This window comes from Hafnia paralvei, assembly GCF_020150375.1.
GTDB lineage: Bacteria > Pseudomonadota > Gammaproteobacteria > Enterobacterales > Enterobacteriaceae > Hafnia > Hafnia paralvei.
The window spans coordinates 4,429,379-4,487,049 of sequence record NZ_CP083737.1; the positions used below are offsets into that span (position 1 = coordinate 4,429,379).

A 57,671-nucleotide genomic window follows, 5' to 3' on the forward strand; every position below is an offset into this window, starting at 1 on the left:
CCCCCCTACAAATCGTCCCTTTTTTGTTCAGGGTGTACATTTTTGGGGTCATCTCTAAAAACGCTGTTTTACATAAAACACCAGAGTGTAATCACGATCAATTTTTGCAAAAAACAGATCCATTCTCCCCTTTTATGCCTGATTGCAGGTGGCAGCAAAATAACTTGCGTTGACTATTGGTTTAGCAAATGAACCTTTACACACTACGCAACCGGGCTTATAGTTTCGGCAGTTAATCAACGGAGATTCCTTCATTGGAAAGTCAGAGTAGTAATCAACTCAGTAGTGACATAACACTGGCAAGCTGACCATCTCCTCAGATGTTTTGCTTGCCGGACTCGGCGGGCAGCATCACTTCTCACATCAAGAACTGTTGCAGACCCACTAAAAAGTGCCTCGTCGGTGATTATACCGAGAGGACTGTATGCGGACAGTTATCATGCAAATTTACACTCGCGCTCTATTTCCTCCAGGCAAAGCCTAACGATGTGAGTAATAGGTAACGTTTAACGTCGCCGATTTTCTCGCACCCTGTTTTCTTGTCGCTGTGACCTACGACAGGAGGGCTTATCAGTGCCCATCATTTAGAGTGATGAACGCGATAAGCAACGAGCGTAATCATTTCCAGTACCAACCGTATCTCGCCGTGAGGCGTAAGGAGCCAATATGGACGAGCACCCCAGAAGCAACGTTATCCGCGTTGCACGGGCTGACGTGAGTTAAATCCGTCCCTAATCTGCAACGCATACTTTTAGCCTTAGGCTAACTAAGACATTTAGCGAAAGAAAACTCCTCATTTTGGGGCGGGTTTCTGCACGCTAAAATTAGCGATGAGTATTGTGTTATGGCCCAGATGATCGAACAAACTGCTGAAAAACGCAGCCGCAAAAATAACAAGAAAGCCACCTATCTGATTGCAGAAGAATCTGTGGTCAGCCTAGATGCAACTTTGTCTAATCTTTCCTCTAACCTCAATGGATTAGAAGAGGAAGACGCACGCGAACGCCTGCTGGAAACAGGTCCCAATCAGGTAGCTCATGAAAAAGTGCCGCCGGCTTTGGTGCAGCTAATCAGTGCGTTTAATAATCCATTTATCTTTGTACTGATGGTGCTTGCTGCGATCAGTTTCTTCACCGACTATTGGCTGCCGCTACAACGCGGTGAAGAAACAGATCTCATCGGGGTGATCATCATTTTAATCATGGTGTCTTTGAGTGGATTACTGCGCTTCTGGCAGGAGTTTCGCACTAATAAAGCCGCCGATGCGTTGAAATCCATGGTGAGAACCACCGCCACCGTTCTACGCCGAGCTCATCCAGCAGCAAAAACCGAATGCAAAGAGATCCCTCTGCAAGACTTGGTACCGGGCGATATCATTCTGCTCTCCGCAGGAGATATGGTTCCAGCCGACGTTAAATTGATCGAATCTCGCGATCTGTTTATCAGCCAAGCCGTGCTAACCGGCGAGGCGATCCCGATTGAGAAATACGACGTCACCGCCAGCGTTAGTCAAAAATCCTGCGACACTGGTAGCAGTGAAGGCGATCTGCTGGAGTTATCCAACATCTGTCTGATGGGAACAAACGTGGCCAGCGGCACCGCCAAAGCGGTCGTGGTCGCTACGGGGGCAAAAACCTACTTTGGTTCACTGGCAAAATCTATCGTCGGCACTCGTTCGCAAACCTCGTTTGACCGTGGGGTAAACAGCGTAAGCTGGCTGTTAATTCGCTTCATGCTAGTGATGGTGCCAGTCGTTCTCCTGATCAACGGCTTCACCAAAGGTGATTGGGCCGATGCCGCACTGTTTGCTTTAGCGGTTGCCGTGGGCTTGACCCCTGAAATGCTGCCGATGATCGTAAGCTCAAACCTTGCCAAAGGTGCGATCGCGATGTCTCGCCGCAAAGTCGTGGTTAAGCGTTTGAACGCCATCCAGAATTTCGGCGCAATGGACGTCCTGTGCACCGATAAAACCGGTACGCTGACTCAGGACCGTATCATTCTCGAACACCATATAGACATCAATGGGCGCGAGAATAAAGAGGTGCTTCAACTGGCGTGGCTGAATAGCTATCACCAAAGCGGCATGAAAAATCTGATGGATAAAGCGGTGATTCGCTTCGGCCGCGCGCGTCCTGAAGTTGAAGCAATGGCGCGCTTTAGCAAGATTGATGAGCTGCCTTTCGATTTCATTCGTCGTCGTCTATCTATTGTGGTCAGCGACGAGCATCGCCGCCACACGCTGATTTGCAAAGGTGCCGTTGAAGAAATGCTGGCTATCGCCACCCATATCAGCGATGACGGCAATATTTTACCGCTCGATGAGAAGGCGCGTGCCGAGCTGCTGCAGTTAGCAACCCACTACAACGAACAAGGCTTCCGCGTGCTCATGGTGGGAACTCGTGATTTGGGTATCGATGGTTGCGTATTCCCACTCAGCAACAGCGATGAACGCGATTTGGTCATCTGCGGATTACTGACGTTCCTCGATCCACCAAAGGCATCTGCCGCAGAAGCGATCACTGCGCTGCGCGAAAATGGCGTCATGGTCAAAGTGTTGACCGGTGATAACCCAATCATCACCAGCAAAATTTGCCGTGATGTGGGCTTAGAACCTGGTGAACCCTTGCTAGGCAGCGAAATTGAAGGAATGAGCGACGCGCAACTATCACTGTTAGCGGAGCAGCGTACCGTCTTTGCCAAGCTCACGCCGCTGCAAAAATCTCGCGTACTTAAAGCGCTGCAGGGCAACGACCATACCGTTGGCTTCCTCGGTGATGGTATCAATGATGCACCAGCGCTGCGCGATGCCGACGTCGGTATCTCAGTCGATACGGGCACTGATATCGCGAAAGAGTCAGCCGATATTATCCTGCTGGAAAAAGATCTGATGGTGCTGGAAGAAGGTGTGATCACCGGACGAGAAACCTTCGGCAATATCATTAAATACCTGAACATGACCGCTAGCTCCAACTTCGGCAACGTGTTCTCCGTTTTGGTGGCAAGTGCCTTTATCCCATTCTTGCCAATGTTGGCGATTCAGCTGTTGCTGCAAAACCTGATGTACGACATCTCACAGCTCTCTTTGCCGTGGGATAAAATGGACAAAGAATTCCTGCGTAAACCACGTAAATGGGATGCAAAAAATATTGGACGTTTCATGTTATGGATTGGGCCAACGTCTTCTATTTTTGACATCACGACCTACGCCATTATGTGGTTTGTGTTTGCTGCCAATAGCATCGAACATCAGGCATTGTTCCAGTCTGGCTGGTTTATTGAAGGGCTACTGTCACAAACACTCGTTGTGCATATGCTGCGTACTCAAAAAATCCCGTTTATTCAAAGCACTGCGGCGCTGCCGGTAATGCTAACAACGGGGCTAATTATGGCGCTGGGTATTTATATTCCCTTCTCACCGCTCGGCACTTGGGTTGGTTTGCAGCCGTTGCCATGGCAGTATTTCCCATGGTTAGTGGGTACGCTGTTCAGCTATTGCGTTGTTACTCAACTGATGAAGCGCTTCTACATTCGTCGCTTCGGGCAGTGGTTCTAAATTAGCACTTCTATTTACTCTCTAAGCTGCGGCAGTGATGTCGCAGCTTTTTAACTGCAATATCGCTTATTACTCACATTCTCTTTTTCAATTTCTTCCCTTCGGCACTTCTCGCATACTCAACAAACCTTGCGGCATTATATTCTCGTGTTAGGCCAAGCCACTGCTCACAACTTAAGGAAAGCCGCTATGCAAGCATTTTGGGAAGACCGTTTGATAATTGCCGATTTAATGACGGGTTGGATGCACCGCGATCTCGCCGAATGGGACAAAATGCTAGAGCTATTCCATACAGATGGCACCATTGAGGTCACCTGGTTTGAAGGGTTGTTTACTGATTTCGTAAAAGGCTCGCAGCGCATGGGCGGCTCAGCGCTGGTGACCAAACATCTCATCAGCTCACCGATGATTGAATTTCACGGTGATAAAGCCATCGCAGAAACTAACGCCATGATTGTGATCGAAAATGCGCAGATGAGACTCGGCGCGACCGTCCATAATCGTTTTTACGATTGGGTAGAAAAACGTAACGGTGTATGGAAAATTACCCGCCGTCAGGCAATTTACGATTTTGGTTCGTTTAATTTCCCTCAAGGAATTATCGACATCGATACTGCCTGTGCTAACAAATATCCGATTGCCTACGCGCCGCTTGCCTATTTACTTGAGAAAAGCGGTTTTCCGGTAGAGCGTGAATTTGCCACCAAGGGCAGTCATTTAGAAACCACAATGAAAGCCGAAGGACAGGCTTGGTTGAAAGGATAATAAAGGTAGCCTGACTCCGCTCCGGTCTGGAACGGAAGTCTCAATGTCACACATTCGCCACCGCTTGCGCACAGGCCCAAGCGGAACTCCATGCCCATTGGAAATTATAGCCACCGAGCCAGCCCGTCACATCAACCACTTCGCCAATGAAAAACAGCCCCGGCACTTTATGTGCCTGCATGGTTTTCGAGGAAAGCTCGTGGGTATCAACGCCGCCCAGCGTCACTTCTGCGGTACGATAGCCTTCGGTGCCATTCGGCACGACCTGCCATTCTTGTAATGTTTCAACTATCTGTACCTGCTGTGGAGCATTCAGCTGTTTAAGCGTGACGTCAGGAATTTGCCCCAGCGTTTGTAAACATTCAACCAAACGCTTCGGTAGTTGTTTTGCTAGCGTATTTTTTAGGCTTTGATTTGGGTGCTCAGTGCGCTCCGCGTCCAAGAAAGCGGCCAGATCGCAATCCGGTAGCAGGTTGATTGTCACTTTCTCACCGGCTTGCCAGTAGCTAGAAAGCTGGAGGATCGCTGGACCCGAGAGGCCACGATGGGTAAACAGAATACTCTCGCGGAAACTGGTGCCTGATTCAGCGGTGACTACCGATGGAACCGCTACGCCAGACAGCGTTTGCAGATGATCCAATAGTGGCTTATGCAGTGTAAACGGAACCAAACCCGCACGAGTCGGCAGCACGTTCAGGCCGAACTGCTCAGCAATCTTGTAGCCGAAAGGCGTCGCGCCCAATCCAGGCATCGACAAACCACCGCTCGCGATCACCAAAGATCGGCAGTTCACCTGTTCACCGTTAAGCTGAAGCGAAAATTCTCCGCTGTCTAAACGCTCAACGCTCAAGATTTCGCTGCGCAAACGAAGAGTAACCTGCCCTAGCTCGCACTCTTTAAGCAGCATATCCACGATCTGTTCAGCGGAATCATCGCAAAACAACTGCCCCAACGTTTTCTCGTGATAAGCAATCTGGTAACGACTCACCAGCTCAATAAAATCCCATTGGGTATAGCGAGCCAGAGCCGATTTGCAGAAGTGTGGGTTCTGCGATAAATATGCCGCGGGTTCGGCATACATATTCGTAAAATTACAGCGACCGCCGCCCGACATCAGGATTTTTCGCCCTGCCTTTTTGCCGTTATCAACGACGAGAACGCGCTGACCGAGTTGCCCTGCTTGAGCCGCACAAAACAACCCCGCGGCACCAGCGCCGACGATCACTACATCAAAATTTTCCACACATAACCTCTTATTTCGTGGTTCTAAATGCAACCACGAACGCTAATACCGATTTTTCTAATATGAGCTACTCTGGTAATAAACGGCAAAACAAACCCAGACTCACGGCGGTGGATTGTAAACGGGGTAAATCCTCATCGCCAGCGCGAGAAAAAATTTATCTCGAAATATTCATACAACATACTGAAATGATAGGACTAATCCGAGATATGTATCTATTAACTGCGTGAATAAATCAAAAAAACGTCATATTTTGCTTTTCCCCAGCACGCGTTCTCGCAGATAATGCGCCGCGTTCATGACCACTAACTGGCGTAACGCTTATGCTACATCTATTTGCAGGGCTGGATTTTCACACTGGCCTCATGTTAGTCCTGGCACTGCTGTTTGTTCTGTTTTATGAAGCCATCAATGGTTTCCATGACACAGCAAACGCAGTCGCAACAGTTATCTATACTCGTGCACTTCGTTCGCAGATTGCGGTCGTTATGTCGGGTATTTTCAACTTCTTAGGTGTGATGTTGGGTGGCCTCAGCGTCGCCTACGCAATTGTGCACCTCCTTCCAACAGATTTGCTGTTGAACGTGGGATCGACTCACGGTCTAGCAATGATGTTCTCTCTGCTTTTAGCGGCGATTATCTGGAACCTCGGCACCTGGTATTTTGGTCTGCCGGCATCCAGTTCTCATACGCTAATCGGCGCGATTATCGGTATTGCACTGACTAACGCACTGATGACCAACACTTCCGTGGTGGATGCTCTCAACATTCCGAAGATGATAGAAATCTTCTTATCGTTGATTTTGTCCCCACTGATCGGCCTAGTACTGGCTGGTCTGATGGTATTTGCACTGCGTCGCTATTGGAGCGGAACGAAAAAACGTCGCCGCATCCATATGACACCTGCTGAACGTGAAAAGATTGATGGCAAACGCAAACCACCATTCTGGACGCGTATTGCCCTGATTCTGTCGGCGGTTGGCGTGAGTTTCTCTCACGGTGCTAACGATGGTCAGAAAGGCATCGGTCTGTTGATGCTGGTATTAATTGGTGTGGCTCCGGCCGGCTTTGTGGTTAACATGGACGCCACTGGCTATGACATCACCCGTACCCGTGATGCGATCACGCATCTGGAACAGTATTACCAGAAGCATCAGGAAGCCCTACCACATATCGTTGGTATTGAAGAGCATCAGCCAGTGGCACCAACCACCGGTAACAATGATTTCCATTGTGATTCTTCTCGTGCGCTGATTGCTATCGACCACAGCAAAGCTTTGCTGAATAACCTGCAACGTTATGATGAGCTAAGCGTCGATCAACGTAATCAAATGCGTCGTTTACTGATGTGTGTTGCAGATACCGCAGGTAAAGTGGCTAAGCTGCCTGAAACAGATGCTCAGGATAAGCGCTTCCTGAACGATCTGCGTAAAGATCTGCTGGAGACCGTTGAGTACGCACCGATGTGGATTATCGTTGCCGTTGCTTTGGCCCTGTCTCTGGGGACCATGATTGGCTGGCGTCGTGTGGCGACGACTATCGGTGAGAAGATTGGTAAGAAAGGCATGACCTATGCGCAAGGCGTTTCCGCGCAGATGACGGCCGCCATCTCCATCGGTGTAGCAAGCTATACCGGTATGCCGGTTTCAACCACTCAGGTGCTCTCTTCTGCGGTTGCGGGTACCATGATCGTGGACGGCGGCGGTGTTCAGAGTAAAACCATTAAGAGCATTCTGTTGGCATGGGTTCTAACCCTTCCGGTAGCGATTGTTCTTTCCGGTGGTCTGTACTGGCTAGCCCTGACTTTCGTAGTCTAAAGCTCGTTAAAACGATTAAAAAGCCCGTTTAATAAACGGGCTTTTTTTTGACTTACATTAGGCCTCTAATCAGAATAATACCGATAAACAGCGGGCCAATGTAACGCCAGGTAATGCGCAGACATGCTCGCCAAAAAGGAGAGATATCCTGCGGTACCAGCGTCGCAGCACGTGGCGACCAGCCAAAGACCAGGCAGATAATAATACCGAACAACGGCATCATCAGATTCGACGTCAAGAAATCCAACACATCAAACAGCGTTTTTCCAGCCAGCGTAAAACCGCTTAATTCGCCAAAGGACAAGGTCACAGGGATCCCCGCTAGCATAATACTTGCGGTAATAATCAGGCTCGCGTTACGGCGTGACCAGCCCCAGCGTCCTTGGGCAAAGGCCACGATATTCTCTAACAACGATATCGACGAGGACAGCGCTGCAACTAACAGCAACAAGAAGAAAGCCACCGCCAGAATACTTCCCCCCGGCAGATGAGCAAAGAAAACGGGCATGGTCATGAAGGTCAGCCCCGGACCCGCAGCAGGATCTAATCCGGCTGAGCTTAATGCAGGGAAAATCATCAGCCCCGCCAACACACAAACCAGACACGACAATGTGACGACCCAAACACTAGAGCGCCCAATGCCTCGGCTATCTGGCAGATATGCGCCATAGGTAACATGAATCCCTAAACCAATGGACAGAGAGAAGAAAGCCAGCCCCAACGCATCCAGCACGCTTTTCCCCGTCAGATGGCTAAAGTCTGGATACAGGAACATCTTCAGACCCGCACTGGAGCCCGGCAATGTCATCCCCACGACAATCAGCACCAGCATAATCAAGAATAACAAAGGCATCATGACCTTAACCGCTTTCTCAACGCCGCGCTGCACACCGCCCAACACCACATAGCACGTCAAGGCCGCAAACAATAAATGAGTGATAACCGGCAGGTAAGGATTGCTTATAAAATCAGTAAACAACGAATTCAACTGGCTGGAGTCCGTAATGTTCAGTTTGCCTGCTCCCGCCATGAACGTGTAGCCCACCGTCCAGCCCCCCACCACGCTATAGAAACTGAAGATGCACCATGAACACGTCACGCCCAGAACGCCTACCCAGCCCCAATGGCGCCCCGCCAGCTGTTTGAAGGCCTTGACCACGCCTTCGCGCGTATGACTGCCCAGCAGTGTCTCAGCCATGAATACGGCCAGTCCCAGAGTAAAGCTGAACACCAAGAAAACAATCAGGAATGCACCGCCGCCATTGGTGGCAGAAACGTAGGGAAACTTCCAGATAGCACCAATGCCAATTGCCGAACCTGCTGCGGCTAAGATATGTCCAATCCGAGATGACCATTGCTGGCTCATGCAGACCTCCGCAGGGAGGGGATAATGCTGAACGTCATGTTGAAACTCCGGTGTTAAGAAAATGGTGCCGGAGGGTGCTAGAGACAACAAGGCCGCCCTTCCGGCGGCCTTGTTTAATATGGATGCGTGCAGGCCACCTAGCTGATAAGGAGAAGAAGGAGGCTGAGTTGGAGGTTAACTGTGTGCACGTTAGGATGTCCTAAAATTGAATACCGTTTCAAATTAATCAATGCACATCGTCTCTGCAATCATTATTTTCAGTTTTACCTTTTTGCAACATGCTGATACTGCATTTCACGCGTAGTGCTTATCTGCACCCTCGCCAGAACGAAGGTGCCATAATTTCATTAATATCAATTGGCTACTAATACCAAATCGCCATAGCGCACAGACATACCACGACGAGGCCACACAGTCCGCTGGTTAAAACAAACTGGCGACGCAAACGCTCACAGCGGCGAATAAACTCATCATCATGGTGATCGAGGTAGCGCTGAGCCTGAATATAACGCACTAAGCGCACTTGCTTACTAGGCTGTCCATGAGACGTAAAGAATCCGCCACCATCAACATATTGATAAAGCAGCGGATCACAACTGCGTAGAACAACCAGTAGCGCGCGTAGCGAGGAGTAATAACGCAGCATGTTAATCACGCACACAAGAAACAATGCCCAAAAAAGCGCGACGGTATTAATCATGATCTCCTCCCGGCATCCTCTCCAGCAAATAATGAGAACTGTGAGATAACGGTGCCTTGTCTATTACTCGCCAGACAACCTTAGCCCGACAGTTTCGTCAGGCTAAACCACGATGTTTATTATCAAGGTAGGCAAAAGGCTAGTAGCACAATAACAAATCACGCTACGCGGCACTGCCTCATTAATCAGTTTAGGAAAAGAACGGAGAAACGGTATCAAGATCACAAAATTAATTTTGCTGATTTTATGATGAAACGCAGAATGCGCTAGCTAATGATTTAGCTTCGCTATTAATTCCTATAAAAAAACGGCGAAATAGAGAGAAAGCGAATAACAAAAGCAAAAAAAGGTGAAAATTTTTCCTCCTAAGATAATCAGCTCTTGCTTTACAACCGCGCTATCCTTATAAAAAACGGGTCTACTTTTTTTAGCTGCTGGCAAAAATGCTCTTTTCTTTAACGGCCTGAATTGGTGTTTTTTTCCTCACTTAACGTGTTTTTGCATTTAAAGTGAACCTTTTCAGCTGAAAGTATGTGCAGCCTTAGCGTAAAAGAGTAAAACAGTAGTTAAAAGCAATATGTTAAGAAATTTGCATTGTGAGTGTGAGCAGGACGACACCCTCGCAATCTGAACGATGCTAACATGCAGGCATGCAAGAGAAGCCAGGTAGCGACACCCAATGCCTGCTACCCCGTTAACCGGCTTTATGGAAGGAGTAAACTTATGGCTTATAAACACATTCTGGTTGCTGTAGACCTTTCCCCAGAAAGTAACATCTTGGTTGAGAAAGCAGTATCTATGGCGCGCCCTTATGACGCTAAAGTTTCTCTGATTCACGTGGATGTTAACTATTCTGACCTGTACACCGGCCTAATTGACGTGAATCTGGGCGACATGCAGAAACGTATTTCTGACGAAACTCACCACGCCCTGACCGAGCTGTCTCAGAACGCAGGCTATCCAATTACGGAAACCCTGAGCGGGAGCGGTGATTTGGGTCAGGTACTGGTGGATGCGATTAAGAAATACGATATGGACTTGGTACTGTGCGGCCACCATCAGGATTTCTGGAGTAAGCTGATGTCTTCTGCTCGCCAGTTGATCAACACCGTACACATCGACATGCTGATTGTTCCATTGCGTGACGAAGATGAAGATTAAGTCTTAGTAAACTTCATCTTTCTTAAGTTTAGTTTTCAGCGCCCGCTTTGCGGGCGTTTTTGTTTTTGTGCTGCGTCGAGGCTAAAGCGGGGGGTGACTCTGCGCGCTTATGGTGCCAGAGAGTAGGGATGAGGCCTTGTACTCTAGTTGTTGAGTGGAAATTTCGCCCGCTGCTTCGCAGGTACCCAAATCTCGTCATTCCGGCTTTAACGGAACGAATGAAAATAGAACGGTGTGATGTTTCGTACGCCTAATGCACCGAAATCTACCTGCCCCCGTGAAGGCGTCCGAGTCGGGGGGCCAATCGCTGCCCCCCGACACCCCAGCTTGGCACCGTCCTTCAGCCTGCTTCGCAGGTACCCGAATGTCGTCATTCTGGCTTTAACGGAACGAACGGCAATCGCCATCCTGGCTCCTCCGTTCTTTCGCCGACGTCCTGTCGGCGAATCCTAGCCTACATTCCTCCCTTCGGCTGAAGAACAACGTGCCGGAAAAGGTCAACGTCAAAACAAAAAGCGTGGACGTTTTTTTTAGTTTAAGCATTCGTAGAGAGAGCCGGCACGACAGGGATGTCGTGACGGAGTTTGGGGCGCCCTGGATGGGCGATACCAAACCGGAGCGGAGATAGCATCTCGGATAAAAGCGCGCGAGTGCAGAGACCACGCGCTGGTGGTCTCTGCCCGTACGCCTTCACGGATGTATCAATGAAGCTCAGTATGGACAGGCGGGCGGAATCTTACACAGCAATTCCATAAACGATCGGCTAACGGAATATTCCACTAGAGCACAGTAAGAGATGAAAATTCCAAACCGGAGCGAAAACGGCCCCTCGGTATAGAAATATTCCCCCTTGAATTCCCTATAAAAAAACCGCCAATCAACTTTTAAATAGTGTGATCAACCACTAAGATCACAACCTGTCCATACAATAACCTACATCATAACTAAAAATCGGCATTAACACGGCATCAAAACATATAAAATCGGAATTCTATTTCAGCAAGGATGTATCTTCGGCAACGCGCTTCGCGTACGCCTACACTTAATTAATTCAATATTCGAAGGCGAACTAATATGAATAAGCCCGCCCCAGTCGGTTTATTGCAACAACCTAAACCGTTTTTCATGATTTTCTTTGTTGAGCTATGGGAACGCTTTGGCTACTACGGAGTGCAAGGCATTCTGGCTGTTTTCTTCGTCAAACAGCTAGGTTTTTCACAGGAACAGGCATTTATCACTTTCGGGGCATTCGCCGCTTTGGTGTACGGGCTGATCTCTATCGGTGGCTACGTCGGTGACCATCTGCTGGGAACCAAACGCACCATGGTGCTCGGTGCTATCGTCTTGGCACTCGGCTATTTTATGACCGGTCTGTCTCTGCATAAACCTGACTTGATTTTTATCGCCCTAGGCACCATCGCGGTAGGTAACGGGCTGTTCAAGGCTAACCCAGCCAGCCTGCTCTCAAAATGCTATCCCCCTAAAGATCCTCGTTTAGACGGCGCATTTACGCTGTTCTATATGTCGATCAATATTGGTTCCTTGCTGTCTCTGTCATTAGCTCCAATCATTGCTGATAAATATGGCTATGCAGTGACATATAACCTGTGCGGTATAGGTTTAGTCGTCGCTCTATTGGTTTATTTCTGCTGCCGCGGTATGGTGCGTGACATCGGTTCAGAACCAGACAGCAAACCTATGAACCTGAAAAATCTGCTGCTGGTGCTGATCGGCACCGTTGTGATGGTTTACGTATGTGCTTGGCTGATGCACAACGTTAAAGTCGCCAACATCGTGTTGATTGTGCTATCAATTATCGTGATTTTCTTCTTCTTCCGCGAAGCATTTAAGCAAAACAGAAGCGACCGCAACCGTATGTATGTCGCCTTCGTTCTGATGATTGAAGCGGTGCTGTTCTATATTCTGTATGCTCAGATGCCAACATCACTGAACTTCTTTGCAATCAATAACGTACATCATGAAATTCTGGGATTTGCAATTAACCCCGTCAGCTTCCAAGCATTGAATCCGTTCTGGGTCGTTGTTGCCAGCCCAATTCTGGCTTCGCTTTACACCCGTTTCGGCGCCAAAGGCAAAGACCTTACGATGCCAGCCAAATTCACCCTTGGCATGTTCTTGTGTTCACTCGGATTCCTTACTGCTGCCGCTGCTGGCCTGTGGTTTGCTGATGCTCAGGGGCTAACCTCACCATGGTTTATTGTGCTGGTTTATCTGTTCCAGAGTCTGGGTGAGCTGATGATTAGTGCCTTAGGACTGGCAATGGTTGCCGCTCTAGTCCCTCAGTATCTGATGGGCTTTATTCTTGGCATGTGGTTCTTAACTCAAGCAGCAGCGTTCCTACTGGGCGGCTACGTAGCAACCTTTACTGCCGTACCGGAAGGCATTAGCGATCCACTGCAAACCCTGCCGATCTACACGGGCGTCTTCAGTAAAATCGGTATCGCTACCTTTATCATTGCCATCATTATGGCCGCCATGGTGCCTTGGCTAAACCGCATGATGAATACCAAACCCGAAGCGCAAAACGCATAACTCACTGCTCCACCTCTCCTAACGCCTCCACTCGGAGGCGTTTTTATTTACTGCATGATCATAAATCACTTGATTAAGCCTCGGTTACCGGTGATATAGTCAAAATGCAAACACAGTGCAAAATCTGCATTTATAAACATAAAAAACGCATAAAAAATCACTTCCATAAAGGAGAATCACACTATGGAGCAACCTCGCTCTCTAGAACACTTCCTCACGACCGTGCAGCAGCGCGATCCTAACCAACCAGAATTCCTGCAAGCCGTGCGAGAAGTGATGACCACTCTGTGGCCGTTTCTGGAGCAAAACCCTCATTACCGCGATGCAGCCCTGCTTGAACGCTTAATCGAACCTGAGCGCGTGATTCAGTTTCGTGTCACTTGGGTAGACGATCGTGGTCAGGTACAGGTTAACCGCGCGTGGCGCGTACAGTTCAGCTCGGCTATTGGGCCATTTAAAGGAGGAATGCGCTTCCATCCTTCCGTTAACCTTTCAATTCTTAAATTCCTAGGTTTTGAACAAACCTTCAAAAACGCGCTGACTACGCTGCCGATGGGCGGTGGCAAAGGCGGCAGCGACTTCAATCCTAAAGGCAAAAGCGACGGCGAAATCATGCGTTTCTGTCAGGCATTGATGACCGAGCTTTATCGACATCTGGGCGCAGATACCGACGTTCCGGCCGGTGACATCGGCGTCGGCGGACGTGAAGTTGGTTTCATGGCCGGTATGATGAAAAAACTATCAAATAACACCGCGTGCGTTTTCACCGGTAAAGGTCTGTCGTTTGGCGGTAGTTTGATCCGCCCAGAAGCCACGGGTTACGGCTTAGTTTACTTTACCGATGCCATGCTCAAGCGCCACGGTTTAGGCTTTGAAGGCATGCGCGTCGCCGTTTCCGGCTCGGGCAATGTGGCACAGTACGCGATTGAAAAAGCCATGGCGCTCGGTGCTCGCGTGATTACTGCTTCTGACTCCAACGGCACCGTGGTGGATGAAGCCGGATTTACCACCGAGAAACTGGCACGCCTGTGCCAGATCAAATCCCAGCAGGATGGTCGTATTGCCGATTACGCTAAAGAATTTGGCCTAACCTATCTTGAAGGTCAGCAACCTTGGGGGGTTAGCGTTGATATTGCCCTGCCTTGCGCCACTCAAAACGAGCTGGATGCGCCCGCAGCACGTGTCCTGATCGCCAATGGCGTCAAAGCCGTCGCCGAAGGCGCAAATATGCCAACCACGATTGAAGCCACCGATCTGTTCCTTGAGGCAGGTGTATTATTTGCGCCTGGTAAAGCAGCGAACGCTGGTGGTGTCGCAACATCGGGGCTAGAAATGGCGCAGAACGCCGCTCGTATGGGCTGGAAAGCCGAGAAAGTGGATTTACGCCTACACCACATCATGCTGGATATCCACCAAGCCTGCGTGGAATATGGCGGAAAAGATAAGCAAACCCACTACGTTCGCGGTGCAAACATCGCTGGATTTGTTAAAGTCGCTGATGCCATGCTGGCACAGGGCGTACTGTAATACCCCTGAGAAATCGGTGACTCAACATATCGCCTCTCCAAACGAGAGGCGATATCTATTCTTTTCTACTTATTCCCTTCCAACGAGCTCAAGATTTTATACGCCACCGTCACTCGCTGATCGATTGAGTAGTTTTTGTTAGCCAGCATCACGATCCCCATCTTCTTAGCAGGAACAAACGCAATATAGGCACCGAAGCCGTTAGTTGATCCGGTCTTATTAATCCACACATTTTCCTGTGGCGGTAACGGCGGAACAATCGGCGTAGCCACGCTTTTCGTCATCGCCATATCGTTACCGGTGAGCAAATTCGGCAGAGAAACCGGATATGGCAGCTGCTCCCACATCAGATCCTGAGTAATCTCACCCGACTTGAAATAGCCGGTGTGGGTGGCTGTCAGAGCCTGTTGCATCTTGGCATTAGCATCAAGCTTTAACTGCCCCATATTGGCTTGCACGTAGCGTAACAAGTCGCTGGAGGTGGTTTTGATACCATAAGCTTCGTTACCCAAAATCTCCATATTCACGTGCACTGGCTCATCTTTCTTGTTGTAGCCCCACGCATAGTTTTCCATCTGGTCAGCCGGAACCTTCAAGTAGCTGTGATGCATGCCTAACTGAGGAAGGAGGGTTTTCTCAATCGCATCTTCATAGCTCACACCCAGACTTTTCGCCGCAATCATCCCTAGCAAACCAGTACCGATATTGGAATAAACGCGATGGGTTCCAGCCGCATCGGCAGGTTTCCATGCTTTTAGATAAGCCATCAGCTGTGTGGTATTTTTAATATCTTCCGGCATAAATAGCTGTAGGCCTGAGGTATGCGTGCCCACATTGAGTACGCTAACGTGGTCAAAGCTGCTGCCACGCAACTCTGGAACGTAATGGCTAACGCTTTGATCCAAAGACAGCTTACCGCTCACCTGCGCATAGGACGCCAAGGTGGCAGCAAACGTTTTACTCAGCGAACCCACTTCAAATAACGTATTTTCCGTAACCGGCTGCTGAGGCTGTTTTGCCGCTAACCCATAGTTATAAATGTAGTTTTTACCGTTGACGGTCACTGCGACCGACATACCGGGAATATTATTCTTCTGCATCAGCGGCTGGATCAGGTCATCAACGGTGTCTTTAATTTTGCTCTCATCGATATTAGCAGCCAGAGCACCTTGGGCAGTTGCTGCCAGACAGGTAATCACGGATAACAGCTTCAATGTGTTCTGCATTTTTTTACGCATGAATAAGTGACCTTTTAATCGGATATATGTGGAACCTTGCACGCCAATCAGCATGCAAAAGAAAAATATTTATATAAACCAGTGAACGATCGGCGTCATCGCGCCAAGCTCACCGTGGCGGCAGGAATATCCGCTATCGTCGCCTGATTGACAAGCGAGATAAAATTCCCTTAGGGTAAAGAAAATCTTATGCCTACCTTTCTTAAGGCGACCTATGCGTTCTCATCTGCCACTCAATGCTCTTCGCGCTTTTGAAGCTTCTGCACGACATCTTAGCTTCACACGAGCAGGGCTTGAACTCAGCGTCACACAGGCTGCGGTCAGCCAGCAGGTACGCATGTTGGAGGCTAGGCTTGGAACCCAGTTATTCAAACGTCTACCACGCGGATTAGAACTCACCGATGAAGCCCATGTGCTTTTGCCGGTGCTTAGTGATGCCTTTAGCCAGATTGAAACGGTGCTCAAACAATTTGAAGGCGGACATTTTCATGAGGTTCTGACCGTTGCCGCTGTGGGTACCTTTGCCGTTGGCTGGCTAATTCCCCGCCTACAAAGCTTCTACACCGAGCACCCTTTTGTAGAGCTTAGACTGTTAACCAATAATAACTTGGTCAATTTAGCCGGCGAAGGTTTGGACTTTGCCATACGCTTTGGTACAGGAATGTGGCCAACGACCCATAATGCCGAGCTATTTAGCGCGCCGCTCAGCGTACTGTGTACACCAAGCGTAGCGCAGCGCTTGCAGCATCCAGAGAATTTAGCGAAAGAAATACTGATGCGCTCTTATCGCGCCGAGGAGTGGAATAGCTGGTTTCTCGCCGCTGGGATTGAGCCCATCAGAGTTAACGGACCGATATTCGACTCGTCGCGGCTCATGGTGGAGGCTGCGATTCAGAATGCAGGTGTGGCACTGGCTCCAGCCAGAATGTTCGAGCACGAACTGCAAAACGGTTTGCTGGTCAGCCCCTTTGATATTGAGGTCGAAGTCGGTAGCTATTGGCTTACCTGGTTGAAATCCAAGCCGATGACGCCCGCCATGCAGCTGTTCCATCAATGGCTGCTGATACAGGCTAAGGACTAAGTCTGGATACTATTATTGCCAATTGGCACCGAGAAAACCGCAGCCTATCACAACCATAGATGCAACCTTTGCGGCAATGGCGTGAGTAGCGTTACACTCTAAGGCAATTTTCTCATCCGCAGTGATTGGCGTTACGTGAATTAAGTGGCCTCAAACGCTGTCGGTATATACCCAAAGTCATTCAAGCAGCATTAAGACGGCCAGTGCGCATACCCGATGAGCTTACTCTAGGGAGATAGATAGCGAGCGCAGCCAACAAAGAAGCAGCTTGAAGTATGATGGATATACACAACTCATGGGACTCCCTGATGATTAAACATTATGACTATCTCGCAATTGGCGGTGGCAGCGGTGGTATTGCCTCCATCAACCGTGCGGCCATGTATGGCCAAAAATGTGCCTTGGTTGAAGCCAAGTATCTGGGCGGCACCTGCGTAAACGTGGGTTGTGTGCCGAAAAAAGTCATGTGGCATGCGGCACAGATCGCCGAAGCGATTCACCTGTATGGCCCAGACTACGGTTTTGATACCACTGTCAATAAGTTCGATTGGGGTAAACTGATCGAAAGCCGTACCGCTTACATCGACCGCATCCATCAATCCTACGAGCGCGGCTTAGGCAACAACAAGGTGGATGTCATCCACGGTTTTGCTAAATTTATCGACGCTCATACCATTGAAGTGAACGGTGAAACTATCACCGCCGATCATATTCTGATTGCAACCGGTGGTCGCCCTTCTCGCCCAAATATTCCGGGCGCAGAGTACGGTATCAACTCTGACGGTTTCTTCGAACTGGATGCACTGCCAAAACGCGTTGCGGTAGTCGGTGCTGGTTATATCGCCGTAGAGATCGCTGGTGTTCTTAACGGTCTGGGTGCTGAAACCCACCTGTTCGTACGTAAGCATGCACCGCTGCGTACCTTCGACCCAATGATCGTTGAAACGCTGGTTGAAGTGATGAATGCTGAAGGTCCACAGCTTCACACTCAGTCTGTGCCAAAATCTGTGACCAAAAATAGCGACGGCAGCCTGACTCTGGCGCTTGAAAACGGTAAAGAATTTGAAGTTGATTGCCTAATCTGGGCAATTGGTCGTGAGCCTGCCAATGACAATATCAATCTGGCAGCCGCTGGCGTTAAAACCAACGAAAAAGGCTACATCACCGTCGATAAATATCAAAATACCAACGTAAAAGGCATTTATGCTGTTGGTGATAATACCGGCGCAGTCGAACTGACACCTGTCGCAGTAGCTGCGGGGCGTCGCCTGTCTGAACGCCTATTTAACAATAAGCCAGACGAGCATCTGGATTACAGCAATATCCCAACCGTCGTCTTTAGCCACCCGCCAATTGGCACCGTGGGCTTAACCGAAGAACAGGCTAAAGAGCAGCACGGCGAAGAGAACGTGAAAGTGTATAAATCTGCGTTTACCGCAATGTATACCGCAGTGACTCAGCATCGCCAGCCGTGCCGTATGAAGTTGGTTTGCGTGGGTAAAGATGAAAAAATCGTCGGCATTCACGGTATCGGCTATGGTATGGATGAAATGCTGCAAGGCTTTGCGGTCGCACTGAAAATGGGCGCAACCAAAAAAGACTTCGACAACACCGTCGCGATCCATCCTACCGGTTCGGAAGAGTTTGTGACCATGCGCTAAGCGCACGTAAAGCTGTTCACTTGGGCTTTGATTCTCACCTCAAAGCCCTTTTTCATCCGTTTAACTAACTCAACGTATGTATCGCCGTAATCACTAATCCGGTAATACCAGAAACCAAAAGCTGTAGCGAAAGCGTCACCAGAATAATCCCTGAGATACGTGCCAGCGTGTCCATTGCACCGGTTGAAAGGCGTCCATGAAGAGGGCCTGAAGCCAAAAACGTAACAGCAATCGTCGGTGCCATCGCCAAAATCACCGCAGATAACATCAACAGACCATCAAGCGTATTGCTATGCGCTGCAGAAGAAATACCGACCGCAATGGTGCCTCCGCCAATAGACAACGGAAACAGCAACGGTACAACGGCCAAATCATTGACGTTTCTCGGACTTTCGCTATTGAGCAGCGCATTGCTTTGCTCGGCTTTAGTCCCGCGCGTCATCAAGGGCCACCCTTGAAATAACAGTGCTGCCCCGCCCGTTGCCGTTAATGCGTGGGTACTGAGTCCCAGCGCTGTAAGCATGTAATTGCCTAACCAAATGACAATCATCATCACAAAAACATATTCCCAAGCAACGCGCCATGCCACGCGTCGTAATGCCGTATTGGGAATACCGCCTAAAAGGATTGCCGCCGCGGTCATCGTCGCTGGAGGGCTAAACATGGCCAAAAAAGTGACATACAGTAGGAGAAATTGAACCAGCCACGCTTCCATCTTATCGCCCCGATAAACGTTGCTGGCGCTTGGCATTAAGCGCTAATAACCAACAGCCCAACAATGCACCCACAACGATCGCTACTTCCTTTGCTCCTTGAATCAGCAGGCTAGACATAAAGCCAATAAAGACCAACAGCATCAGGATCATCCCGAGTAGAACCAGTACCGGAGAGGCATTTATTTTGTGTCGCAACCGCCATGCCACCACAAACACGGCCAGATAGCAGATAAGAAATGTCGCGCTAGCTACGTTAGCCAAAGAGTTTAAATTCAGTGCGATAGCCAGAATTAATACTGCGAGTACCGCCAATACATTGCCGTAGGTGGCTTGATGCCAAAGTGTCTGCTTAAACAGCGCGGGCAACGTTTTGTTATCACCCATGCTGTACATAATATTGAATGCGGAAAACAGCGTGGCGTTAATCGCTGAAGCGGTCGCCAATAGCGCACCGATAGACACCACGGTAAACCCTAGCCTTCCCAAAATGGGATATGCAGCCTGAGCCACTGCGGTATCGGCGTATTTCGCTAAATCTGCGGCGGACACGTTGCCAAGCAGAACCAGTGACAGCAGGATATACAGCACGATCGTCAGGCAAATGGCGATCATAAAAGCTCTCGGCATAGTTCGCCGTGGGTTGGCGACTTTATCCGAGGCATTCGCCATCATGCCAAACCCCGCATAGGCGAAGAAAGTCATGCCCACGCTCGACAGGAATTCATTTGTGCTAGGTGCTTGGTGGATCTGCAATAGCTGCGGTTTGATCGTCATCAGGCCCGCCGCAATCAGTACGAGTAAAATTCCGAGTTTTATTGCCACTAAGACCAGCTCGGTACGCCCTACCGCATTGCTGCTTGCCATATTGACCAGCGCTAACACCAGAATAATGCCACCAGCATAAGCTTCCTGTAACCCGTTCGATGTGGAGTGTTCATGGAAAAGCTGAAGCGCATAGGCACCGAACGCGCGAGCAACCATCGCAATGGTCAACGCCAGTGTGACTAAGTATAGAAGGGAGAGCATGTTTGCTAACGTTGTCGACGGCAAACCATGCCGAAAAAAATCGATAATCCCACCCCGACTAGGATAAAACGCACCGAGGCAGGAGTAAGCATAGCCGGAAAATAGTGCAATCACGCCACCAGCAGCAAATGAAAGCCAAGTGGCTGAATGGACTAATAGAGCCGCCTGACCAAGCAATGCAAAAATTCCAGCCCCCACCATCGCACCAATACCCAGCGCCGCAACGTTGAAGATACTCAGAGATTTATTTTTGCTGGCAGAAACAGGCGGCTCTCCCATCATCAACAGCCTCGATAGAGGTTATATCCCAATTCTTGGGCAACCGAAGCCACCATTTTTTGTCCACGTACGCTGTTGCCTGTAGGATCTAGCGGAGGGGAAAATGCCGCTATCCCCATCACTCCTGGTACAACAGCCAGTATTCCACCACCAACGCCGCTTTTACCCGGCAACCCTACGGTATATGCCCAATCGCCGGAGCTACCGTACATTCCTTCCATGGTCATCTCCGCCAAAATAAAAGGCGTATTGGAAGCCGTCAGCACCTGCTTTTTAGTGCGAGGATTAATCCCTCCCGCCGCGAACGTTGCTCCCATCGTGGCAAGTTCCACCGTGTTAAACAGCGTTGAGCACTGGCGGGTATACACGTCGCAAGCTTCCATCGGATCGCAGTACATCGCACCAGCAGAATAGAGCAGCCATGCAATAGCACGGTTGTGGAAATTAGTGGTTTGTTCCGAGTGATTAACTTCATCGGAAAGCGCAATCGGTGCGCCCGCCAGTTTTTGCTGAATATCGAGAATACGTGCCCAACGGTTTTCACGATCGCTAGCATTAACCAGACTCACCGTAGACATCGCACCCGCATTAACGAGTGGAGACAATGGCTTACCATTGTGTAACTCAAGTGCAATCACGGAATTAAACGGCAACCCTGTTGGATCTGCACCAATCTTGTCCTGAACTTCACTCGGGCCGACGTCTTCAAGCGCTAGCGCCAATGAGCAAACTTTAGAAATTGACTCTAATGCAAAGCGAAAATCTGCATCGCCTTGGGAAAAAACCTCTCCATCCACGGTGACAATAGCCAGCGCAGACAGCTGGCTCGGCACACTGGCCAGATAGGGAATGTAGCTGGCGTTTTCTCCGCCTGCTAACGTTGAATATTGGGAATAGGCATTCGCCACCGCTTGCTGTAAGCGGCTAGGATCAATAGTCATAATACTGACTCCAAGAATAAATCTTTGCAGTAAGGGGAAGCGAAGGCCTAATTCTGATCACTTAAGCGTGATTTTAGGGGAAGTACACCGATGGGTGTCGTAGCAGCTTTAGCTGCCTGAGCGCCCCGCGGTGTGCTAGCCCCGTGTATCTCGATCTCTTAAACGAACAGCATTAAGCGAACTCTCCCCTTACCCTTTAGGTATGTGATTACGGCTTTGGTGTCACCGCTGGCAGAATGGCGGGTTCCGTCGTTTTGACCGGTGCGGTAACGACATCGCCGGTGTGCGCCGACGACACATTTTGGATCCCCGGATGTCCACTCTCAACCTGCCAAGTGAATGGGGCAAAGTCGCTGTTTTCATCACGCCAATGTGGTTTACGGATTAAGTAAATCAGGAAAGGCAGCACCGCGAAGAATATGGTCAGCGCAATCAGGATCCCGACATACTCCGTTGGGCTACCGACGGAAATTTGGCTTGGCGGAATAAAGCTGAATACAAAGGCCAATATAGAGCCTACCAAACCAGCACCACCGATGATCCACATCCCGATATCCCCGCCGGGAATACGATATGGACGTGGACGATTAGGTTGGCTATAGCGCAGATAAATCGCTGAGCTAAACATCAGCATATACATGATTAAATAAAGAATTACGGTCAACTGGCTCATAATCTGATAAGCGGCCTGCACAGAAGGCAGAACGACAAACAGAATAGCCAACAGCGAAACAAGCAATGCCTGAAGCAGCAAAATGTGGGTCGCCATGCCGTTTTTGTTGGTGTGTTGCCACCAACGCGGCAGATAACCGGCTTTTGCCACGATGAGCAAACCGGAAGATGGGCCAGCAACCCAAGTGACCACGCCAGCCAACACGCCGATGGCTAATGCAAAGGCTACCACCGGACCTAACCATTCGATGCCCGCCCACTTAAACATCGTGTCGTAGGCCACCAACAGGCTCTGCGTTAGGCTAATGTCAGACTGAGGAATAACAAACGCGATAGCTAATGTGCCCAATACAAAAATCAGCACAGTACCTAACGCAGCTAACATGATGGCAATAGGATAGTTTCTCTTAGGATTCTCAACGTCTTTAACATGTATCGCATTCATCTCCATCCCTGCATAGAACAAGAAGATACTGGCTGCGAGTACAATGTTATCGAAATTGGTGAAGTCAGGAATAACTTCGCCCCATGACAATTTAATCTGTGGCGCACCGCCAAAAATCAAATAAGAGAAACCTAAAACGATCAGAATAACCGCTGGGATAATGGTGCCAATAATACCGCCCCATTTTGATACCTTGGCAAAGGTACCCACTCCTTTGAACGCGATAAAGGTCGCAAGCCAATAAACAAATAATACTATTCCTAGTACAAAGAATTTATCTGCCGACAGGGCCTCATCCCATTTTTGATCTGGGCCAATAAAAGCGAGTGAAACTGCAGAAAACGTCAGTGCGGTAGGGAACCAAACGGTAACCTCGATCCATAGCATAAACATAGCAAGGAACGCCCAACGTGGGCCAAATGCCTCGCCGACCCAACGAAAAACCCCACCTTTTTCTGGCCAACCGGTCGCCAATTCAGCAGCAACTAATGACACAGGGATCAAGAAAAATACGGCAGCAAACAGGTAGTAAAAAATAGAACTCAAGCCATATTCAGCTTCAGCGGGCAAACCCCTGAGGCTAACTACGGCAACAATATTCATAATTGCCAGCGTTGCAATACCCAGCTTTTTCGCTGAAGCAGAAGGCTTGGCCGTGCTAGAAATATTATTATCGGACATAAAACGCCCACCCTATGCGAGTTAATACATCTGTCGCCAGTGAAGTTGCAGCGCAGGGCTACAGCCTCACTGGTCTAGACATTCACGTTCAGAAAAAAGTTAAATCGCTATTCTTATGTGTGATTAAAGCTATTCTGAGTTGCAATGCCCTGTAGAGATGGATGTTCACTGAGGTATTTCAGCGAAGCTTTAAAGTCTTCTAGCAGCAATTCGGCAAAGTCCATCTCAAAACCACGGCGGCACATAATGCGCATCACTACAACGTCGGACATCTCACCGCTCAGAGTAAACGCAGGTACCTGCCAACCCCGTAGTCGTAAACGTTCAGAGAGATCGAGCAGGGTATAACCCGGATTCGCGCCCTCTTTCACACGGAAACATACCGCAGGAATGCCCTCTTCAGGACCGCCAGAGCAGATAAATTCATATGGTCCTAATTTGGCGATAGCATCGGCTAAGTAACCAGCGACTTGATAAGAGGCGCTTTGCACCTTGGTGTAGCCTTCTCGTCCCAAACGCAAAAACTCATAATATTGCGCAATAACCTGACCTGCTGGACGAGAGAAATTAATTGCGAACGTGCCAATTTGTCCGCCCAAATAATCCACTTTAAACACCAGTTCCTCTGGCAACGCGGCCTCATCACGCCAGATCACCCAGCCACAGCCAAGGGGAGCAAGACCAAACTTATGACCCGAGGCGCTGATGGATTTAACCCGAGGTAAACGGAAATCCCACACGATATCCGGTGCAACGAAAGGCGCCAAAAAGCCACCGCTGGCGGCATCGATATGCATATCAATATCAAGACCTGTCTCCGCCTGAAGTTTATCCAGCGCATCATGTAGCGGCTGAGGGAATTCATAGTTGCCGGTATAGGTCACGCCAAACGTCGGTACGACGCCGATGGTGTTCTCATCACAGGCTTCAACCATACGTTTTGGATCCATAAACAACTGACCCGGCTGCATAGGAATTTCACGCAGCTCGACATCCCAGTAGCGTGCAAATTTATGCCAGCAAATCTGAACAGGGCCACAAACCAAATTCGGCTTGTTCGTTGGTTTACCCGCAGCCTCCATACGTTTACGCCAGCGCCATTTCATCGCCATACCGCCCAACATACAGGCCTCGGAAGAACCGATAGTGTTGGTACCGACCGCTTGGCCATTTGCGGGTACCGGCGCATTCCACAGGTCTGCCATCATGTTCACGCAGCGTAGATCGATGGCTGCAGACTGTGGGTATTCCTCTTTGTCGATCCAGTTTTTATTGATCGATAAGTCCATTAACTTATGAACATTATCGTCATCCCACGTTTGGCAAAACGTGGCCAAGTTCTGACGGGCATTCCCATCAAGAAACAGTTCATCGCTAATGATTTGAAATGCAACATCCTCACGCATTTCGTCTTTAGGGAAAATTTTTCCCTCAGAAATATTACGAATCGCTTCTGAACCAAAGCGGGAATCTAATAGCTCTGAGCGAAAATCCGCTACTTCTTTCTTAGCCATTCTTAACTCCTAAAAGGTATTTGTCTTTCTGTTAAAGCTAGGCCACCAATAAAATTGGCGCAAGTTAGCCGCAAGGATTAAATATCACAAAGATACCAATACAAGACCACAAAATGAAAATTCACTTTATTTTCATAAGATAAAACTGAAATTAATATAGAACAATTTTCTTGCATGAAAAGTCAGGAAATGTCATTTACCTGATTACTACTTTTTCTGGTCTCAATACGCTATAAAAAAATTTGCGACATGACAGAACAACGTTATATTGAAATAGCAGCATTCAACGAAATTAATTTGGAGATATTAAGCATGAATAAAAAAACATTATTAATCAGCATGGTATGCCTAATGGGTTTTTCTGCTATAGGACACGCAGCAGAAAACAAGAAACCTGTTAAATCATGGACATGCGAAGATTTCCTGGCGCTAGATGAAAGTTTCAAACCCACCGCCATTGGCTTTGCAGAAGCGCTAAACAAAAAAGACAAACCAGAAGATGCGGTACTTGATGTCGATGGAACTGAAAAAGTCATTCCACTGGTCATCGAAGCATGTAAACAAAATCCGAAAGAGTCTTTCGCTCAAAAAGTTAAGTCTGAATGGAAAAAAGTAAAAAAAGACATGTGACATTACGCTAGCAAGCCTGTGAACCTTTATAATACATTTCATTGTGATGATTCTTCTCAGGCTTGCTAAATCACATGACAAAAAACAACACAATTTCCTCTCAGGTTATTGTGCGATTTATTTTATTCGCCATGCGCTGTAAAACTAATGATGATAAATACAGTTTACTAAAAGTAAGAAAATTAACTCCATGATTTATTATCATTAATGTCAGGACACTATCTATGAGTCATATTGCCATTGCGTTTCATCAGATCGATGTTGGTAATACAGCGTTTATGCTGTTATGTACCAGCTTAGTGATGTTGATGACGCCAGGATTAGCATTTTTCTATGGAGGGCTCGTTTCTCGCAAAGATGTGCTCACGATTATGTTCCAAAGCTTTGTATCGATGGGATGGACTGCAATACTGTGGTTTGTTGTCGGATATTCGCTCTGCTTTGGTCCCACCATCAACGGCATCATAGGCGATCCCTCCTACTACGCCTTTTTGAATAACGTACATCCAAGCACAATGTATACTGGCAATTCAGGTGGTATCCCTCTGATTGTTCATATTGGTTATCAGATGATGTTTGCCATTATCACACCGGCGCTTATCACCGGTGCATTTGCCAATCGAGTCACCTTCCGCGCTTACCTCATTTTCCTCACCTTATGGCTGCTCTTCGTCTACTGCCCATTTGTTCACATGGTCTGGAGCCCGAACGGTCTCTTTGCGCGCTGGGGCGTACTCGACTTCGCGGGCGGTATCGTGGTGCATGCAACCGCAGGATTCGCAGCCTTAGCAGCAGCGCTCTATGTGGGTAAACGTGCCATCAGCAGCGGCGGAAGCCATAGTGTGCCGTTCATCGCACTTGGAGCAGGACTATTGTGGTTTGGCTGGTACGGGTTTAACGCGGGCTCCGAACTACAGGTGAACACCGTGACGGTGTCAGCTTTTTTTGCCACCGATATCGCCGCGGCTACCGCTGCCGTTACTTGGCTTATTATTGAATATTGCCATACCAAGAAGCCTAACTTTGTAGGCTTTTTAACTGGCTCTATCGCTGGGCTTGCGACTATTACTCCCGCCGCTGGCTATGTATCGCTCCAAGCTGCGGCGCTGATCGGCATCATAGCGAGTCTGGTGTGCTACTTTATGGTAGGGCTTATGCGTAAATATTTGGATGATGCATTAGATGTGTTTGGCGTGCACGGAATGGGCGGCGTTGTGGGTTCCATTCTGCTGGGCGTGTTTGCGACTCAGCTGTGGAATCCTGCTGGCGCATCCGGCCTGCTAGACGGGAACGTAAACTTTTTCTTCAAACAGGTCGTTGTGGTCGTATTCGCGAGCGTCTGGTCGTTCATCGTGACCTACGGAATACTCTGGTCTATCGATAGATTCACACCAGTTAGGGTTAAACGTGAATATCAGATTGCAGGAATTGATGAAGAACAGCTCGGCGAAAATGCTTATCCGGCTGACAAATAAACCAGCCACATAGAAATAATACAGCTCGGCGAATCACTTATTCACTGATAATTAAACATATTTAATATTACCCTAAATAATTCGGGCTACATGTCGGCGACAAGTTAGTGACTGAACTAACGTCGCTACCGTACCTATAGCTTGAAGTATAATGGGGACAGATAATAGGATCTGATAGCCATGAATAAATACTCAGTACCTCTGCTAGTTGGCCTCATCTCCAGCGGTTTGCTGATGGCAAACGTTGCCAAAGCAGCACAAGATGTCACACCGACCAATATGACATGCCAAGAATTCCTCAACATGAATTCTAAATCCTATAGCCCTATCGTATTTTGGATACTTAATAAAGATACTGATTTCAGCGGCGGAGATTATGTGGACTGGCACGAAACAGAAACCCTCGCGACACCTAAAGCGGTAGAGCTGTGTAAGAAATCACCATTGACCAAAGTCGAGTCGCTGAAAGAAACGCTGGAAAATGCAGTGAAAAAAGTCGAGTAATCCCAAACATCTGGAGCACTGTTCCTGATAACAAAAAGGCCGAAGATTTCTCTTCGGCCTTTTTGTTATCAGGGCTATCTCAATATCACGAAATATCGTGGATAAAGCTAAGGAAATCGCTTTTGCGCAACAAAGAGAGACGCTCGCGGAATTGGCGCAATTTGCTGTAAATCGATTTATCCGCTGTATTCAGCTTAGCCGCAATACACTTCACTCGCATTCCGCTCATCATGTCATCCAAAATCGTGAATGTCTCTTCGGTCACTCGACCTGGACCATTAGATGTTTGAAACGTATGTTGCACTTCTTGAGTCACAAAACGCCCCCCGCTCAAGACTTGCTTCACGGCCTGTTCCACAGATTCAAGAGGCGCTTTTTTATTTATAAAGCTGGCATTATCAATCAGACGCACAAAGTTCAGCGTATGCTCAGCCTGATTAGAGGTCCAAAAGACAATACGATACAGGTCATATGCACGCAGGCCAGACAGGCTGCGTACGAGATGGAAAATAGACTGATTCAAACTGTCTAAGTCTACCATGATAAATTTAGTTCTATCAGAATCAACGACTGCGCCCTGCCCCAGAGGCGCAATCTTTTTCAATATGCTTTTCAAACCCGTAGCGAACATAGGATCGTCAGATAAAATACCAATTACCGCGTTGTCTAGATTAATGACTTCAAGCTCAGATGATGATGTGGATAATGAATTCATGTTTTATTACCTTAAATATCATCGGCAGCACCACTGCGGGATACCTTGCCTAGTAGTACATCCGTGTGATAACTCCCAGCCGACGCGGTTTCGCTGCAACATAAAGCCCATTATTCGTAATGACAGTGGCATTATTAAGAGGATAACCCTATTTTTTGCTAATAAAGGTCAGATACTCACTATCTACACGTTATATTTATAACGACGTAACGTGAACGAATAAAAATAAAGTGCGCCGAGTTTGGAGGACCTATACCCAAGAAAGTTTTATTGTTGGGTATATATGAGTACAAGTTAGGTAGAAATAACACGATTAACAATAACTCAGGGCGGAAATCCCTTTTGCATAAAGTGAAATGTAGTTCTTTTGTATCTGATATGTAGGCAAGTAAAAGCAGTCACATGCCATTAAAAACTAACAAAATTCTTAATTTTCATCCGTTTATTTTTTGCATGTAACAATTGTCTACTTTTTATCTTGTCTAGTGATTTTCATCACACAATTTAGACAATGTTAGACAGATCACAATAAATAGCATTAAATGTTCAAAATGACACATTCATTATCTAAAATTTCAACGCCAATAGTTATCTATCCAAATAAAAAAGGATAATCATTCGCTATCCTTCTTATATACAAACGATGTAAAAACGAGATATTTATTTTGGCAATCAGTCAATTCTCATTTTCTAACTGCGCCTGCTCCCCTACCCTTATTTGCTTTATTAGCTCAATGATATTCGCATCAGCAGCTCGACTCTTGTGGTAATGGGCATAAATGGTTCCCATGGGTTTTGCATGTGGGAAATCCAAGATCTGCACATCTACAAGTTTTTCAAATTGATGAGCAAAAATCCTACCACAAACAAGAATATAATCAGTCGTTGCCGCCATCATCATTAAATTCAGTACCGACGTACTTGAGTATATCGGTGCCTTGTTGTGCGGGTTTAACACGATGTTATCTTCAAACAAGGAGGGCCACATCGTTGGGCTAAGATACTCTTCATTTTCTAACTGCTTAAGATTAAAACCAGCTTTAATACGCGGATGTCCCTTACGACACATTACCACGGGGAAGACGTCAAACAATGGAACGTTAGTAATCATCCAGTCAGCATATTTTTGTGGGGTGAAGCTAATATCTATTTTCCGAGTACGCAGTCTAGTGATGTCTTTTGTTAGGTCGCCGTCATGGGTTTCATTCGTCAAGGCAACGCTATCAAAGGGATATCCCTGTTGCTGCAATATGCTGGTTAAATAATACTCTAACATCGGTGACAAGCTGAGTTTCAATCTCGTTTGGCGATTATCACCATGATGCAATGAGGTCGATACACTCACCGCGCTCTGAATGCTATTAAGCGCTTGAGCTAAATTAGGGGTAATATTATAAGCGAGAGCCGTCGGTTCTAACCCTTTTTTAGTACGAATAAACAGAGGGTCATTAAAGCTATCACGCATTTTCTTAAGAGCACGGCTGACAGAGGCCGTTGAACTATTCAGCAGTTCAGCCGCTAAGGTGACACTTCGCGTATCCATCACCGTTAAAAAAATTCGGATAACGCTCACATCAATATCGAGCATGCCTTTACCTTGCCTTGTTAGCTAAAAACATTCGACCAAAAATCGACACGTGCAGCCAAGAGAATTGCGGATATATTTTACCGCCGTGATTATGACATAAAACACCGCGTCAGCCTCATTAAATAGAATATAGCTGCTCAGATTTAAGGCTTATTTTTTTGCACAACGGGAGTATTTCATTCTTTTTTTTCAGAAATACGCTCTGGATTAGATGTGATGTACAAAGTTGAGCTTAATTTAGCAGAATATTCTATATAAGAGTAAATTACGAGTAATGACGATATACACGCCATAATGTTGTGCCGTGTTTAACGCATGTGTTCGTGTAACAACACCTCCCATATTTGCCTGATATTTTGCCTTGCTGCTCTACTCTGCTAGGATCTAGCTTAATCCTTTACCCTGACGTGAGAAATTAACCGCCTAAAATGACATCGTTTCTTGGTGCATGCCGGTGAAAAATGCTTATGCCGAATGACATAGATGCCAAAAGTAGTACAGCCAGCGTCACCAAACAGGTGACCAAAACCATTCATAAAGCCAACTGCTTCGTAACCTGGTTCAAAGCCATTCCTAGCGTTGCGCATATTATTCGTGCGGTTGACCGTTTTAATGATCGACTCGGAAGTCAGTTTGGTGCTGCCATCACCTACTTCTCCTTTCTATCCCTAATCCCCATTTTGATGGTTTCTTTTGCAGCCGTGGGTTTCGTATTGGCATCAAATCCAGATTTGCTCACCGAACTTATTAATAAAATCGTCAGCAGCATTAGCGATCCAAACTTAGCCAACACACTTAAAAATACCGTAAATACCGCGATTCAGCAGCGTACTACCGTGGGACTAACGGGTTTAGCCATTGCCCTGTATTCAGGCATTAGTTGGATGGGGAATCTGCGTGAAGCGATTCGCGCCCAGTCACGCGATGTATGGGAACGTAATCCTCAGGATCAAGAGAAGTTTTATTTTCGCTATTTGCGAGATTTTATCTCGCTGACCGGCTTAGTCATCGCGTTGATCGTTTCGCTCTCTTTCACCTCAATCGCGGGCGCAGCGCAGGCTTCCATCGTTAAAGCACTCGGCCTTGATGGCATTGAATGGCTACGCCCAGTAATGACGGCCATCGCGCTCTCGATTTCAATCATGGCTAACTATCTATTATTCCTGTGGATTTTCTTAGTACTGCCGCGCCACAAGCCAAAGAAAAAGGCATTATTACGCGGCACGCTTATCGCCGCGATTGGCTTTGAAGTGATTAAATTTGTGATGACATGGACTCTGCCAAGCCTTGCGCGCTCACCTTCCGGCGCAGCCTTTGGCTCGGTCATTGGTCTGATGGCTTTCTTCTACTTCTTCGCTAGGCTCACGCTATTTTGCGCCGCATGGATTGCCACCGCTGACTATGCGGGCGATAAAACCGTAGAGCGTAAAGCACCACAAGATTAACCTGCTAATACTGCCTGTTCCCGCCAATGAATAACGGGGGGAACAGGACATTTCTCAGCGATGCAACGGATATCTCTCTGCCAGAAAATCGAGGAAACAACGAATTCGCGCCGAAAGTTGACTGTTTCGATAATACACCGCGTGAATAGATTGATAGGTTTCCAACGTATGCTCGGTAAGTATCGGCACCAAACGCCCTTCGGCGATATCCTGGTGCGTCATAAAATCAGAAAGGCACACAATCCCCCTTCCGCTTATCGCTAAATGACGCAATGTCTCGCCGCTAGAGGCTGCAATATCGGGCGTAACCGCAAAACTAGCACACTGACTCTGTTTAAGCGGCCACTGATTTAATGACTGAGGCTGCGTGAAGCCTAACAGACGATGCCCACTCAAATCAGTGACCTGCTGTGGCGTTCCGTGTTTTTGAAGATAGCTCGGAGACGCCAAAACCTTTAACCTTGAGCGCCCAATTGGACGCGCATGCAGGCTCGAATCTTGCAGAGTACCAATACGAATCGCCACATCAGTACGCTGCTCCAGAAGGTCAATAATCTGATCGCTGGTATTCAGCTCTAGAACGATTTCTGGAAACCGAGCGGTAAATTCATCAATCAAGGGCACCACCACGTGCAACATAAACGGTGATGCCGCGTTTATACGCAAACGTCCAGCAGGACGATGACGCTGGAGCGCCAACTGCTCTTCTGCTTCTTCAATCGCCTCAAGAATAGCGCGAGCGCGGTCAAGAAAGATGCGCCCTTCTTCGGTTAAATCAATACGCCGCGTAGTGCGGTTCAATAGCGTAGTTTCCAGCTTTTGCTCTAAACGCCCCAGTGCTCGGCTAATCCCGCTCGGCGTTTGTCCTAACTGTTCTGCTGCGCCTGTCAGGCTCCCTGCATCTACGACGGCGACAAACGCCACAAGCTCTTCGGTTGTAGTTTTCATTATTGCTCACCAATCAATTATCTTGTGAGTATAACCCTATTTTTCTGCAAAAATAATCCGTGCAAACTCAGCGCCATCAATTATTCATATCGAAGATATTTCAACACGCAGCAACCTGCGGTTTGAAAAACGAAAAGAAGAGGAGTTTGCAGTTATGCCATTAGCTCTGTTTGCGCTGACCATCAGCGCCTTTGCCATCGGTACCACGGAGTTTGTTATCGTGGGGCTGATCCCGACCATAGCCGCTGACTTGCAGGTTTCTCTGCCGTCAGCCGGCCTACTGGTAAGTTTATATGCGCTCGGCGTAGCTATCGGTGCCCCTGTGCTCACTGCACTAACCGGTCGTATGCCACGTAAGACGCTGCTAATTGGTCTGATGGTGCTGTTTACCCTCGGCAACCTATTAGCGTGGAAAGCCCCCGGCTATACCTCTCTGATGACCGCCCGCGTCTTGACGGGCTTAGCCCATGGTGTCTTTTTCTCTATCGGCTCAACGCTCGCGACGAGTCTGGTACCGAAAGAAAAAGCGGCCAGCGCTATCGCTATCATGTTCACAGGTTTGACTGTTGCTCTGGTGACCGGCGTACCTTTAGGCACGTTCATCGGTCAACATTTCGGCTGGCATGAAACCTTCTTAGCCGTATCGCTACTGGGTATTGTCGCACTGATCGGTAGCCTGATTTTTGTACCGAATGGCTTGAAACATACCCCCCCTGCGTCTATCGCACGTCAGCTCACTATTTTAAAACAGCCGCGTTTGCTGATGGTATATGCTAAAACGGCTCTGGGTTATGGCGGTAATTTCGTTGCCTTTACCTTCTTAGCTCCGATTTTACAGCAGGTCAGTGGGTTCAGCGCTGGTGCCGTTACCTGGGTTATGCTGATTTATGGCGTATCCGTTGCGGCAGGTAATCTCTGGGGGGGACGTTTAGCTGATCGTATGGGGCCAATCAAAGCGTTGCAGATTATCTTCTTACTGCTCGCTGCTGTACTGGCCGTATTCAGCTTTACCGCCCATAGCCCAATACTGGCACTCATTACCGTGTTGTTCTGGGGTGCCGTCGCCTTTGGTAACGTCCCTGGGCTACAGGTTTACGTGGTGCAGCAGGCAGAACGCTACGCACCACATGCTGTAGACGTTGCTTCCGGCCTGAATATTGCCGCTTTTAATCTCGGCATTGCTGGAGGTGCATGGGTCGGTGGAATGGTCGTTGAGAACTACGGTTTGATGGTAACCCCTTGGATTGGTGCTATCGTTGTACTGCTAGCCTTTGGGATGACCCGCTGGAGCGGCGCATTAGACAAACGCGCCTGTGCTCAGTAAGGTAAGCACCCTTAAGGTTTAATAATATAACGGGGTAATGATGAGATTTCAGCGCAGAACATGTTTCGCCATAGCGATCGTCGTTGTGCTACTCATCATTACTGCTTTCTTTTACTTACGACCCACACACTCTGATGCATTGTGGAAAATAGTCAGCCAGCAATGCGTACCGCATCAGCAACAGCGCCAAAATCCGAGCCCTTGTGCCGAGGTTAATCTCGCTCAGAGATTTGTGATCTTTAAAGATCGCAACGGACCATTGCAATATCTATTAATGCCGACGGCAAAAATTACCGGAATTGAATCTCCTTTGCTGCTCAAACCGCAGCAACCCAACTATTTTGCTGCCGCTTGGCAACAGCGTCCGTGGTTATCAAAACGCTATGGCAGCCCGGTGCCCGATAATGTATTGTCGTTGACCGTAAACTCTGAATATGGTCGTAGCCAAAATCAACTACATATCCATATGTCTTGCACCAAACCCCAAGTACGCCAGCAAATAAACAGGTTGATACCGTCACTCTCTAATCAATGGCAGCCAATAAAAAATGGCATCAACAGCCACCGCTATTGGGCACGTAAATTAGAAAAAAGTGAGCTATCACATAGTAGCCCATTTATTCTACTCGCTAACGGCTTACCCGCAGCACGCGAAGATATGGGTGCATTTGGATTGGCTTTGCTGCCTGTGGATGATGGAAGTTTTGTGTTATTAGCCACCCAGCGCGAATGGTGGAAAATGAATCTGGCATCGATTGAAGAAATTCAGGATCACCGCTGCATCAGCCTTTATACCTCACGCCGATAAACCTTATAAAGTTTAGGCCCACATGCGATGCTCTCTTGTATAAAAAGCGAGCTTCTGTTTTTATTATTAAGAAACATAAAGATAATCTTATCGTTTTTGAGCGCTTTGGGAGGGAGTATGGAGTACTACGGATACGTTTTGGTGAAATTTATTTTGGGATTCGCCATCGTCATTACACACTTAAATTTCTCAGGTAAAACTCAGCTATCGCAAATGACACCGGTCGACTTTATTGGCAACTTCGTATTAGGTGGAATTATTGGCGGCGTGATCTACAGCGATGCGATCCCTCTCTATCAATATATTATCGTACTGCTCATTGGGGTATGCTTAATTTCACTACTGAATGCCATCAGTAAGCACGTCTATTTTTTCCGCTCAGTCACCATCGGCGATCCAATCCCTATTATAAAAAAAGGGCGTTTTCTGATGGAGAACATTCTGGCCAAGAAAAACAAAATCGATATTTTAAACGTATCCTCTCAGTTACACGCCCAAGGTATTCATTCGTTCCAAGAGATTAACTACGCCCAAATTGAGCCTAGCGGACAGCTTACCGTTGTGTGCGAAGGCGCTCAGATGCCATCAATCATTCTGATGAAAGATGGACGTCTACGCTCTTATGAACTAAATCAGATAGAAAAAGATGAAGCATGGATGCAACAGGAGTTAGAACGTTGCGGAATTAAAGCTGAAGATGTATTCATCGCTGAGTTTTGGGATGGGAAGCTGATGTTCATTTTGCGCAATGGTGAGATCGTTCGTTAACCTATTAAAGCATCGGGGCGGAAGCCCGCCCCGAGAGCATCATTAGCTACGGATTTTTCGGTAGATAAACAGCACCACCAACGCGCCAATAACAGCAACCATAAAGCTGCCAAAGTTAAAACCGTCAACTTTGCCATAGCCAAAGAAAGTGCTGATATAACCACCAACAACGGCACCGACCACACCAAGAATGACGGTAACAATAAAACCACCGCCGTCTTTCCCCGGCATGATCCATTTAGCCAAAATACCGGCAATAAGCCCAAAAATAATCCACGAAAGGATTCCCATATATTCCCCCTAAATTTACTGATTAAAAATGATATAACCCACACCTAAATTATAGTGTGTCTAACGTTATTGATTGCCATTTGTTGCAGGAGCAGAACCGCTTTGTGCTGGCGGGTTTTGCTTCATACTGTCTTTTATCGCCTGAGTTTTCGTCTGAGCATCGGCTGACAGATCGTTCGCACCACTAATAGCGCTGTCTTTAATATTCTTCGCCTGTTCAACGATCTGATCGCTTTGCTGCTTAGCCTGCTTTTCTAGCGAATTGGCTTTAGCTTTCGCGTCATCCGTAATAGCATCCGCTCGTTTTTCTGCTTCGCTTTTAATTGCTTTCGCTTTGTCCTTCAGCTGCTCAGCCTGAGCGTCAGCCTCTTTCTTCAGCTTATCAGCCTGCTGCTTTGCAGCATCGGTGATCTGATCGGCTTTATTATCCGCAGCATCTTTGATTTGTTCCGCGTTATCTTTCGCTTTATCAAGGTTGGCATCTACCTTCGTGGAATCATCACAGCCTGCGACAACCAATCCAAAAAGCGAAGCTAACAGGACCTTATTCCATACGTTCATCATCCATTTCCTTGTTTTCTGTGTGCATTAAAAATGAACAACACAATCATGTTGTTACACCAAGAAAGCATAGCCCATATTTCTAGGCTTGCCATTTTAGATGGACTGTTTGACTATTTTTTCATCCCTTTCAGCATGCCGCCACACTGATTAGAATCCACTTCACTTGGCGATATCAACGCTAGCAACGCTGCTGCAGGCGCAACAACAGCGCCCAAAGCAACGGCTGCTACACCACGCGCAATGAGAGGACCTGCTTTAACGCCGACGTCAGGATGCTTAAAGGTTCCCTTCACATACAGCGGGGAGCGTAAAGTGAGAACACGCATTCCCTTACTTTCAGGATCAATCGATAAATCCATCCGTTCAGTCGCTAAATTGACGTTACCCGAAATATTTATCACCGCATTTTCGGTATCAAAGACGAACAATCGCGTAGCGGCTAAACCATTTTTGATGCCAATGTCCGCCGCCGCACAGTTAATCTTGACCTCATCATCGCCAAATAATTTGCCCACCAGATAGTTACCCACGTTAAGGCCGGCTATCTCCATCAAGTTCCGACTTATTACACCGTCATTAACCAGTAAGCGCACATCGCCGTTGCTAGTACCAAGCAAATCAGCCACTGAGTTCCCCGTCCCACTTATTTTGGCATCACCGTTCAGTTGTCCTAAGCTACGACGCATCGATTCAACATTCGGCAGCAGCTTTTGTAGTTGGAAACCACGGGCGTGAAGGTCTGCCGTACCGCGCATCGGCGTACGTTTTCCTTCAAGGCGAATCGTTGAATTCAGGTTGCCACCGGCTACGCCAAAGCGTAACGGATCCATGAGTAACGTACCGTTATTTAAAGAGAGATGAGTATAGAGATCGCTAAGCGGCAGCGACTCTCCGTGCTCAATGCGCTTGGCCGTAAATTTGACGTTTGCGTCCATCGTAGACCATTGCTTGGTATCAAATTTATCCCTAGGCAGAACTTTATCGGATGGCTGAGTTGCTTTTTCGCCTCGGCTCGCTTTTTCTTGATTAGAATCAGCGCCGATAAGCGGAGCCAAATCAGCAAAGCGGAGCTGATTAGAAACCAATTCCCCGCTCAGAGAAGGGCGAGGTTTGCTCATCTGATAGGTTAGGCTACCGTGAATATCGCTGTCGCCAATTTTACCGTTGAAGTTTTGATAACGATAAATCGCGCCTTTTGCACGTTTAAGCTCTGCGCTAAGGTGTCCATCAGTGGAGTAAGGCGGCGTATCCGGTAACACGATGCCGGTGAGTTTATGCAGCTGGCTCAGGCTCTGTCCTGAAAATTGCAGGCGTAGATCCAGCGCGCCTAAATTGAGTGGATCGCTCAGCGTACCAGCGACCGCTACACGCGTTTTTCCCGAACGAACATCAGCCTGTAATGGGAATAATCCATCAGGATCGCGTAACGCCAGCATTCCGCCAATCTTCCCGCTGCCCGAAAGTGACTCATCGTTATACGTACCATCCACTTTCCAGCCAAAGACATAATCCGGTGCTTTCTTACTCGCCACTTTTTTCGCAGAGCTGCTATCGCCCACCACTTCACTAAATGGCAGAGGTTTGCCCAACGGATCGATGGTCGCTTTGAATTTTGCACCGATCATTGCGTCGTCATAAGCGATCTTCCCCTGATCAAAGACAATGTCGTCGATCTTGAAAGACCAAGCCGATTTTTGATCTTTAGGCTGACCCTCGTTAGAGGCGTTCGCGAGCTCAAAGGTCCAGTTATTCTTACCATTTGCCAACCTGCGCAACGATGCATCTGGCTGTTTGAGTTTAATTCGAGGGATATAAATCTGCTTGCCCAGCAGAGCCAGCGGAGAGAGGCTGGCATCAACTCTCTCGAGCGATACCATAGATACTGCAGGAATATCAGCGGGGTTACCTAAAACAATATCTTCAGCATGAACATGAGGCCAAGGCACCCAAGAGCGCCAGCCGGTTTCATCTGCAGGCCGCGACCAATCAACCCCCAGATTGCCACGGATAGCAAAGGGACGGTTAAGCTCAGTTGAGACTTTCTGATTGATAGTTGGCTTGAGTCGATTCCAGTCAAAGGTGATCACAAAGATAACGATCCCGACGATCACCAAAGCAACGATCCCTGCTAACCAACTCAGAGTTTTTTTTGTTCTGGTCATTGGCATGTCCTAAATATTTAACCTAAAAGTGTCGTTTCCCACACATAACAATAGGTTAATTTTTAGAAATACGCCTGTTTACAGGCTAAAGCGGAAGATGAGCTATTCGCTAAAGCGCATAGGAAGTTGATGCAAAAAATCAAATGGATTGGGACGGGAAAGGTAATAACCCTGTGCTGCGCAAGCCTCTGAGCGTTTGACCAGTGTCCATTCTTGGGAAGTTTCGACGCCCTCAACAATCACACCTTTGGCATAGCGACTCATCAGCGCTACTAATGCATAAAATAATCGGATCCCTTCATGGCTTTCACGTAAAAACGAAAATAGGGCGCGATCGAGCTTTACAAACTCATAGCGGCACTCCATCAACGAGGAGAAATTAGCCAACCCGCTACCAAAATCATCTAGCCATAAACGGTGTACGTCTTCTAACGATTGAATAGGCATCGTCAGCGCGGCATAAGCGTGCTCTACCATTTCAAACCGCAGATATGGCATGTGATCCAACAGTTCACGCGCTTCAGGCTGCAACTGTAAAGATTGCAACGTTTGGCCATCGACGTTAACGGAAACAAGCAGATCGCACTGCTGAATAAAACCGTGCCATTGGTAGATTAATCTAAGTTGCTCCAGCACCACGTCCTGACGCAAGCTCTCAGAAATATGTTCAAAATAGTCTTCTGGGGATAAACGGCAATCGGGATTTTCAGGATGATGCACGGCAGTAAGTAGTTCTATTGCCAGAAGTACGCCGCTGGTGCAATAAATGGGTTGGAAAGTATACATTCTCTGGCACTGACTCCAGTAGCTCTTTTCTTGATTGAGCTCCAGTGGGGGCAACGGGGGCACCATCCACCCCGTGGCCATCATCTTGCCAATTTTCATGTGTCCACCATCCGCATACACCTTGTGAGAATCACTCTTCGTCCAAACGGACAATTAACAAAGGCAATTATCGGCAGGAGGCCTCAAATCTTTAACCGAGTTTCCTGTTAGCTTAGTCACTGCCGATTAAATAATGGCGGGTATCACGGAGTTTAGCAAATGAGCTACCCTAACTAGGGTTCTATCGCTATACACCCGTCGTACTTGAAATTGCACCTGTGTTGGCTAGACAAATTCGTTCCCGACGAATTTGTCACTCGCTTGCCGACTTGATGCAACGCCAATTATTTTGGGGATAGAACCGATATGCAGCGTGTTCATTGTATGGGAATTAATCGACTCACCTTTCGACAGATGGAGTATCAATATGCCTTTCGTTAATATCAAAATCACTCGTGAAGGCGCCACCGCCGAGCAAAAAGAAGCCCTGATCGCGGGCGTCACTCAGTTACTGGTGGACACTATGGGGAAAAATCCGGCGACGACCGTCGTGATCATCGAAGAGGTTGAAACCGACAATTGGGGGATCGGCGGTAAAAGCGTGACGGAACTGCGCAAGAAAAAATAGTTTATCTGCCCCCCCGAATCCAGCGTTGCCTACCTGCATTCGGGGGAGGTATTCAGAAGCTCTCTCACTATTTTTAGATCCATATCATATAAAAATAGAACACTGTTTTATTTATATTGACGATAGGTTTTCCAACGGGGAAACTAAGGCTATTGCGTCTTTATTATCCTCAATAAAACAGGCTTTTCTTCATGACCACTGCTTCACACTCAAGTGCAAAAATTGCCGTTATCGGTGAATGTATGATTGAACTGTCGCAAAAAGGCGCGGATCTTTCCCGCGGATTTGGTGGCGACACACTGAATACCTCCGTTTACCTTTCCCGTCAGGTGCCAGAATCCAAACTTGCGGTACATTATGTCACTGCGCTGGGTACCGATACATTCAGCGATGAAATGTTGAATGCGTGGCAACATGAGGGAGTCAAAACCGAGCTCACTCAGCGCCTAGAGAACAAACTGCCAGGCCTGTATTTTATTGAAACCGACGCCAGCGGCGAACGTACTTTCTATTATTGGCGCAACGATGCCGCTGCCCGCTATTGGCTGGATAGCGATAGCGCCGAAGCGATCTGTGACCAGCTAGCACAATTCGACTACCTATATCTGAGCGGTATTAGCTTGGCTATTCTGAACGAAAATAGTCGTGAGCGCTTACTAATATTATTAAAACGCTGCCGTGCCAACGGTGGAAAAGTGATTTTCGATAACAACTACCGTCCACGTTTATGGCAAAGCGTTGAACAGACGCAATCAGCCTATACAGCGATGCTGTCCTGTACTGATATCGCCTTTTTAACGTTGGATGACGAAGATTTGCTGTGGGGCGCAAAGCCCGTTGATGAAGTGATCGCACGTACTCATGCGCTTGGCGTGAGCGAGGTGGTGATTAAGCGCGGAGCAGATTCCTGCATCGTTTCAGCCGCAGGCCAAACCGTCGATGTGCCCGCCCTCAAACTGCCAAAAGATAAGGTCATCGATACCACCGCCGCAGGTGACTCATTCAGCGCCGGCTATCTTTCTGTGCGTCTGCTCGGTGGCGAACCTGCTGCTGCCGCGCTACGTGGACATCAAACCGCCAGCACCGTCATTCAGTACCGTGGAGCCATTATCCCGCAAGACGCGATGCCTCGCTAAAATACCCGCCACTAACAAGTTTCACGCTAGTCCCTTTTCAGAGACTAGCGTGAATATAGAGGCTACTGGGCTGAAGTCGGTTCTTCTTTCGCAGCCGGATCCGTCTGTGACGCTGGTGCAGAAGAGGTATCTTCTGGAATCGCATCAGCCGCCGCAGCCGCATCTTCCATATTCAATCCCATGATGTTGCTATACACATCACGCAACGCTTTCACGTTTTCTTCCGGCTCTCCGCGCGGTTGGCGCAAGATTAACGTTGGCTCACGGGAAAGTTGGTTATGCAGTTCTTGGTTTAGATCGTCCAGCGTGAGCGTCGCCAAGAAATCCTGACGCAGCTTCTGGTAGGTCTCAGGAGAAATATCCACGACGCCGCTTTGCTGAGAGCGTAAACGCTGACTCATCAGAATATCAGTATCGGTGCGCGCATAGGTGGCAAAAAGCTTCGTGAGCTGATCTTTCTTCTGCGCAACGATGGTATCGAATTCTTGCTGAGTAATACCGTCGTCATGTACCGCAGACATTTCGGTCGCAATAAAGCTCAGAGCCTTATTCAAATTCGCCTGAGTGGTTGCCAGATGGATAGCACATTGCGAACGCTGATATTGCACTTGGCAATCAAACATCAGGTTTACCGAACCTTTCAGATCGCTGTTAGCTAAAACCTGCTGCAGATGGCTAAACAGAGCCTCACGCGCGAAATCGCTTTTCCAGTAGCGCTGTAGAACCTGAGAATCGCGGATCGGTTGCCAAGGAACATCCCATGTGATCGACAACGTGTCTTGCTGTGCATTATCAGCGATCAGATTAATGGGGGTGTTTGGCAACGGTGCGAGCGTTGGCAGAGTCGCAGGCGTTTCACGCTTACCTTTTAACTCAGCAAAAGCCTTATTGATCTGCTCGCTCAACGAGCGGGAGTCTACATTCCCCACCACATACAGGGTCATAGCATCGGGCGTATACCACTGCTGATAAAACGATTTCAGCAGTTGAGTATCAACCGGTCGGTTCGGTCCTTGACCAGGCTCATGTCCTAACAGCGTTGACCCCTTGAGACGCAACCGCCACCAAGGATCATTAACATCAGAAGGCAATGTCGCCACGAGATTCTCCGGCGACTGCAGCGCGCTAATCACCGTATTATTATCGATCTGTAGCTTACCTGCCGTATTGGCTAACCATTGCAAAGCATCCTTCAGCAGTTCAGGACGGTTATTAGGCAAGCTAAGATTGTAAGCGGTGTAATCATAAGAGCTCACCGCCGGAGGCAATGGGCGCTGAGGGTCAATACTTTGCTGCCAGAACGATTGTAATTGGCTGGCGGTGAAATTATCGCTGTGTGTTAATGCTAAGCGTGGCAGCAAATGGGCAAACCCCACCTGCTGGCTTGATTCTACAAGTGAGCCAGTGCTCACAATCATACGCAATTCAATCCGATCGGATGGGCGCTGTGGCGTGGCGAGCAGCTGCCATGAAAAACCATTATCTAGTTTTCCTTCCTGCCACGCAGGATCGGGCTGTAGTGCTTCAGAATGCACAGTGCTGCTGGCCGCTGCCAGCAACAATCCACCAACCATAAGCCGAATTTTGGTGCCTTGCATGTGAACCCCTACTAAATACTGACAATAATGTACGAATTCCCCTGAGGAAGATGACCTATCTGGCCCATAACAACGGCTAACTCAGTGTGATGAGTCAAACATCGATTTTTAGACCACGAGAGTAGGCTTATGTCTCCTGACAGAGAGAAAAAAAATTCTAAACAACGCCAAACCAAGATAACGAGAGTCTCAGGAAGATGGCAAACATCTATTGCCAACGTATCTGTAACTCACACATGAAGAGTCAGCGGTTGTAGAAATGAATGGGCACATTATAAAGATGCCCCCGCTCGCATCAAGCGAATGGGGGCAATCCGTCATGTTCGGTAACAAAAACCGAGAAGTAGGAGGGTTATAGCGTCTGAGTTTGCGTTGCGCTGCGGTCTTTTTTACCTAAAACCGCTCTCATTTGGTTTTCATCCAGTTGACGAACGCGTTTAGCTACGACGATAGTTGCCACACCATTTCCAATCAGGTTGGTCAGCGCACGAGCTTCGGACATAAAGCGGTCAATACCTAAAATCAGCGCCAAACCCGCCACTGGCAGATGACCTACCGCAGAAATTGTCGCCGCCAGAACGATGAATCCGCTTCCGGTTACACCAGCCGCCCCTTTGGAAGAGAGCAGTAACACCACTAGAAGAGTGATTTGATGCCAGATATCCATATGGGAGTTAGTAGCCTGCGCAATAAACACCGCCGCCATCGTGAGATAAATCGACGTACCATCCAGATTAAACGAATATCCGGTCGGTATGACTAAACCGACTACCGATTTTTTACACCCGACTTTCTCCATCTTATCCAGCATACGCGGCAGCGCAGACTCAGATGACGATGTACCCAGTACAATCAGCAGTTCTTCTTTGATATAGGCAATGAAGCGGAAGATGCTGAATCCGGTCGCTTTCGCAATGGAGCCGAGCACAAACACCACGAACAGTACACAGGTAATATAGAAGCAGACAATCAACTGCCCCAGTTGTACCAGTGTCCCAACGCCGTATTTACCAATGGTGAAGGCCATGGCACCAAATGCACCTATCGGAGCCAACTTCATAATCATATTGATGATGCCAAAGATAACTTTGGAGAAGCTATCGATGAAGTTGAACATCATCTGACCCTTTTCACCTAAATGATGCAGTGCAAAACCAAACATCACGGCGAATAACAGGACCTGAAGAATATTACCGCTAGCAAAAGCGCCAATAACGCTGCCGGGGATAATATCCATAATGAACGCCACCAGCCCCTGCTGCGCAGCCTGATCGGCATACACCGCCACGGCCTTAGCATCTAACGCGGCAGGATCGACGTTCATCCCAGCACCTGGCTGAACGATGTTCACAATGACCAGACCGATAATTAACGCGATGGTGCTGACAACTTCAAAATAGAGCAGAGCAATTGCGCCAGTACGGCCAACCGCCTTCATGCTCTCCATACCTGCAATGCCAGTTACCACCGTACAGAAGATAACTGGCGCAATAATCATTTTGATGAGTTTAACAAATCCGTCGCCCAGAGGTTTCATCTGTGCGCCGAGGTCAGGGTAGAAATGGCCCAGTAATATCCCCAGTGAAATAGCTAATAACACCTGGAAATAAAGGCTTTTAAAGATATTTTTTTTCATATTATTCACTTCCTTATCGGGTACGCACGCATCAGATACAACGCACCAAAGGAGGGTTACACCTAGTACAACCTTCCTTTATATGACTCTGTACTGCGTTGGACGCAAAATAACACCGGCGTAACAATATGGAAATGCAATGTTGTAATTAGTAACCAAATTTTATCATTTTTATGAGCTGAAACGCATCAAACCCGCAATGAAAAAAGGGTTATCAATACAAAAAGAGGGGATTTATTGGGAGAATGGCCAGAAGTCTGGCCATAATCATTTGTTTCGAAAAGAGAATAATCAGATTAGGAAATATTTTCGTTCAAACTCATCTTGTGGCAACGCCGGTGAGAACCAATAGCCCTGCGCATAGTAGATCCCGTGCTTAAGCAGCCACTCACATTGAGTATGAGATTCCACGCCTTCCGCCACGACGTCTAAAGCGAGAACCTCCGCAATGGACGCGACAATTCGCACAAGAGCATCATCATGAGGGATCTGATCGACGAAGTTTTTATCAATTTTGATAATATCCACAGGCAAATGCTGCAAATAGTTTAAGCCCGCGTAGCCCATACCAAAATCGTCCAACGCAATCTTAATACCGATTTTTCGCAGCCGTGCTAGCATTTCGGCAGCCTGAGTTATGTTGCTGATATAAGCGGTTTCCGTCACTTCAAGATGAAGCATATGCGGATCAAGTTGATACTCAAGCAGCATTCTTTCGAGTAGCTCAACGTAGCCAAGATTGGCAATCTGAACACCAGAAACATTCAGAGAAATAGGCACACCGATATTCTGTTTCTGCCATGTCGATAAGATTTCCATCGACTCGGTGATCACCCACTCGCCTAAGGCTTCTATACCACCCACCTCTTCGGCAAGAGGAATAAACTCTGAAGGCAGCATCAGTTCGCCGTCTTGGCGGTTCCAGCGGATTAGTGCTTCTGCCCCAGCTAAACGTCCTGTGCGAAGGTCAATCTGCGGTTGAAGGTAGAGAGAAAAGTCCCCTTGGGTCAGGGCAGACATAATCTCTGTCTCTTTGGTTAGCCGATCTTTGGCCTTTTGAGCCAGCGTCGGTTCAAAGAATAAAATTTGATTTTTTCCTTCACGCGCCGCGACATTCATTGCCGAACTTGCCTGGCTCAGCAGCTGCTCTGCGTCTCTCTTGGCATCAATCGGCTGCTTAGGATCTGGCTGATAAAGCGAAATCCCAATACAGGCGGTTGGCCTGATCGCAATTGCGCCTAAGTCGAGCGGCTGGGTGATAATATCCATCACGTTTTTAGCAAATAGCGTCAGCGAATGTGGCATCTCAACGTTGCGTACCAAGACCACAAAGCGATCCTGATTAATCTGAGCCAACATATCAGAGTCACTGACACAGGCTTTCAGCCGACAAATTAGCGAATTCAACAGCATGTCACGCTGAGCGGCATCAAGAACGCCCATGGCCTCTTGCAGAGTACAAATATTAATCACAACAATGCCTGAGTTTTCTTTCCGACAAACCAGTAAATGTTGCTCTAATAAAGGAACGAACAGCGTCATGTTCGGCAAATTCGTCACTGGATTGCGCGTCGACATGCGGCTCATCGCCTGATGCGCTTTTTCCAAGGCCTGCTGGTTGCGGTTATAGTTGCGCACCAGTAATCCCAGCTCATCATCACCGTGTAGCGGAGGTGGAGTTAGCTGATGAAAATTAGGCGCATCCAACGGCATGCTGCGCAACTCTTGCGCCAGCGCCCTCAGTGGATACACCAGCAGTCGGTTCATACACCAACTAATCGCGACCGTTAAAATCAAGGCCAGCAGAAGATACGTCGACACCATGGTTGACAGCGTCGAGAGAATAAACTGGTAAATACGGAATGAATCGGCCTGTAGCACCAGATAAGACGATGGCTGGCGTGCGGCAATATTTCGTTCAGTTCCGTAGAGCGGCATAGAAACCTGAACGGGCAGATCAAAGATCTGCATGACGGCTTCAGGAACTGCCCGTGCCTGAGGAAAACGCCCTTTAAGCGCTTGAAGCTCATTAGGTAGCATGACGTCGGCACGGCTGAGAATGCCGATAGGGACGAGGCTATCGAGAATTTTCTGTGCTCTCACTGCGTCCATATTCAGCATCGCCTCCGATAGAGGCTCACGAACCGAATGCGCCAAATTCTCCAGTTGCTGGACGTAGTCCTCCTTGCGTTGGTCCACAAAGTGGAACAACTGAATCACGACAAAAATACAAATCGTAATAAGTGCCACAATAGACACCATTGCCATTTGTTTGATCGTTAAGGAACGACTGACTCGCAAACTGTCTCTCCGATAACATTAAAAAATTGCGACATGTTTGGTTGGCTAGTAATAAAACTGCCCATTTCCCCGCCAGAGTATACTTGATCACATCGGTTTTTAACCCTAAAGCCGAACTCTTTAACAAACAATTACACTGATTTAAGCGTAATCGTGTTAAACCGATGTGTTTTACACCATTTTTAACCGCAAATTCAGCCAATTTCTGAACAGCCAAAAAATAAAAAGACCCGCCATATTAGAATACAGCGGGTCTTTTTATGCGCAAATGGCTCATTGAGAGCCTTCTGCTGAGTTAATTATTTGAAATCAGCATAAGGCGTAAGCGGCGTTGGTGGCAGATCCATATCTCCCTGCCAACCGGCAGCCGAGTATCGGATATAGATTAGACCATGGCTTGGGGTGTAATCTTTCGCCTGCTGAATATCTACACCGGCGCCAATAAACCAGTTAGAGGTCACTCGGCGTTCGATAATCGCCCGCAGCGTATAACCTACCCCGCTACTGCTACTGCCGCTATCCGTATCATATTTATCCGTATACTTGTTATTCTTTTTATCCGGCTCAGGGAACAGGTTCTTAATCGGATAACGATCGGTCGTGCTCGTTTTTGAATGTGACCAAGATACTGAACCACCAAGTTCCCACGACCAATTCTCCGTACGCTGACGGTAATTCACCGGCACACCAAAGGAAACATATTGCTGTGGACTATAGTAACCACCTTGCCCCAGCGTATAGCCGCTCAAATCTTTGTCATAATGCCAAATCATGTTGCTGAGCCCGACGGTGAAACGGCGGTTATTTTCGTTGATCAGCTTGTAGTAATAACCCGCCATCCAGCGAATACTGCTGTTGTCCTCGACGTTTTTCCCCGTCAACTGATCCGCACTCAGATCGGCCCAAACCCCGTTTGCTTCGCCGCGATCATAGCTACCACTGATCCCGACCCCAGTACGGCGCACGCCTCCCCATGTGGTTCCTGTCTGATCGTCCTTCTGCCCGCCAAATGCCAATAATGAGCTAGAAATCGGGCGACGATGCGCGTTCACCGTCCAACCAATATGATTCCAATCGCTGCTATAACTGAGTCCACCGGCCCAATCGACCACATCAAACCCCATCGGGGTCGTGCCGAAGTCCCCTTCCCAATTGGCGTTTTTCCAGCCCGCAGCCAAGCTCGCGCCTGTAGAGTTTTGGCTATTGCCTGGTTTACAACCGTTCACATAGCAGGTGCCAAATTTCTCTTTATAGGTGCCACCTTTAAACGAACCGGCCTGCATATCCACGATGTCCGTGCGGAGGAACATGCGCCCGTCATATAACGGTGCGTCCATCTGCAACATGGTGGTATTAGCGGTGAGGTCTGAATAACCCCCTGTGCCACTTGAGCGAGCGTAATCGTGATCCAGCGTAACGTTCACATCCTGTTGACGATAAAGATCGGCGGCATCAGAGCGCACGCCGCGTTTGAGCCAATCATCTTTCTCATCATTACGTGTTAGACGCGTGAAGGTATCGTTGTCCTGTGGTTTACTTGGCGCAATACCCGAAGTCACCATGGCATCGCGATAATAATCGAGAGCTTTATCGGGATGACCCTGTTTTTGCTCAAACCGCGCCGCATCACGCATCACTAACGCACCGGCCTGACCTGACGATTTAGCCGCCTGCGGTATAATGCGATCAAAAATTTCCTGTGCCTTGGACATATCTCCCACCGATGCCCACGCGTCAGCCACGCGGCGTTCGGTATTCATACTCGGTGCGTCAGCCGGTTTCTCCTGCTGTAATGCCTGCAACTGAGAGCGAGCTTGTTCTAACTCTCCTTGCGCAATAAAGGCTTCAATCTCTCCCAGATGAGCAGATGCATTGTTGGGCTCACGCAAAAGCACATCTCGATAGCCCGCCAAGGCGACGGTGTAATCTTCACGCTCCATGGCCCAATCCGCAAGGGTGAGATCCACCTGTGTATTCGCCGGCTGCTGACGTAGGTAAGTAATCGCTTCGTCTTCATGCCCCGCATCGCGTAGATCTTGGGCTTTCTGTAACGTCTCGCCAAAGTGCAAACGATCTGAAAGCTCGTGTATATCCGCATCCCATTTGCTTTTCGGCAAAGAGTCCACCAAAGCTAACGCGGCACGATCGCGATCGGTACTGGAAAGATACAGCGCATGAGCATAAACCTGCTGCGGATCGCCCGGTAGCTGCTGCGCCAGGGTGCTAAAAGCGCGGTCAGCATCATCTGTGCGGCCAGCCGCATGCAGATCTTTAGCCAAGCGATAGGTTAACCACACATCGTTGGGCGACAGTTTCAAAGCCTGCTGTAGCTTGCTGGCCGCCCCCGCCCACTGTTGCTGTTGTTCCAGCGCCTGTGCCTGCTGCTGCAACACATCGCTTTGGATACTATTTATCGCGCCCTGCATCGCATTTCGCTGCCCACGCGATAGGCTATCCAGATAAGCGAGCGCCTTCTCTGGCGACTGTCGTTGGTAAATACCCACTAACCCACGAACCGCGCTGCTGTTGGTTGAATCCAGACGAAGTGCTTGCTGATAATAGCGTTCCGCGCTGGCGTCATCTTTGCGAGCAACGGCAACATCGCCCAACCCTAATGGCGCGTAGCTATCCGTATTATCGATACCGCGGGCCTGCTGATATTTTTGCTGAGCACTATCGAGCTGGTTGGCCTTTAACGCTTTATCGCCGGACTGAATCGCCAGCCAATACTGGTTACTCTTGATTAAGCTGAGCCATTTATCACGGTCATAACCCGTAGAATCCGCTTTTAGCGCGCGTTGGAAATACTCCAATGCCTTCGGTCGATTATCCTGTCGTGCATAGGCTTGACCTAAAGCGCCTAATACATCCGCATCATTAGGTTTCGCCACCAGCGCTTTCTGCAAGTCAGGGATGGCAACGCCCCCTTTGCCAGAATCCACCATCGCCAAACCACGGGAACGAGCAACATACGCGGGATCCGTTAGCAATTTCTGTTGGTCAGCCAGTTTTTTACGTGCATCGGCAGCAGATGGATCTTGCCCAAACACGGTCAGATAACGCTGCAACGCGGCTACGCTTTGTGCGCTCACAGGCTGCTGATTAATGCTTCCCATCCACAAATCCGCAGCATCGCCGCGCGTACTGTCGTTAGCGGCCATTTTCTCCAGCACCGCATACGCTTTCTGCGTTTGATTGGTGCCTAACAGCATGCTGGCCAACGTTCGTTGCAATTCACCGTTACCGGGATTACTTTTGCGCAACGTTTCGAGCTGATTAATCACGTTGGCTTCTTGCCCTGGCTGGCGCGCCACCACCCGCAGATACTCCACCGCTAAATCCACCGAGGGAGGCGTACCATCGAACAATTTCTGATAAGCCTCAATAGCCTCCGGAACATGCCCCGCGGTAGCTAATAAACGTGCCTGCTGTAGCTGCTGACGGCCTTCCGGTGTGGTTAGTGCCATATTCATCTTGGCTTGTTTGTAAGCCTCAGAATTCGGTGCCAGCGTCTTTAATTTATCCAACTGCTGTTGTGCAAGCTGCTGATCTCCCTGACGCAACGCTAGGCGCATACGCGCAGCGATAACATCAGGATTGTTCGGGTCAATCAACTCCAAGCGATACAGCGACTGCTTCACCAAATCATCGCGATGGCTGGCCTCACCCACACGGATTTGCTCCAGCAACCATTGTTGTGGAGAAACGACGGTATCTGCGGCCACAGAAACACCGGTCATAGACGCGAGAGATAGGCCGATCGAGAGACTCAACCCGCTTAATGAGAAGTTGCGATACTTACGCATGTGCTGCTGTCCCAATGAGGTAATAGCTCACCTTTTAAATTAAAACGATAACGTTGTTGGTCCCATCCTTGGCCAAATAGCGTTAGTACATAGCTGTAATAGGCGTCGTCACTGAGTGGATTATCTTTTACCCGCTGTCGCTGAACGGCTTGTGCCTGTGAGCCAGCGAGAAACGGCAATAACGCCGCCGAGAATCCCGAATTGCCATATCCGGTCGCTTTACCGGTCGCCACATTAACTCTTTCTGGCGGATAACCTAGCTCAGCGGTTATGGTGGCCATGGGTTGCCACTGTTTAATTAATACGGCTTTGTTGGGATCTTCATCGGCCATCATGCCTGCCCAGAGATAAACACGAATCGCGTCATACCCGCTAACATTTGGCTTATCCGGCGTTGCTTCCCAGCCCTTACCTTTACGCCAATCAATCCAATCGGGAACAAAACCCTTCGGTGAGCTTGCCAGCAGCAGACGTTGGTTATTCTTATGCAGCGCCGCCCATGGGCCATGAAAATGAGCCATACGCGCCATCAACTGTGGGGGCAAATAGCTCGGGTTTATGGTCCACACCGGAGGATGCGCGAAGCCAACACGACCGGGCAGTAACATGACGCCGAATCCCGGCAAATGAACCACTTCTTCACGTGCGATGCGCTGAAGCAATAAGACACCGAGCGATTGATAGCTACGCACCTTCCATAGCCGCCCCGCTTCCATCAGCGAATAGGCAATCCATAAATCAGAATCAGACGCTGAGTTGGTATCCAAAACGCCCCACTCTTCTTTGCCTTCTTGATTCTTATCTTTCCTTCCCCACAGCCAAGCAGGAAGTCTTGCACTGAGATCGCCCTGCGCCAGATTGTTCTGTGTCCACTGCAGGATATTGTCGAACGCAGCCCTATCGTTGGCCACTAACGCAAAGAAGAGTCCATAGCTTTGTCCTTCCGAGGTCGTGATTTTCTTCGGGCTGCTGGGGTCAATCACTCGCCCTTGCTCGCTGATGTAATTCTGTTTGAACTGCTGCCATTCCGGCCAATCGCAGGCTGCAACGGCATGAGTTGCAAGACTGGATAGCAGTAACAGTCCACCAATGGCACCGATCTGCCACCCGCCTGATTCAGCGCCTCTCCCCACCAGAGGAGAGGCTGATAGAATTCGGGCTTTTATCCACCCAAACATGATTAGTCTCGCTCATCCGGGGACAAGCGGCGACGGCGTAAAATGCGTAGCAAACGCCACAGCACAATCGCTATCAGCACAACGCTCACCGCAGACATCACGGCAACCAGAATCGGATGGGTAGCAAACATATGCCACAAACGTTCCCACCATGGCAGATGGCCTACGTAGTAGATATCACCCACGCGCATACTATTTACGCCTGATTCGCGGATAACCACCACCGAGCCTGACATGGCCGCTTTCTTGCCGCTATCAATCATGGCCTCATTGAGTAAGCCGTAGCCACGTGGGCTATCTGCGAGCAGCGCAACTACGCTGCGCTGATCATGGTATGGCGATTGGAATCCAATCACCGCAGCCATTGCACCATCGGAGCGAATCGTAGTGCGCGAATCAGGTTTCATCGAAGACGCCTCTGGCATGATGGTATCCAGATTTGGTTTACGCATCGGCATCTTGATCCAGCTTTGGGTCGCATCCACCAGAAGATCGATTTTATCGTCGTTTTTCAACGCCTCAGGAATCGTTCCAATTAGCAACACATCGCTATCTTTATCTTTGACCTGCGCCCAATCGTCGGTTAACGATACATTCAGCGCAGGGAAACCCGTTTGGGCACCAATGCTACCCAGAGCATTCAGCATGGCCGTTACCTGTGACGGCGTGGGTTGTTTACCCACAACCACTTCAGTCTCGGACAAATCAGCCAGACGGCTAAATGGGAATCCAGCGTTAACAAACGAACGCAGATCCGGCATCGCCATAAAGTGACGATAGCCAGAGAAGTCGATGGTCGAATTACCGTCAATCGCAACGGTATTAGGTATCGGCTGTGACGTTACACAGTTATTGAGTGAACCACCGGAAATCGGATTCGCATAATCGAAATCAAAACGTAACTGATTACTCGCCCCCAGCTTCAGTGCCGGAATAGAGACATCGGTATTTTTATCAATAAGACCTTGGAACAGAGGCAAGCGCATTAGCAGAGCGCCTTTCTCCTTCTCTGGCACCAAGTTATAGGCCTCAATAAACTGGTTATTCAGATAAATACCCATGCGCGAGCCGTCGGCGGTCAGCGGCGACGTATAGCGATACTTCATCCGCATATCAATGCCGGTACTGCGAATCAGGAATAGGTCTGGTGGTAGATTAAGAGTGACGCTAATCGGTGACGGCTCAAGGCCACTGGATTGCAATTGCTCTGCATAAGTTTGCAGTTCAGAGAAGGTCATTGGGCGATCGGTACGCACCCAGTTTGGCGCATCGTATGGTATGCGTGGTGCGAGGGTTTTCACCCCTTCAACCTCAACGCTGGCACCTCGGAACAAGATATTCCCCTGCGCAATACCGCGTACCGCCGTCATCAGGTCTTTATCATCACGACCCAACACGAGCAGCAGTTTCACATAAGGATTATCTGGGTGGCTGATCATCTCCACGACAGGGCCATTCACCGCAGGATAGTCGCGCAGGAAATCTGGGCGTTTATCATTGGTAGCAAACACGACGGCGTGTTTTTCTGGCAACTGATTAAACAAAACAGGGAAGTTTTGTCCGCGCCACTGTGCCTTCGAACCAAACCAAGAGGCTAATACGCCCGCGGCTCGTTGTTCCGCCAAATCAGGTTGACCTGCAAACACGATTGGCAACGTCAGAGCGCTGTAGTCGCGCGCGTCGAAGAATGGCTCAGGGAAATAGGAAAGATCGTTTTTAAGCGGCAGCCCCTGATAGGTTAAATCAACTGAACTCGCGTTACTCACATCCAGCCACACAGCGTTACTGGCTGGGTTTCCACAGATCTCCCGATGATTACCCACAAACTCAAGGCGTACTCGGTTAAAGTCAGTTATATAGCGTGGATCGATCGGTACCTGAGCACTGTTTTTCTTACCTAGTTGCTCTTTAGATATCGGTAAAACACCCATCAGTTGATCGTTAAGAAAAACCTTAACCTGTGACTCGACGGGTAACAGCGCCGGTGACGGTGTAAATTCAAGATTGAGCATCGCATTCGAAACAACTTCATCGCTGCGTACGCCAAACTCAAACTGGCCGGTAGGATCGACACCGCGCAAGTGCATGCTACCAGGCGCTGGCGCAATCTTGGCAAAGGTTAAATTCACGTCACGAGTCGGAACCGCGACAACCTGAGGTTGCGTTGCAGCCGTTTCACTCGTTGCCACGTTAGCATCCGTGTTTTCCGTTCCTATAACAGGAGACACGGGCTCAGCATGCACTAATGTGCTAATACCTAATGCCACTGCTGTTAGCCAAAATATTTTTTTATTCATCGCATTATCATCAATGTTGAGCCAATGTCTGAACCACCGTTCTTCGATTGTTTTGGGTCTATCAATTCCAAACATCGTTTTGCGGTGCCGGGGCGTTTATTGTTCCTTCCTGCTAAGCCTTGCTCACCCCACGTGGGATAAACGACACCGTCCACGTAACCAGCGTAGTGAATCCAATAAACACACTGCGCAAAATAGGGGGAGCGTAATCAGCAAGGCTTTGATATCCACGGAAGCCAAGTTTCAAAATATCCAGCAAACTCTCTACCGGTTTGTCTTGGGCAAAACTGTCCTGCCATAGCGCCCAAGTGTCGGCGCGCGCAAACGTACACTGAATAAATTCGATATGCTGGGCCACACTCATGTTGTCCATGCGCAAGCCCGCTTTCTGACCGAAGACGCGTGTCACCTTCGCGGGGAACGAATACTCCTGTTGACCACGTTTCAGCATCAGCGTGATGTTTTCCCCATCATTGAGCACGCTGCCTTCCCGCAGTTCGACGCCCACGCCACCGTCGGAATAATCGCGTAGCGTGCAAGGGAAGATATGGCCGTCTTTGCGTGCAATTGCCGCGGGCATAGCAATTTCTACGCGGTGAGATTGGCGAACCTGTTTCGTTTCAACCGACACAGCCACAGCGCCCCCCAGAATGATCATGTTGTAGAACACCCACGCCATACTCATTGCTACCGTCCAGATTTCATCTTGTGGACCAAACGACATCCGCCAAATCCCCAAAATCAAACCGGCAAAATTGAGCAATACCAAAATCAGGTACGGACGGGTAATAACCCAATCAACGTGCTGATGTTCAACCAATCCACCTTTCGCCGTAACGTTGAACTTCCCTTTATGCGGGTTAAGCAGCGCCACCGTGGTCGGCCGAGCGATGTACCATGCCAACACGGTTTCATATATTTCACTCCAAAATGAATGGCGATATTTGCCCTGAATTTTGGAGTTAGTCAGACTGGAGTGAACGATATGTGGGATCACATACAACGCAATCGCCAGCGCTGGAGCAAAAATGATATAGGCGTGCATCAGCAAAAACGCCAGAGGCGCGGTGAGGAAAATGAGCCGTGGGATGCCGGACAGAAAGTGCAACATCGCATTGGCGTAACAGATACGCTGTGCCAGCTTCAGACCTTTGCCAAGCAATGGATTATCCAAACGGAAGATCTGCACCATACCGCGAGCCCATCGAATACGCTGGCCAATATGGGCCGAAAGACTTTCGGTGGCTAACCCCGCAGCCTGTGGGATGCGGATATACGCCGATGTCCACCCACGACGGTGTAGACGTAAAGAGGTGTGAGCATCTTCGGTAACGGTTTCAACGGCGATACCGCCGACTTCGTCCAGAGCGCTACGACGCAATACGGCACACGAACCACAGAAGAAAGTGGCGTCCCACATGTCGTTACCATCCTGTAGCAACCCGTAAAATAAGGTGCCTTCGTTTGGCGTCCGACGGAAACGGCCCAAGTTACGCTCAAAAGGATCAGGGGAGAAAAAATGATGCGGTGTCTGCATCATGCCTAGCTTTTTATCTTTGAAGAACCACCCCAAAGTTAGCTGTAGAAATGAGCGAGTGGGGACATGATCACAGTCAAAAATCGCGACAAACTCACCAGTCGCCTGTTTCAACGCGTTATTAATGTTACCGGCCTTGGCATGCTCATGGGTCGTACGGGCGACATATTTCACCCCAACCTGCTCAGCAAACTCCCGAAACTCTTCACGTCCACCATCGTCTAACAGCCAGATATTCAGTTTTTCTTTTGGCCAATCAAATACCGAGAGCTGCGTAAATGGTGGGCTTCACCACGCTCATATCTTCGTTATAAGTCGGCACCATAATATCAATGGTCGGCCATGACTTAATGTCTTCCGGCATAGGCGCTGGCTGACGATTCAGCGGCCAAATGGTTTGGAAGTACCCCAGAACTAAAACGACCCACGCATAGGTTTCAGCAGCAAGCAGCAGCAATCCACAGATTAAACTGACCGGATCATCCCAGTTAAGCGTTGAGGTATAGCGCCACCAGATATAACGGCAAGAGACCGTTAGCGACAAAACAATCATCATCAGCGACGAAAAACGGCCTGGAATACGCCGCACAATCATCGCGATGCCCCACAGCAGCACCACGAATACAAACTGCGAACTTAAGTCAAACGGCTGGGAAATACAGAGCAACGCAAGAAGAGCGGAGAATACACACATAACGCCCAATACCAGACGGCGTATGCCTTGGCCTAAACGATTAAAGGCCTGTTCCGACTCCTCCGCACCATGCTCCTGCATCTTCTCAGGTAAGCTTTTCAGCCAATCATGATAGCCGTTATGCCATTTTTTAATCAGCGCGCGGATACCCCACTCTTTCGTGTGTCTCCCCGAGAAGAACACGATTAGCCACAGACTCTGGATCGCGTAACGAACAATATCGAGTGGTCGAGGACGTTGCGTATCAATATGGGGAAAAAGCGTCGTTTGTTGCGCGCGGATCTGCTGCCAGCGGGGAGATTCCAGCTTGAGAAAGAACCACGCAACCGTCAACCAGAAGCAGCCTAATACGGAACCCAATGCTGAAGCTGACTGCCGATATTGGTAGTAACGATCGACCAAAGCTTGACGCGCTGGCCGCATGAGAAAGAGATCGAGAAGGAGACTCATGGGATCATCCCATCGGCAGCATTGCCTTCAGCATCGAAATGCAGCAAACACCAGTTGGCGAGTGTCATAATTTCTTCCGCCGCCAAAGAGTGCGGATAATATTCTCCGAGCGGCTGTTTGACTGCGCTCGCCTCTGCCATCGCCTCGTCACGGTGGATCACCATAGGCAGCAAAGAAGGTAAACTTTGCAGCCAAAGCTGATAGATATCCTCTTGTAGTTGGCTCGTCGCTACTAGCTGATTAGTCAACAGAAAAACGCCCTGCGGGAGGGGCTGTTGATGCAACCGAATGTGGCAATTGGTATCAGGAACAATAACGTTTATGACACTATCGGCCAGCGAGGTAAAGTGCTGTGCCAGTGGGTGCATACCGCTGGGAACATCAAGTAAGATCCAGTTATATCTGCCGCTCGCGCGCAGCGCATTAATATTTCGCGACCAATCTATCCAGCGCGTTACGTCAGTAAAAAATTGAGCGTGCTCATCACCGTTAATCTGCCCAAAAGGCAAGAAATCCAGTAATTCAGTGTAACGTAACGCAGCGTCTTGCCATGCGATACCATCAAACTCGGCGCGAGCCCAACCTTGGGAATGAGCGAAGTCAGTATTAAAATGCATACGCAATAGATTTGCTGGCGTCATATCGATCACCAATACTGACTCGCCTAACTGTTGTAACCCCCACGCCAATGCGGCGGTGATGGATGTGGTCCCCACACCACCTCGCAGCCCTTGCAAAGCAATAACAGCCATTAACGGACTCTCCCCGTCAATTGAGTGAGCTCGGCCAATAGCGGCCAACGGCGAATCACTTCGTTCATATGCTCTTGGCGTGAGATATCAACATAGTTGATTTTAGGAATAGCAAAAGCATTGCTCAGTGCAGCAATATCATTTTGGAAAGTAAACGTAGGATCTTTCGCAATTAGATTAATTCTTTTGTCATTCATTCTGCTATCCATGAAAAATCGACTAATGTTTATGATTATAGACAGCTTAAAAAAACCCGTGACTACAACGTAATAGCGGGTACGCATCAGTCTTAGTAATTTGTCGTAAATTATTTATAATGTTACATTCGTTTATCTTTTTTCGCTAGTAGACCGCATACGACAAATAAATTATCGCCGTAGATAAAAAGCGACACAAAAAAATCTATGGAGACTAGGATAAATCTAGCGATTAGGTAAAAACGTTAAGCTTGACGGGTATAATCACATTCAGAGAATTAACACTCTATGGCGCTATCTTTTTCTCTCGGGGTTCATCAACTATGGGATGAGCTTCTTATAATGCAAGCTCCCGGCCTCTATTGGATTAGTGCAGACCGTGAAGTTGATGCTAAAAGCTTTTGTCAGCAGGTAATCTCAAGCCAGCCTGCAGAAACGCGTGCAGCGTTAATCAGCGTAAAGTGTCCACCGCAGG

42 protein-coding genes and 2 pseudogenes (1 of these 44 cut by a window edge) are annotated in these 57,671 nt (G+C 48.4%); 18 read left to right on the top strand and 26 right to left on the bottom strand.

Features of this window, described 5'->3' with window-relative positions:
- Positions 1-853: 853 nt before the first annotated feature.
- Positions 854-3,553, top strand: coding sequence for a magnesium-translocating P-type ATPase (gene mgtA / locus K9N75_RS20555; protein WP_375374068.1), 2,700 nt, complete (start codon positions 854-856; stop codon positions 3,551-3,553).
- A gap of 189 nt (positions 3,554-3,742) precedes the next feature.
- A complete protein-coding gene (locus tag K9N75_RS20560) occupies positions 3,743-4,318 on the top strand; it encodes a nuclear transport factor 2 family protein (RefSeq protein ID WP_039189241.1) in 576 nt (191 codons plus the stop codon).
- 46 nt (positions 4,319-4,364) lie between these two features.
- Here the strand turns inward: K9N75_RS20560 and K9N75_RS20565 are convergent, their stop codons facing one another.
- The gene (locus K9N75_RS20565) at positions 4,365-5,561 is read right to left on the bottom strand and encodes a BaiN/RdsA family NAD(P)/FAD-dependent oxidoreductase (protein WP_008815542.1); all 1,197 of its coding nucleotides are present in this window, start codon (positions 5,559-5,561) and stop codon (positions 4,365-4,367) included.
- A 323-nt stretch (positions 5,562-5,884) separates the two neighbouring features.
- On the opposite strand from K9N75_RS20565, the gene pitA reads away from it, so the two are divergent.
- On the top strand, positions 5,885-7,378 hold the full coding sequence (pitA, locus tag K9N75_RS20570) for an inorganic phosphate transporter PitA (RefSeq protein ID WP_008815543.1): 1,494 nt from the start codon (positions 5,885-5,887) through the stop codon (positions 7,376-7,378).
- A gap of 52 nt (positions 7,379-7,430) precedes the next feature.
- Here pitA and K9N75_RS20575 read toward each other — a convergent pair whose 3' ends face one another.
- Together K9N75_RS20575 and uspB are read right to left on the bottom strand one after the other, a co-directional pair.
- Complete coding sequence (locus K9N75_RS20575) at positions 7,431-8,744, bottom strand: sodium-dependent transporter (RefSeq protein WP_008815544.1); 1,314 nt, start codon at positions 8,742-8,744, stop codon at positions 7,431-7,433.
- Between the two features lie 364 nt (positions 8,745-9,108).
- Entirely contained in the window at positions 9,109-9,444 is a 336-nt protein-coding gene (uspB, locus tag K9N75_RS20580; RefSeq protein WP_224452060.1) for a universal stress protein UspB, read from the bottom strand.
- 723 nt (positions 9,445-10,167) lie between these two features.
- Between uspB and uspA the strand changes: the two genes are divergently transcribed.
- From uspA to gdhA, 3 genes are all read left to right on the top strand, one after another.
- Complete coding sequence (uspA, locus tag K9N75_RS20585; RefSeq protein ID WP_008815546.1) at positions 10,168-10,605, top strand: universal stress protein UspA; 438 nt, start codon at positions 10,168-10,170, stop codon at positions 10,603-10,605.
- Between the two features lie 1,074 nt (positions 10,606-11,679).
- Positions 11,680-13,158, top strand: a complete 1,479-nt coding sequence (gene dtpB / locus K9N75_RS20590; RefSeq protein WP_004091080.1) for a dipeptide/tripeptide permease DtpB — start codon at positions 11,680-11,682, stop codon at positions 13,156-13,158.
- A 183-nt stretch (positions 13,159-13,341) separates the two neighbouring features.
- A complete protein-coding gene (gene gdhA / locus K9N75_RS20595; RefSeq protein WP_224452061.1) occupies positions 13,342-14,685 on the top strand; it encodes an NADP-specific glutamate dehydrogenase in 1,344 nt (447 codons plus the stop codon).
- 65 nt (positions 14,686-14,750) lie between these two features.
- On the opposite strand, the gene K9N75_RS20600 is transcribed toward gdhA, so the two are convergent.
- On the bottom strand, positions 14,751-15,923 hold the full coding sequence (locus K9N75_RS20600) for a cephalosporin-hydrolyzing class C beta-lactamase ACC-1a (protein WP_039189232.1): 1,173 nt from the start codon (positions 15,921-15,923) through the stop codon (positions 14,751-14,753).
- A gap of 214 nt (positions 15,924-16,137) precedes the next feature.
- Between K9N75_RS20600 and K9N75_RS20605 the strand changes: the two genes are divergently transcribed.
- The gene (locus K9N75_RS20605; RefSeq protein WP_224452062.1) at positions 16,138-17,004 is read left to right on the top strand and encodes a LysR family transcriptional regulator; all 867 of its coding nucleotides are present in this window, start codon (positions 16,138-16,140) and stop codon (positions 17,002-17,004) included.
- Between the two features lie 308 nt (positions 17,005-17,312).
- Positions 17,313-18,665: a glutathione-disulfide reductase gene (gene gorA, locus K9N75_RS20610; protein ID WP_008815552.1), complete on the top strand. Its 1,353-nt coding sequence runs from the start codon at positions 17,313-17,315 to the stop codon at positions 18,663-18,665.
- Between the two features lie 64 nt (positions 18,666-18,729).
- On the opposite strand, the gene K9N75_RS20615 is transcribed toward gorA, so the two are convergent.
- The 5 genes from K9N75_RS20615 to gad all read right to left on the bottom strand — a co-directional run bounded on the left by K9N75_RS20615 (position 18,730) and on the right by gad (position 24,939).
- Complete coding sequence (locus K9N75_RS20615; protein WP_130954771.1) at positions 18,730-19,380, bottom strand: MarC family protein; 651 nt, start codon at positions 19,378-19,380, stop codon at positions 18,730-18,732.
- Between the two features lies 1 nt (position 19,381).
- Entirely contained in the window at positions 19,382-20,689 is a 1,308-nt protein-coding gene (locus K9N75_RS20620) for an APC family permease (protein ID WP_039189222.1), read from the bottom strand.
- Complete coding sequence (gene glsA / locus K9N75_RS20625) at positions 20,689-21,627, bottom strand: glutaminase A (RefSeq protein WP_061059430.1); 939 nt, start codon at positions 21,625-21,627, stop codon at positions 20,689-20,691. The genes K9N75_RS20620 and glsA overlap by 1 nt, the downstream gene beginning before the upstream one ends.
- A 208-nt stretch (positions 21,628-21,835) precedes the next feature.
- Complete coding sequence (gene gadC / locus K9N75_RS20630; protein ID WP_039189216.1) at positions 21,836-23,425, bottom strand: glutamine/gamma-aminobutyrate antiporter GadC; 1,590 nt, start codon at positions 23,423-23,425, stop codon at positions 21,836-21,838.
- A gap of 113 nt (positions 23,426-23,538) precedes the next feature.
- Positions 23,539-24,939 (bottom strand): glutamate decarboxylase, encoded by a 1,401-nt coding sequence (gad, locus tag K9N75_RS20635; RefSeq protein ID WP_061059429.1) that lies wholly within the window; start codon positions 24,937-24,939, stop codon positions 23,539-23,541.
- Positions 24,940-25,278: 339 nt separating this feature from the next.
- Between gad and hdeA the strand changes: the two genes are divergently transcribed.
- The 3 genes from hdeA to K9N75_RS20650 all read left to right on the top strand — a co-directional run bounded on the left by hdeA (position 25,279) and on the right by K9N75_RS20650 (position 27,548).
- Positions 25,279-25,569: an acid-activated periplasmic chaperone HdeA gene (hdeA, locus tag K9N75_RS20640; RefSeq protein WP_223283576.1), complete on the top strand. Its 291-nt coding sequence runs from the start codon at positions 25,279-25,281 to the stop codon at positions 25,567-25,569.
- A gap of 224 nt (positions 25,570-25,793) precedes the next feature.
- Entirely contained in the window at positions 25,794-27,044 is a 1,251-nt protein-coding gene (locus K9N75_RS20645) for an ammonium transporter (protein ID WP_039189207.1), read from the top strand.
- A gap of 180 nt (positions 27,045-27,224) precedes the next feature.
- Positions 27,225-27,548, top strand: a complete 324-nt coding sequence (locus tag K9N75_RS20650; RefSeq protein WP_130974278.1) for an HdeA/HdeB family chaperone — start codon at positions 27,225-27,227, stop codon at positions 27,546-27,548.
- An 85-nt stretch (positions 27,549-27,633) separates the two neighbouring features.
- On the opposite strand, the gene K9N75_RS20655 is transcribed toward K9N75_RS20650, so the two are convergent.
- Entirely contained in the window at positions 27,634-28,263 is a 630-nt protein-coding gene (locus tag K9N75_RS20655; RefSeq protein ID WP_008815561.1) for a response regulator transcription factor, read from the bottom strand.
- Between the two features lie 676 nt (positions 28,264-28,939).
- Positions 28,940-29,851, bottom strand: coding sequence for a LysR family transcriptional regulator (locus K9N75_RS20660; RefSeq protein ID WP_039189203.1), 912 nt, complete (start codon positions 29,849-29,851; stop codon positions 28,940-28,942).
- Positions 29,852-30,312: 461 nt separating this feature from the next.
- Here K9N75_RS20660 and yhjD point away from each other — a divergent pair, with 461 nt between their 5' ends.
- Positions 30,313-31,296, top strand: a complete 984-nt coding sequence (gene yhjD / locus K9N75_RS20665) for an inner membrane protein YhjD (RefSeq protein WP_008815563.1) — start codon at positions 30,313-30,315, stop codon at positions 31,294-31,296.
- A gap of 54 nt (positions 31,297-31,350) precedes the next feature.
- On the opposite strand, the gene K9N75_RS20670 is transcribed toward yhjD, so the two are convergent.
- A complete protein-coding gene (locus K9N75_RS20670) occupies positions 31,351-32,244 on the bottom strand; it encodes a LysR family transcriptional regulator (protein WP_008815564.1) in 894 nt (297 codons plus the stop codon).
- A gap of 154 nt (positions 32,245-32,398) precedes the next feature.
- Between K9N75_RS20670 and K9N75_RS20675 the strand changes: the two genes are divergently transcribed.
- From K9N75_RS20675 to K9N75_RS20685, 3 genes are all read left to right on the top strand, one after another.
- On the top strand, positions 32,399-33,568 hold the full coding sequence (locus K9N75_RS20675) for an MFS transporter (protein WP_039189197.1): 1,170 nt from the start codon (positions 32,399-32,401) through the stop codon (positions 33,566-33,568).
- 40 nt (positions 33,569-33,608) lie between these two features.
- Positions 33,609-34,376: a CDP-diacylglycerol diphosphatase gene (locus tag K9N75_RS20680; RefSeq protein ID WP_223283573.1), complete on the top strand. Its 768-nt coding sequence runs from the start codon at positions 33,609-33,611 to the stop codon at positions 34,374-34,376.
- 117 nt (positions 34,377-34,493) lie between these two features.
- Complete coding sequence (locus K9N75_RS20685; RefSeq protein ID WP_008815567.1) at positions 34,494-35,144, top strand: DUF421 domain-containing protein; 651 nt, start codon at positions 34,494-34,496, stop codon at positions 35,142-35,144.
- 42 nt (positions 35,145-35,186) lie between these two features.
- Here K9N75_RS20685 and K9N75_RS20690 read toward each other — a convergent pair whose 3' ends face one another.
- The 4 genes from K9N75_RS20690 to pdeH form a co-directional block, all read right to left on the bottom strand.
- Positions 35,187-35,435, bottom strand: a complete 249-nt coding sequence (locus tag K9N75_RS20690) for a GlsB/YeaQ/YmgE family stress response membrane protein (RefSeq protein WP_008815568.1) — start codon at positions 35,433-35,435, stop codon at positions 35,187-35,189.
- Between the two features lie 66 nt (positions 35,436-35,501).
- Complete coding sequence (locus K9N75_RS20695) at positions 35,502-35,996, bottom strand: hypothetical protein (RefSeq protein WP_020303553.1); 495 nt, start codon at positions 35,994-35,996, stop codon at positions 35,502-35,504.
- Between the two features lie 113 nt (positions 35,997-36,109).
- Positions 36,110-38,161, bottom strand: a complete 2,052-nt coding sequence (locus K9N75_RS20700) for an AsmA family protein (protein WP_008815570.1) — start codon at positions 38,159-38,161, stop codon at positions 36,110-36,112.
- A 102-nt stretch (positions 38,162-38,263) separates the two neighbouring features.
- Entirely contained in the window at positions 38,264-39,046 is a 783-nt protein-coding gene (pdeH, locus tag K9N75_RS20705; RefSeq protein ID WP_039189190.1) for a cyclic-guanylate-specific phosphodiesterase, read from the bottom strand.
- 367 nt (positions 39,047-39,413) lie between these two features.
- Here pdeH and K9N75_RS20710 point away from each other — a divergent pair, with 367 nt between their 5' ends.
- Both K9N75_RS20710 and kdgK read left to right on the top strand, forming a co-directional pair.
- Positions 39,414-39,614, top strand: coding sequence for a 2-hydroxymuconate tautomerase family protein (locus tag K9N75_RS20710; protein ID WP_008815572.1), 201 nt, complete (start codon positions 39,414-39,416; stop codon positions 39,612-39,614).
- A gap of 191 nt (positions 39,615-39,805) precedes the next feature.
- Positions 39,806-40,750: a 2-dehydro-3-deoxygluconokinase gene (gene kdgK / locus K9N75_RS20715; RefSeq protein WP_224452063.1), complete on the top strand. Its 945-nt coding sequence runs from the start codon at positions 39,806-39,808 to the stop codon at positions 40,748-40,750.
- Positions 40,751-40,812: 62 nt separating this feature from the next.
- Here the strand turns inward: kdgK and K9N75_RS20720 are convergent, their stop codons facing one another.
- From K9N75_RS20720 to bcsR, 10 genes and pseudogenes are all read right to left on the bottom strand, one after another.
- Positions 40,813-42,348: a M16 family metallopeptidase gene (locus tag K9N75_RS20720; RefSeq protein ID WP_224452064.1), complete on the bottom strand. Its 1,536-nt coding sequence runs from the start codon at positions 42,346-42,348 to the stop codon at positions 40,813-40,815.
- 352 nt (positions 42,349-42,700) lie between these two features.
- Complete coding sequence (locus K9N75_RS20725) at positions 42,701-43,984, bottom strand: dicarboxylate/amino acid:cation symporter (RefSeq protein WP_004091112.1); 1,284 nt, start codon at positions 43,982-43,984, stop codon at positions 42,701-42,703.
- Positions 43,985-44,275: 291 nt separating this feature from the next.
- Positions 44,276-46,285, bottom strand: a complete 2,010-nt coding sequence (hmsP, locus tag K9N75_RS20730) for a biofilm formation regulator HmsP (RefSeq protein WP_020303552.1) — start codon at positions 46,283-46,285, stop codon at positions 44,276-44,278.
- Positions 46,286-46,584: 299 nt separating this feature from the next.
- Positions 46,585-50,091 carry a cellulose synthase complex outer membrane protein BcsC gene (bcsC, locus tag K9N75_RS20735; RefSeq protein ID WP_224452065.1) on the bottom strand — a complete coding sequence of 1,169 codons (3,507 nt, stop codon included), beginning with the start codon at positions 50,089-50,091 and terminating at the stop codon, positions 46,585-46,587.
- Positions 50,064-51,269, bottom strand: coding sequence for a cellulose synthase complex periplasmic endoglucanase BcsZ (gene bcsZ, locus K9N75_RS20740; RefSeq protein WP_061059423.1), 1,206 nt, complete (start codon positions 51,267-51,269; stop codon positions 50,064-50,066). The genes bcsC and bcsZ overlap by 28 nt, the downstream gene beginning before the upstream one ends.
- A gap of 2 nt (positions 51,270-51,271) precedes the next feature.
- On the bottom strand, positions 51,272-53,566 hold the full coding sequence (gene bcsB / locus K9N75_RS20745; protein ID WP_130974286.1) for a cellulose biosynthesis cyclic di-GMP-binding regulatory protein BcsB: 2,295 nt from the start codon (positions 53,564-53,566) through the stop codon (positions 51,272-51,274).
- 112 nt (positions 53,567-53,678) lie between these two features.
- Positions 53,679-55,782, bottom strand: a pseudogene (gene bcsA, locus K9N75_RS20750) (UDP-forming cellulose synthase catalytic subunit); the annotation flags it as partial.
- A gap of 261 nt (positions 55,783-56,043) precedes the next feature.
- Positions 56,044-56,247: pseudogene (locus K9N75_RS22940) on the bottom strand (hypothetical protein); the annotation flags it as partial.
- Positions 56,244-56,999, bottom strand: a complete 756-nt coding sequence (gene bcsQ, locus K9N75_RS20755; RefSeq protein ID WP_224452066.1) for a cellulose biosynthesis protein BcsQ — start codon at positions 56,997-56,999, stop codon at positions 56,244-56,246. The pseudogene K9N75_RS22940 and the gene bcsQ, both read right to left, overlap by 4 nt.
- Positions 56,999-57,196, bottom strand: coding sequence for a cellulose biosynthesis protein BcsR (gene bcsR / locus K9N75_RS20760; protein ID WP_008815581.1), 198 nt, complete (start codon positions 57,194-57,196; stop codon positions 56,999-57,001). The genes bcsQ and bcsR overlap by 1 nt, the downstream gene beginning before the upstream one ends.
- Positions 57,197-57,484: 288 nt before the next feature.
- Between bcsR and bcsE the strand changes: the two genes are divergently transcribed.
- Positions 57,485-57,671, top strand: partial view of a cellulose biosynthesis protein BcsE gene (bcsE, locus tag K9N75_RS20765; protein WP_064572479.1) — the beginning only. It continues 1,376 nt past the right edge of the window; the window shows 187 of its 1,563 coding nt (coding positions 1-187); it begins with the start codon at positions 57,485-57,487; its stop codon lies off the right edge, out of view.

What these genes read in the sequence shown, in the direction of transcription:
- mgtA (WP_375374068.1), top strand. Translation starts at nt 854, where the DNA reads ATGATCGAACAAACTGCTGAAAAACGCAGCCGCAAAAATAACAAGAAA.
- K9N75_RS20560 (WP_039189241.1), top strand. Translation starts at nt 3,743, where the DNA reads ATGCAAGCATTTTGGGAAGACCGTTTGATAATTGCCGATTTAATGACG.
- pitA (WP_008815543.1), top strand. Translation starts at nt 5,885, where the DNA reads ATGCTACATCTATTTGCAGGGCTGGATTTTCACACTGGCCTCATGTTA.
- K9N75_RS20575 (WP_008815544.1), bottom strand. Translation starts at nt 8,744, where the DNA reads ATGAGCCAGCAATGGTCATCTCGGATTGGACATATCTTAGCCGCAGCA.
- uspB (WP_224452060.1), bottom strand. Translation starts at nt 9,444, where the DNA reads ATGATTAATACCGTCGCGCTTTTTTGGGCATTGTTTCTTGTGTGCGTG.
- uspA (WP_008815546.1), top strand. Translation starts at nt 10,168, where the DNA reads ATGGCTTATAAACACATTCTGGTTGCTGTAGACCTTTCCCCAGAAAGT.
- dtpB (WP_004091080.1), top strand. Translation starts at nt 11,680, where the DNA reads ATGAATAAGCCCGCCCCAGTCGGTTTATTGCAACAACCTAAACCGTTT.
- gdhA (WP_224452061.1), top strand. Translation starts at nt 13,342, where the DNA reads ATGGAGCAACCTCGCTCTCTAGAACACTTCCTCACGACCGTGCAGCAG.
- K9N75_RS20600 (WP_039189232.1), bottom strand. Translation starts at nt 15,923, where the DNA reads ATGCGTAAAAAAATGCAGAACACATTGAAGCTGTTATCCGTGATTACC.
- K9N75_RS20605 (WP_224452062.1), top strand. Translation starts at nt 16,138, where the DNA reads ATGCGTTCTCATCTGCCACTCAATGCTCTTCGCGCTTTTGAAGCTTCT.
- gorA (WP_008815552.1), top strand. Translation starts at nt 17,313, where the DNA reads ATGATTAAACATTATGACTATCTCGCAATTGGCGGTGGCAGCGGTGGT.
- K9N75_RS20615 (WP_130954771.1), bottom strand. Translation starts at nt 19,380, where the DNA reads ATGGAAGCGTGGCTGGTTCAATTTCTCCTACTGTATGTCACTTTTTTG.
- K9N75_RS20620 (WP_039189222.1), bottom strand. Translation starts at nt 20,689, where the DNA reads ATGATGGGAGAGCCGCCTGTTTCTGCCAGCAAAAATAAATCTCTGAGT.
- glsA (WP_061059430.1), bottom strand. Translation starts at nt 21,627, where the DNA reads ATGACTATTGATCCTAGCCGCTTACAGCAAGCGGTGGCGAATGCCTAT.
- gadC (WP_039189216.1), bottom strand. Translation starts at nt 23,425, where the DNA reads ATGTCCGATAATAATATTTCTAGCACGGCCAAGCCTTCTGCTTCAGCG.
- gad (WP_061059429.1), bottom strand. Translation starts at nt 24,939, where the DNA reads ATGGCTAAGAAAGAAGTAGCGGATTTTCGCTCAGAGCTATTAGATTCC.
- hdeA (WP_223283576.1), top strand. Translation starts at nt 25,279, where the DNA reads ATGGTATGCCTAATGGGTTTTTCTGCTATAGGACACGCAGCAGAAAAC.
- K9N75_RS20645 (WP_039189207.1), top strand. Translation starts at nt 25,794, where the DNA reads ATGAGTCATATTGCCATTGCGTTTCATCAGATCGATGTTGGTAATACA.
- K9N75_RS20650 (WP_130974278.1), top strand. Translation starts at nt 27,225, where the DNA reads ATGAATAAATACTCAGTACCTCTGCTAGTTGGCCTCATCTCCAGCGGT.
- K9N75_RS20655 (WP_008815561.1), bottom strand. Translation starts at nt 28,263, where the DNA reads ATGAATTCATTATCCACATCATCATCTGAGCTTGAAGTCATTAATCTA.
- K9N75_RS20660 (WP_039189203.1), bottom strand. Translation starts at nt 29,851, where the DNA reads ATGCTCGATATTGATGTGAGCGTTATCCGAATTTTTTTAACGGTGATG.
- yhjD (WP_008815563.1), top strand. Translation starts at nt 30,313, where the DNA reads ATGCTTATGCCGAATGACATAGATGCCAAAAGTAGTACAGCCAGCGTC.
- K9N75_RS20670 (WP_008815564.1), bottom strand. Translation starts at nt 32,244, where the DNA reads ATGAAAACTACAACCGAAGAGCTTGTGGCGTTTGTCGCCGTCGTAGAT.
- K9N75_RS20675 (WP_039189197.1), top strand. Translation starts at nt 32,399, where the DNA reads ATGCCATTAGCTCTGTTTGCGCTGACCATCAGCGCCTTTGCCATCGGT.
- K9N75_RS20680 (WP_223283573.1), top strand. Translation starts at nt 33,609, where the DNA reads ATGAGATTTCAGCGCAGAACATGTTTCGCCATAGCGATCGTCGTTGTG.
- K9N75_RS20685 (WP_008815567.1), top strand. Translation starts at nt 34,494, where the DNA reads ATGGAGTACTACGGATACGTTTTGGTGAAATTTATTTTGGGATTCGCC.
- K9N75_RS20690 (WP_008815568.1), bottom strand. Translation starts at nt 35,435, where the DNA reads ATGGGAATCCTTTCGTGGATTATTTTTGGGCTTATTGCCGGTATTTTG.
- K9N75_RS20695 (WP_020303553.1), bottom strand. Translation starts at nt 35,996, where the DNA reads ATGAACGTATGGAATAAGGTCCTGTTAGCTTCGCTTTTTGGATTGGTT.
- K9N75_RS20700 (WP_008815570.1), bottom strand. Translation starts at nt 38,161, where the DNA reads ATGACCAGAACAAAAAAAACTCTGAGTTGGTTAGCAGGGATCGTTGCT.
- pdeH (WP_039189190.1), bottom strand. Translation starts at nt 39,046, where the DNA reads ATGAAAATTGGCAAGATGATGGCCACGGGGTGGATGGTGCCCCCGTTG.
- K9N75_RS20710 (WP_008815572.1), top strand. Translation starts at nt 39,414, where the DNA reads ATGCCTTTCGTTAATATCAAAATCACTCGTGAAGGCGCCACCGCCGAG.
- kdgK (WP_224452063.1), top strand. Translation starts at nt 39,806, where the DNA reads ATGACCACTGCTTCACACTCAAGTGCAAAAATTGCCGTTATCGGTGAA.
- K9N75_RS20720 (WP_224452064.1), bottom strand. Translation starts at nt 42,348, where the DNA reads ATGCAAGGCACCAAAATTCGGCTTATGGTTGGTGGATTGTTGCTGGCA.
- K9N75_RS20725 (WP_004091112.1), bottom strand. Translation starts at nt 43,984, where the DNA reads ATGAAAAAAAATATCTTTAAAAGCCTTTATTTCCAGGTGTTATTAGCT.
- bcsC (WP_224452065.1), bottom strand. Translation starts at nt 50,091, where the DNA reads ATGCGTAAGTATCGCAACTTCTCATTAAGCGGGTTGAGTCTCTCGATC.
- bcsZ (WP_061059423.1), bottom strand. Translation starts at nt 51,269, where the DNA reads ATGTTTGGGTGGATAAAAGCCCGAATTCTATCAGCCTCTCCTCTGGTG.
- bcsB (WP_130974286.1), bottom strand. Translation starts at nt 53,566, where the DNA reads ATGAATAAAAAAATATTTTGGCTAACAGCAGTGGCATTAGGTATTAGC.
- bcsQ (WP_224452066.1), bottom strand. Translation starts at nt 56,999, where the DNA reads ATGGCTGTTATTGCTTTGCAAGGGCTGCGAGGTGGTGTGGGGACCACA.
- bcsR (WP_008815581.1), bottom strand. Translation starts at nt 57,196, where the DNA reads ATGAATGACAAAAGAATTAATCTAATTGCGAAAGATCCTACGTTTACT.